Here is a 57671-nt window from a genome sequence, read left to right as displayed (position 1 = left end):
CCGAGCAATACCCGCTACTTCGTCAACCGCTGGAACGATGACCGCACCAGCGGCGACATCCGCCTCGACTTCAAGGTCAACGATGCGCTCACCGTCTATGCCAAGCATAGCCGCAGCAAGGGCGACGTGATCTCGTACAGCACCAACCTCGGCTACGGCGGCGTGGGCGTGAATCCGGCCACCGTGCGCGGACCGAACGGCTTCAGTGGCGCACCTTTCGTCGACACCATCTCGACCACCCAGCTGGCCAACGGCGCCTGGGGCACCCGTGCCCTGAACCCGGCCTCCGGCTACTACCTCTATCCGGGCGAGCTGACCTACCGCAGCACCGGCGCCCTGAACGGCGCGGTGTCCAACGTCAACCCGAACTCGGTGACCGTGGACGGCAACCACCACGTGACCGGCTTCGAGTTCTCGGACGGTGTCTACGGCGTCGACAACACCACGATCACCACCGGCACCAAGTCCAGCTACACCCAGGCCGGCGGTACCTACAAGAAGGGCATCGTACGCGCGGAGTTCCTGATCGGCGACTCCAAGTCCGATTTCTACCGCTACGAAAAGCGCATGGGCCAGAGCGCCTACCTCGGCACCACCAAGGCCACCGTGTTGCCGAACGGTATCTGGAACTACACGCCGGCCGGCTCGGTGAACCTGAGCGACCCGAACAGCTGGCTGACGCTCGCCAACCAGGCGGCGCAAGCCGCGGTCGCACCGAGCTTCACCACCCCGGGCGCACCTGCCTACACTGCGGCCCAGCTGCCGCGCGTGAACGGCGCCACCACCCTGGCGTTCCAGAACCCGCGCATCAACGAGTCGTTCGAAAAGACGGCCAAGCTGGACCTGGACATCTACACCGACGAGTACATCCCCTTCGTCCCCTCGATCAAGGTCGGCTACAGCCGGCGCAAGAGCGGCTACGACCACTGGGGCACTGGCGGCCCGACCGTGCAGGATGCCGTCGGCACCTTCGGCACGGCCGGCTACATCCCCGGCACCTACGTCTCCACCAACAACCTGCGCACCACCTTCCAGGTGTGCGAAAACACGCCGGGTTCGCTGGCGCCGGGCGGCCGTCCATGCCAGTACGGCTATAACCCGAGCACCGACCCGCGCAACGCGCGCCAGGGCACGATCGTCATCTCGCCGGAGCAGTACCGTTCGCTGTTCAACCAGGGCTACACCAAGCAGCCGACCGCGCAGTTCTATGCGGGCGATCCGGACCGTCCAGGCAACCTGACCAATGGCTGGACCGAGTTCGACATCGACAAGGTCTACGCACTGCTGGGCGTGCCGAACTATAACCTCGACTGCATCAAGGAATGCATCGGCAGCGACGGCCAGATGTACAAGCAGCCGGTGAACTCGATCGTGGAGACCGTCGATGCGGGCTACATGATGGCCAACTTCGAGGTGGATCGCCTGCCGTTCACCCAGCGCTCGCTGCCCTTCGGCATCGTTTTCGACGGCAACGTCGGCGTGCGCGCGGTGCGCACCAAGGTGATCGGCAGCGGCCAGCTGACCTTCCGCTCGATCGTGCCGACCGCCGCCTACAATCCGCTCGACCCGAACAACGCGAACGGCATCAGCACCCGCGTCTATCGCCGCGATACCGCGATCAATGCGAGCACCACCGACTACCTGCCGTCGGCCAACCTGAACACCTGGCTTATTCCGGACAAGCTGGTCCTGCGCTACAACTGGGGCAAGACCATCGCCCGTCCGGCCGCGGGCCGCCTGATCCCGAACGGCACCTGCGAATACGACGGCCGCAACCTGGTCGAGCTCGACGGCGACGGCAACGAAGCGTCGATGCGCTGCACCGACGTCATGGGCAACCCGGAGATCAAGCCGCTGACCAACCATAACCAGAACCTGTCGCTGGAATGGTATGCCAACCGCGACATCATGCTGGCCGGCGCCGTCTACAAGCAGGAAGGCGTCACCGGTGCGCCGACCCTGATCGAAACCGTCGACAACGTCAAGCCGTTCGCGGGCTCCGACGCGGTCGACCCGCAGACCGGCAAGTCGCTGTCCGACCTGGTGTTCACCCAGCGCCGCTGGACCAACCAGATCCCGTTCACCCGCAAGGGCTTCGAGGTCTCGGCCAAGGTCGCCTTCTCGGTGCTGCCGTGGTACCTGCGCTATACCGGCGTGGACGCGAACTACACCCGCAACAAGGCGACCCTGAACGGCGGCGGCCTGCGCGACCTGATCACCGGCGAACTGCTGCCGGTGGCCGGCGAGCCGCGCCACTCCTGGAACGCCTCGGTGTGGTACGACGACGGCGCCCTGTCGATGCGCGTCGGCCTGCAGGTGAAGGCGGACACCTTCTCGTGCACCTCGGGCTGCAACACCAACTCGGTGAACAACTACCCGGTGGTCGGCATGACCAACGTGCGCTTCCCGACCTACAGCCCGGGTGCGCCGCTGTTCCGCCTCGGCACCCGCTACGTGGACGCCAAGATCGCCTACCGCTTCACCAAGAACATCGAGTTCTTCCTGGAAGGGCGCAACCTGGGCAAGACCCACACCGGTTCCAACACCGGCGGCTACTCGGTGTTCGCGGACGGCACCCCGAACGTGTACACCGACTCGTATGCGGGCAGCACCTACATGGCGGGCCTGAACTTCAAGTTCGGCGGCTAATCATCACGTAGGGTGGCAGGGCCGGATGGCCGCCGCACTCGCGGCGGCCATCTGCGTTTACGGGCGGTCGCATCCGAAACGATCACCGTATTGATCGGTTGCCGATGCAATTTTGCCATTTCGATCAGTTCGGTGATTCTTTCGACCCTAAATGGATTAACGCGACCGTGCGCACATAGAATGTTTTCAAGGCCAAGCCGTATTTCAAACTACAGAGCCCATGGAGACATCGATGAATCAAGCCATGACCAGCACCTCCGTGCTGCATCCGACCCGCTGCGCCCGCGCAGTCGCCGCAGTGATCACCCTCCTGGCGGCACAAGCCGCGCTGGCGCAGGAAACCGCACAAGCACAGGCAGCGCCCGCCGCATCCGCTTCCACCTCGACCGCCCAGGGCCAGTCCGGCGCCGGCGCGACCGCTTCCGGTACCGCCGGCGCCGCCGTCGCCGCACCTGCGCCCGCACCGCAGGTCGTCCACATCGCCGGCACCCGCCAGTCGGTGGCGTCCGCCATCACCCGCAAGAAGAACGCCGGCACCGTGTCGGATTCGATCGTGGCCGAAGACATCGGCCAGTTCCCCGACAAGAACGTGGGCGAAGCGCTGTCGCGCGTGACCGGCGTGCAGCTGTCGCGCGATTTCGGCGAAGGCACCCAGGTGGCGATCCGCGGCGTCGAGCCGGACCTGAACCGCGTCGAGGTCAACGGCATGTCGGTGCTCGGCACCAATGGCGGCGCCGGGCGCGGCGCCGAACTGCGCGAGCTGGCCTCGGAGCTGATCGGTTCGATCGACGTCTACAAGGGCCTGACCGCCGACATGACCGAAGGCGGCGTGGGTGGCACCGTGCAGATCACCACCCGCAAGCCGCTCGACTTCAAGAAGCCGACCATCGGCACCAGCATCGCGGCCGAGCACTCGACCTCGCGCGGCGGCGTCCAGCCGCGCGGCAACCTGTACATGGCCGACAAGTACTTCGACGGCAAGCTGGGCCTGATGGCCAACTTCGTCTACGACAAGGTGCTGACCCAGAACGACTATGCGCGCAACACCTCGTGGCGCTTCCTGCAGGACTGGGACAACTCGCCGGAAAAGACCGTCAACAGCATCGACCCGAAAGTTGCCGCCGTGGGCAGCGCCGCCGCCTGCGCCACCTCGGGTCTCACCGCCGCGCAGCAGACCGCCTGCCGCAGCCAGTGGTTCGACTACTCGCCGGGCATCGCCCGCTACGGCCTCTGGACCCGCGACCACAAGCGCTCCTCGGGTGAAGTCACCGCCCAGTACGCGTTCAGCAAGGAATTCAATGCCTATGCGACCTACCAGGCCAATACCCAGCGCCAGCGCCTGAACGACCGCAACTTCGGCACCGACTTCGCCAACGCGGGCCGCCTGGCCAACACCGGCCGCGCCCCGGTCTACGGCGCCAACGGCGTGCCGACCACCGCCGGCGCCTGCACCGCGCCGACCAGCGCGACCCCTGGCATGGTGGTGAGCAACCACCACGTGACCGAGTACGTGGTCGGCTCCTGCCTGTTCGGGGCGGGCGTGGGCGGGCAGGGCGCCTTCAGCACTTCGGCGCGCGACTTCCAGCTCGACATCGACTCGCGCTACCTGTCGTCGGGCTTCAGCTTCAAGCGCGACCGCCTCGAAGTGACCGGCCTGGTCGGCACCTCGAAGTCGCTGTACGACAGCAACAGCAACAGCATCGTGCTGACCCAGAACGCACCCGGCCTGAAGGTGGCCCTGGGTCCGGACAGTCTGCCGCGCTTCACCTTCCCGGCCGGCTACAGCCCGGATAGCCCGAGCTCCTACGTCCAGGCCCAGCTCCAGTACCGTCCGAGCGAGACCGAGAACAAGGAACACCAGGCGAAGATCGACCTCAAGTACCGCCTCGACACGCCGTTCTTCACCAAGGTCTGGTTCGGCGCCCAGGCGCGCAAGGCCTCGTCCGAGCAGTTCAACGGCGGCGGCTACCTGGCCAGCAACGGCGCCAACCTGAGCTCGACCGCGGACGACATCAACGTGCTGAGCGCCAACGTCAACCAGACCGCGGTCTTCGATCCGATCTACACCGGCTCGGCGCAGCGTCCGAACGATACCCAGACCTTCATCAACCGCAGCCACAGCACCCGCTACCTGAACGCCGCCCAGATGGCTGCGCTGGTCACCGCCGTGCAGGGTCGCACGCCAGGCACCTTCTTCGACGGCTACGACAAGGTCTCCGGCCTGCCGTCGGGCTGGATGTCGCCGGTGTACGCCAACGCGACCCAGTTCTTCGATACGACGAACTTCAACCATGGCAACCTGCGCAATGCGCCCGGCAGCGACGGCAACATGTACCCGCAGATCCCGGCCTTCATGATCGACGAGCGCATCGCCGCGACCTACCTGCGCCTGGATTACGCGACCCAGGTGCTGGGCAAGGAAGTCGAAGGCAACGTCGGCGTGCGCTACACCCGTACCCGCGACCGCTCGACCGGCCTGGCGCGTTACTCGATCCGCCAGGCGACCGCTCCGGGCGCGACCACCTTCAGCGACATCGTCGTCAGCAACTCGGTGGCGACCGTCGAGAACACCTACAACGACGTGCTGCCGAGCTTCAACGGCGCGGCCTGGCTGATCGACAACAAGCTGGTTACCCGCGTCGGCTGGTCCAAGGCCATGGCGCGTCCGAAGATGGACCTGCTGGCGCCGAACGCGACCTGTATCCGCGGCAGCGGCAATCCGGCCTTCGGCGGCGACGGCACCGACGACTGCACCGCCGGCAATCCGGACCTGAAGCCCTACCGCTCGACCAACACCGACCTGAGCTTCGAGTACTACCCGGGCGCCGACAGCCAGCTGTCCGTGGCCTTCTTCAAGAAGGACATCACCAGCTACGTGATGGAGCGCGTGCTGACCCGCGGCGTGGACCTGTTCAAGAACGGCGAGCTGTTCGACGTCACCCAGGCCGTGAACGGCGAGGGCGCCACCACCAAGGGTGTCGAGATCGCCGGCCGTACCGCGCTGACCTTCCTGCCGGGCTGGCTGAGCGGCTTCGGCGTCGACGCCAACTACACCCGCATGAACTACAAGTATGCGGCCGGCACCGAGCGCCTGAACGTCCTCGACAACACCGTGCTGCCTTACCCGGGCATGTCGAAGAACGCGTACAACCTGTCGCTGTGGTACGACAAGGGCCCGATCAATGCGCGCGTGGCCTACAGCTTCCGCGATCGCTTCTTCACCGGCGGTAACGACGTCTCGGGCAATCCGGTGTTCGAAGCCAAGACCGGCTACCTGGATGCGAAGGTGCAGTATCGCTACAACGACAACATTACCTTCGCGCTGGAAGGCAAGAACCTGACCGACGAAGTGCGGCGCCTCGACGCCGGCGACAGCTTCCGCCTGAACGAACTGGCCTGGGCGGGCCGCCGCTACTACTTCACGGTGTCGATGAAACTGTGATCGCCTTGTAACGACTCCTGTTCCGATTTGCCAGTCATCTCACGATGACTGGCTTTTTTACTTGTCGAGGTCCCAATGAACCGTCCTGCCGTTTTCGCCGCCGCCGCCATGCTGGCGCTGCTCGCCATCCAGCCGATCGCCGCCGCAGAAATCAGCTTCGCCAACCCGCTGGTGCGCCAGCGCGCCGATCCCCACGTCACCCTGCAGCCGGACGGCTGGTACTACTACACCGCCACCGTGCCCGAGTACGACCGCATCGAGGTGCGCCGCGCGCGCAGCCTGAACGAACTGGGCGCCGCCGACGCCAAGGTGGTGTGGCGCAAGCACGCCAGCGGCGAGATGGGCGCGCACATCTGGGCGCCCGAGATGCACCGCATTGACGGCAAGTGGTACATCTACTTCACCGCTGGCCGCGCCGACAAGATCTGGGAAATCCGCCTGTACGTGCTGGAGAACGCGTCCGCCAATCCGCTCGAAGGGGAGTGGATCGAGCGCGGCCAGCTCAAGACCGGCTGGGAGAGCTTCTCGCTCGACGCGACCACCTTCGAGCACCGCGGCCAGCGCTACCTGAGCTGGACCCAGCGCGCGCCGGACGGCAGCAAGGGCACCAACATCTACCTGGCGAAGATGGACGGGCCGCTGGCGATCCGCCAGCCGGCGGTCATGCTCACGCGGCCGGAGTACGCCTGGGAGAAGATCGGCCACGAGGTCAACGAGGCGTCGTCCTTCCTGGTGAAGAACGGCCGGGTATGGATGACGTACTCGGCCAGTGCGACCGACGCCAACTATGCGCTCGGGCTGCTCAGCGCGCCGGCGGACGCCGATCTGCTGGATGTAGGTTCGTGGACCAAGTCGCCGGTGCCGGTGATGCGCAGCAGCGCGGCCAACGGACAGTACGGGCCGGGACACAACAGCTTCACGACGACGCCGGACGGCAAGACCGACATCCTGGTCTACCATGCACGTAATTACCGCGACATCGTGGGCGAGCCGCTGCGTGATCCGAACCGGCATACGCGGGCGCAGGTGATTCGTTGGCGTGCGGATGGGTCGCCGGAGTTTGGGGAGCCTGTGGCGGACTGACAGTGTGCCGTTTTCGCAGGGTGGGCGGCTACGCCGCCCACCCTGCGGTCAGCGGCAGAGCGTTTTGGGATCGAGACGCGGCGTGGCGGGTGCGCCCTCGCCGCCGGACAGCGAAATGCCGCGTTCCTTCACGACACGGGTAATCACGCTGCCGCCGCCAGGCTTTGCATAGACCGGGTCGGCATGCGCCTGGGCCAGCGTCACGTAGCGTGCGCCAGCCGCATCCAGCCGTTTCATCACCTCGGGCAGGGTGACGGCGCTCCAGCCGCCCAGGTGCATCAGGTACACCTGGGGGATCACGCGCCCGAACACGCGGCGCGAATCCTCTTTCATGCGCACGATGCCCTTGTCGACGTCATCGAGGAACTGGCGCTTCATGGCATCAATCGTAGCCCCGTCATTCTTGCCGACGCAGCGGGCATAGGCGTCCGTATAGTCCCAGTCGCTGAACGAGACGCTGACATCGGCCACCCGGTAGCCGCGCGGGCCCAGGAAGGCCAGGGCCTCCTCGAGGCGCGAACCGGCCGCCAGGTTGGGAAAGCGCAGCCAGCGCCACTCGAGGCCCGGCATGCGTTCGGCCACCGCGGGCTCGCCGGCGATCACGTCCTCGCGCCAGGCGGCGAAGGACTCGGCCCGCGCCAGGTTCATGTGAGTGGCGGTGTGGTTGCCCAGCGGGTAGCCTGCCGCGCGCCAGGCGTCGAGCACCGCCTCGCTGCCCGGTTCACGGGCGATCTTGGCCGAATTGACGAAGCCAAAGGCTTCCGGCACGCCATGCGCCTTGAGGGTATCGAGCGTGCTGTGGGCAATGCCGAGCCGGGTCATGCCCGGCGGGAGCTGCCCATGCATCGGCAGGTCGTCGACGGTAATGGCGATGTCGAAGCGCTCCGCCGCCCCTGCCGGAAGGGCGAGGGCGGCGAGCAGGACGCCCGCCAGCCGTTTCATTTTCACCACCAGGCCGCGTAGATGATCACCAGGATCGCGCACACCACCGCCGAGCCGAAGGCGAAGCCCGGCTCCACCTTGAACAGGCTGCGCTCGACCTTGACGATGGTCGATGCCGGCTGGCGGCCCAGCAGGCTGATGATGGCCATGCCAATCACGATCATCAGGAACACGATCAGGGTGCGGTCCAGGAACGGGATCTCGTAGACGCCGCTGCCGTTGTTGGCCGCGAAGCCGATCGGCGCCAGGAAGGACAGGTCGACGAAGTCCGGCAGGAATTTCAATACGATCGACAGGCCCACGCTGGCAATCGCCGCGAACATCGCAGCAGCCCCGGTCGTGCGGCGCCAGAAAAAGCCGAGCAGGAACATGGCCAGGATGCCGGGCGAAACGAAGCCGGTGTATTCCTGGATGTACTGGAAGCCGCCTTTCTTGTCGATGCCCATCAGCGGCGCGATCGCCACTGCGATCGCCATCGCGACGACCACCGTCATGCGGCCGATCCAGACCATGTGGCGCTCGCTGGCGTCGGGGCGGAACTTGGGACGGTAGATGTCGAGCGTGAAGATGGTGGCGATGCTGTTCGCCTTGCCGGCCAGCGAAGCCACCACGGCCGCGGTCAGGGCGGCGAAGGCGACGCCTTTCAGGCCTTCCGGTAGCAGGGTCAGCAGGGTAGGGTAGGCGCGGTCGGGATTGAGTTCGCCGTTCGGGCGCAGCGAGTCGCCCAGCATGCCGCCCTGGTCGAGCGCATACGCGGCGATGCCCGGCAGGACCACGATCACCGGCATCAGGAGCTTCAGGAAGGCGGCGAACAGCAGGCCCTTGCGCGCCACCGGCAGGCTGGCGCCCAGGGCGCGCTGGGTGATGTACTGGTTGCAGCCGAAGTAGCTCAGGTTGACGATCCACATGCCGCCGATCAGGGTCGACAGGCCCGGCAGGTCCATGTAGTTCGGGTTGTCGCGCGAGAGCACCATGTCGAAGTGGCCACCGGCGCGCGCGAACAGCTCGCGGATGCCGACCATGGCGCCTTCGTTGCCCGACAGGCGCGCCACCAGGTCGAGCGCGATCCAGGTGGTGACCAGGCCGCCGATCACCAGGCAGAACACCTGGATCACGTCGGTGTAGCCGATCACCTTCATGCCGCCCAGGGTGATGATGGTGGCGAACACCGCCAGGAACAGCATGCACGGCAGCACGCCGATGCCGACCATGCTGTTGATCGCCAGCGCGCCCAGGTACAGGATCGCGGTCAGGTTGACGACGATGTACAGGACCAGCCAGAACCAGGCCATCACGGTCGCCACCTTGGGACCGTAGCGCTGCTCGAGGAACTGCGGCATGGTGTAGATGCGGTTCTTCAGGTAGACCGGCATGAAGAACACCGCCACGATGATCAGGGTGGCGGCCGCCATCAGCTCGTAGACGGCGATGGCCATGCCGATCCGGAAGCCCGAGCCGCTCATGCCGATGAACTGCTCGGCCGAGATGTTCGAGGCGATCAGCGAGGCGCCGATCGCCCACCAGGTCAGCGAGCCCTCGGCCAGGAAGTAGTCGTGCGATTCCTTGCCGGAGCCGTTGCGCCGCCGGTAGATCCAGATGCCGTAGCCGGCCACGATCACGAAATAGATGAGGAAGACGAATGTGTCGAGTGAGGAGAACGAATTCATTGGGTAGCGGTGTCTCGTCTTGGCAGTGCGGCGCACTTCCTTGTTATCCGGCCGGCGTCGCGGCGGGCGGAGCGCCAGGGACGGGCTCCGCGGTCCCAATCTTTGCATAACGGGCAAGAACTGCGTGCCCCTGCATGAAATACTCATTCGCTTGAGCGAATGGCTCCATGTGTCCTTACGTACGATCAGCTGCCTGATTCTTTCTCCGTTGCGTTGATCGGTATACGGAAGAGCACCTAGAATGTCCTGCATATAATAAGGAGACAGCAATGAAGTTGTTTGATTCCAGCAGTGACAGACAGGCAGGACGCATGCGCGCCCTCGCATTGGCAGTGGCGGGGCTACTCGGCGGTTCGGCCGCGGCCCAGGAGCTCGGCATTCCGCAAGGGTCCGGCCAGCAGGCCGGTACGCCCAGCGCCCAGGCCGCGTCCAAGTCCGGCCAGGTGGTCTTGATGCCCGCGCTTACCGCCGGCGCCGCGAACACGCTCAGCCTGCTGTCGTCGAACGACGGCGCCAATTTCGTCTCGCTCGCCTCCGAGACCTGGACCCCGCCGTCCGGCAAACTGAGCGACCCCACCCTGGCGCGTCATGCCGATGGCCGCTATGTGCTGGCCTATGGCGGCGCAGCACCGGGTTCGCTCGGGCTGGCCAGCTCGACGGACCTGCGCCGCTGGGAAGCGGCGCGCGAAGTCGGGATTGCCTCGAGCCAGGTCCGCGCGCCGAACTGGGTGCGCGGCGCCGACGGCCAGCTCCACCTGGTCGCCACCATCGGGCGCGGCAGCCACGTCCTCACCCCCGACGCCCAGCTGGCCAATCTGTCGGCGCCCGCGCCGATGCGTGGCCTCGAGGACGGCTACACCGACACCGTCGTCGCCCCTGAGGGCGACGGCTTCGTGGCGGTGGCGCGCGAAGCGGCCAGCGGGCGCCTGGTGCTGGCGCGGGCGGCCGACCTGAAAGGGCCGTGGCGCGTCGAACCGCAATCGACCCTGAACGGCCTGGGCACGGGCATCAAGGCGGCAGGGCTGGTGCGCCTGGGCGCGACGCTGCGCCTGTACACCCGCGGCGACGACGGCCAGCGCGCCTGGTTCGCCGACAGCCAGGACGGCGGCCGGACCTGGAGCGCGCAAAGCCGCCTGCTTGGGACGGCCGCCATGGCATCCTCGTTCGGGGTCATGGGTGAAGACGCCAAGGCCTTCGACAGAATCGCCGCGCCCAAGGGACGTCCGAAGACGATCGCCTGGGACCAGTATTCGCTGAAGGTCGACGGCAAGCGCATCGTGGTCTGGTCGGGCGAGATCCACCCGTTCCGCCTGCCCAACCCTTCGCTGTGGCGCGACGTGATCCAGAAGATGAAGGCGCTCGGCTTCAACGGCGTGGCCTTCTACTTCGACTGGGGCTACCATTCGCCGGCGCCTGGCGTGTACGACTTCTCGGGCATCCGCAACGTCGAGCGCGCGCTGCAGATCGCGAAAGAGGAGGGCATGTACGTGATCGCGCGCACCGGCCCTTATGTGAATGCCGAGCTGACCGGCGGCGGCTATCCGGGCTGGATGTTCCGCAGCCGCGCCGAAGCGCGCACCGACGATCCGGTCTACCTGTCGGCCGTCGACGAGTGGATGACCCAGATTAATGCGATCATCGCGCGCCACCAGGCCAGCGACGGCGGCGGCAACGTGATCGCCTACCAGCTCGAGAACGAATTGGGCAAGGTCGAGCCGAAGCACGTGCGCCAGATGGAGCACCTGGCGCGCAAGGCGCGTGCCGACGGGATTACCGTACCCTTCTTCCACAACGCGGCCGGCCGCCTGCCGGACTGGGCGCCGAAGAACTCCAGCGCCCCCTGGGCCAACCAGGGCCCGACCGATATCTATGCTTTTGATGGCTACCCCGGCGGCAGCTGCGACGTGTTCGCCAACCCGGCGGGCGCCAACAAGGCGCCGGACTGGGGCATCTACGCGACGGGCAGCGGCAAGGTCGGCTCGCTCACCTCGCCGGGCACGCCCGGCTTCGCTGCGGAGCTGGGCGGCGGCTGGTTCGACTACTGGGGTTCGAACGGCACCTACAACTGCACCGCCGAGCGCCAGGGCACCGGCTACCAGCGCGTGTTCTACGGCACCAACCTGATCAACCGGATCACGATCCACAACGTCTACATGACTTTCGGCGGCACCTCCTGGGGCTGGCTGGCCGGCCCGGTGGTGTATACCTCCTACGACTACGGCGCCCCGATCTCGGAAGACCGCGGCCTGCGTCCGAAAGCCTATGCGCTCAAGCAGCAAGGCATGCTGGTGCAGGCGGCCGAGCAGGTGCTGGCCGAGATGGACAAGGGCCCGGCGCTGGCGCCCGCGGACGGCAAGGTCAAGGTCTACCACAACGTCAACCGCCGCCTGGGCACCCACGTGATCTTCGCCGCCCATAATCCCACGGATGGCAAGGGCGAGGAAGCCTTCAGCGTCAAGCTGGCCACCCGCGACGGCGAGTACAGCTTCGGCACCACGCTGCGCGGCCAGGATGCGCGCATGCTGCTGGCTTCCTACGACATGGAGCGCCAGCGCCTGGTGTACTCGACCTCCGAGCTGCAGACCCATTTCCGCAACGGCGAGCGCGATATCGCGCTGCTGCACGGACGTGATGGGCAGGCGGGCCAGACCGTGCTGCGCTATACCGGCGCGCCGACCGTCGAGGTGCTGGCAGGACAGGTAAAGTCGCGCTGGGACGCGGCCAAGGGCGACCTGGTGCTGGACTACGTGCACGACGGCCTGGCGCGGGTGCGCATCTCGGGCGGCGGCAGGGCGCCGATGCTGCTCCTGCTGGCGGACGAACAGACCAGCCTGCGTTTCTGGACCCAGGAGACCGGCGCCGGCCGCGCGCTGCAGCTCAGCCCTGCGCTGGTGCGCTCGGCCCAACTCGTCGGCGGCAAGCTCGCCATGCGCGGCGACGCGGGCGAGGACAGCACGTTCGAGATCTGGGGCCCCGCTTTCGAGGCCGCCAGCTTCAACGGCCAGGACCTGGCATTGACGCGCCAGCCGGACGGCAGCATGCGTGCCGGCACCGTCAAGGGACCGGAGGCGGTGAACCTGCCGGACCTGGGGCGCCTGGCCTGGACCCGCCGCATGGACAGCCTGGAAAGCGCGCCGCGCTTCGACGACAGCGCCTGGGTGCAGGCCGACCGCCGTCCATCGGCCGCCCAGACCTGGACCATGCCGGAACGCGGCCAGCCGACCCTGTCGATGAGCGACTACGGCTTCCACCACGGCGACGTCTGGTACCGCGGGCGCTTCACCGCCACCGATCCGAAAGCGAACCAGCTGGAACTGTTCTACGGCGCCGGCGGCGCGGGCCTGATCCAGGTCTGGATCGACGGCCGCTTCATCGGCCAGCACGAGCTCGACACCGGCCGCTCCTTCCCGGAGACCACCGACAGCGTCAAGCTCTCGCTCGGCGACCTGAAACCCGGCGAGCACGTCATCTCGGTCATGGTGCGCAACAACGGCCATAACTGGAACCTGATGGCCGACGACTACCACCGCGAGGCGCGCGGCCTGATCTCGGCCTCGCTGACCAAGCGCGGCGGCCAGCGCTTCGGCGTGCCGATCGCCTGGCGCATCCAGGGGCGCCAGGGCGGCGAGGAGATCGTCGACCGCCTGCGCGGCCCGATGAACAACGGCGGCCTGTTCGGCGAGCGCCAGGGCTGGCATCTGCCGGTGGCCTCGCCCAAGGGCTGGCAGGCGGCGCGCACCACCGATGCGCCGCCCGCAGCCGGCACCTACTGGCTGCGCACCAGCTTCAAGCTGGACCTGCCGAAAGGGCATGACGTGCAGCTGGGCCTGGCCATTGGCGATACAACCAAGCCGCGTTCGGAGCGCGAGAACCGGGCGCTGATCTTCGTGAACGGCTGGAACATGGGGCAGTTCATCGCCCACACCGGCCCGCAGCGCACTTTCGTGATCCCGCCGGGTATCCTGAACCCGAACGGCGAGAACACCATTGCACTGGCAGTGACGACCGACGGCCGCAAGGAAAACGCGCTGGAGCCGCTGAAACTGGTCAAGCTGCGCGCGGTGCGCGGCGGGGTGGACCTGGAAATCATGCAGTAAAACGGAGCCGATACCGATGCCCCCATCTCGCCTGATCCTGGCCGCGCTAGCGGCCGGCCTGAGCTTCTCCGCCGGGGCCCAGCCCGGCGGCGCCCTGACGCTGCACTATGACAAGCCGGCCGCCGTCTGGACCGAAGCCCTGCCGGTCGGGAACGGCCGGCTGGGGGCGATGGTGTTCGGCCGGCCGGGCGAGGAACTGCTCCAGCTGAATGAGGCCACGCTCTGGAGTGGCGGGCCGGTGGGCAAGAACATCAACCCCGGCGCGTATGCTGCCCTCGGCAAGGTGAGGGCGGCGCTGGCCAGGGAGGATTACGCGCAAGCCTATGCGCTGTCGCGCCAGATGCAGGGGCTTTATACGCAAAGCTTCCTGCCGCTCGGCGACCTGCAGCTGCGGCAGGATTTCAATGGCGGCGAGGTCACCGGCTACCGGCGCGCGCTGGATATCCGCGACGGCATCCAGACCACGAGCTTCACGGCGAACGGCGTGCGCTACCAGCGCGAGGTGTTCGCCTCCAACCCCGACCAGGTCATCGTCGTGCGCCTGCAGGCGGACCAGCCGCGCCGGATCAGCCTCGACCTGCAGGCCGCGAGCCCGCTGCGTTCCAGCAGCACCGTGGAGCAGGGCGTGCTGCGCCTTGGCGGCAAGGCGCCCGCGCAGGTGGACCCGAACTACGTGGGTGACAACCCTGAACCGATCGTGCAGGACGACCCCGCCGGCTGCCGCGGCATGCGCTTCGCCCTGCTGGTCAAGCCGGTTGTGCGCGACGGCACCGTGGCGCAGCAGGACGGGCGCATCCGCATCCGCGACGCGTCCGAAGTGACGCTGCTGGTGTCGGCGGCGACCAGCTTCAACGGCTTCGACAAGTGCCCGGACAGCGCCGGCAAGGACGAAGGAGCGCTGGCGCGCACCCACCTGGAACGGGCAGCCCGGCGTGATGCCGCCGCCCTGCGCGCGGCCCATGTGGCGGATTTCCGCCGCCTGTTCGACCGCATGTCCCTGGTCATCAATCCCGGCGCGGACGACCGCAGCGCGCTGCCCCTGGAGCGCCGCCTGCAGGACTACACGGACGGCGGGGCCGACCCGGCTCTTGAGGCGCTGTACGTGCAGTTCGGTCGCTACCTCCTGATTTCGTCCTCGCGCACGCGCGGTGCGCCGGCCAATTTACAGGGCATCTGGAACCATGAGCTCAGGCCGCCCTGGAGCAGCAACTACACCACCAACATCAACGTCCAGATGAACTACTGGCCGGTAGAGAGCGCGAACCTGGCCGAGCTGTTCACGCCGCTGGACGACCTGATCCGCAACCTGGCCGTCACCGGCAAGGAGACGGCGGCGTCCTACTACCGCGCGCCCGGCTGGGCGCTACACCACAATTCCGACATCTGGGCTGCCAGCAATCCGGTCGGGAACCTCGGCAAGGGCGATCCCAAGTGGGCCAACTGGGCCATGGGCAGCCCCTGGCTGGCGCGGCACCTATGGGAGCACTACCAGTTCACGGGCGACCGCCGCTACCTGGAAAGCGCCTATCCCATCATGAAGGACGCGGCGCGCTTCCTGCTCGCCTGGCTGCAGCCGAACGCCGACGGCCGCCTGGTCACCGCGCCCTCGACTTCGCCCGAGAACGATTTCTACTACGGCGAAGGACGCAAGGGTAATGTCACCGTCGCCTCCACCATGGACCTGGGGATTGCGCACGACCTGTTCGAGAACGTCGCCGCCGCCAGCGAGGTGCTCGGGGTCGATGCCGCATTCCGCCGCCAGCTGGAGGATGCACGCGCCAAGCTGTTGCCGTTCCAGGTCGGCGCCCGGGGCCAGCTGCAGGAGTGGCACAAGGATTTCGAGGAGGTCGAACCACATCACCGCCACGTGTCGCACCTGTATGCGCTGCACCCGGCGCGCGTGATCTCGCCCCTGTCGACGCCGGAACTGGCCGCCGCCGCACGCCGCACCCTCGAGCTGCGCGGCGACGACGGCACCGGCTGGAGCCTTGCCTGGAAGGTGAACTTCTGGGCGCGCCTGTACGACGGCAACCACGCCTACACGCTGTTTCGCAAGCTGCTGCGCCTGACCAAGCCGGGCGACAAGCACGGCGGCGCCTACGCCAACCTGTTCGACGCTCACCCGCCGTTCCAGATCGACGGCAACTTCGCGGGCACGGCGGGTGTGATCGAGATGCTGCTGCAGAGCCAGAACGGCGAGCTGCACCTGCTGCCGGCGCTGCCGGACAGCTGGCGCGACGGCCGGGTGAGCGGAATGGTCGGGCGCGGCAACCACGTGGTCGACATCGACTGGGAGGCGGGGCGCCTGAAGTCGGCACGCATTACCTCCCGCGTGGGCGGACGCGCGACGGTCCGCACGCCGGCGCCGGTGATCGTCGAAGGGCTGGGGCTGCGCAGCACGCCGGATAAAGTCGGGCACACGCTGTCGTTCACCGCCGTCAAGGGCCGGACCTACGTGTTGCGCCCGCGTTGAGCGCTCAGCGCTGCGCGAGCCGCGACTCGAGTACCACACGCAGCCCAAGGCGCAGGTCGGGCACATAGCTCATCCGCATGTCCGCGCCATCGGAACCACGGTTGAAGTCCATGGTGATGTTGCCGTCTCCCGAGGCGAAGCGGTAAGGCGCGATCGCGGCCAGGCGGATCGGCTTGTTATCGTCGATGATGGCATCAATGTAATGCGCAGACGTCAGCACGCGCAGATACCAGCCATTCGACATCTCGTAGGCGCCGGATATCTTTTCCGCCTCCGCGGCGCGGATCCGTGCCGCCTTGCTGGGAGCACTCACCTGGACCGAGGCGATCGGCGCCGTGTCCGCAGGCGGGTAGGGCATGGTTTGGGCATCCGCGCCGGTGGCCAACAGCAGCAGGGATGCGGCAATGAGGATGGGGGAGCGCATGATGATTCCTTCACGAAGCGGGCTGGGCCTTCGGAACGCGCGCCGCGCCTGCAGGCGCGGTGGTGGGGCCGTTGGGACGCCGGGATGCGTCCATGCGCATCCGGGATGATTCAGTCTAGGGCGCCTGCGGCGGCCTGCAAGGAAGAAGACGAGCACATCACGAAACAATCTGTATCGCCGCCAAGCGAGACCGGCGAGACATGATTCAAAAATGGCGGCAGGCAGCCATTTTTGAATCGTGATGAGCCGCGGTATGGCTCAACCGGCTGCGAGCGGCGCCTCGGCCTGTTGCAGTGCTGAACGCCACTTGGCGCGATAAGCTTCCAGCCCGGCCAGCGCACGCGGCGGCTTCGGCACGCTCAGGCCCGGTGGCGTCGCATCGCGGTAGCGCAGCAGCCAGCCGCCGCAGGTGGTGCCGCTGGCGTCGTCCGAATAGCTCAGCGCCTGCTGCGGCCGCAGGCCTGCCAAGAGGGGGCCGAACCAGGGATTTGCGGTGAAGCTGCCTTCGACCGTGATCGGACCGCGGGCGCCCAGCGCGTCGAGGCAGTAATCCGTCATCAGCACGCAGTACAGCGTGGCCAGGGCAAAGCGCTCGCCCGCATCGCGTGGCGCCAGGCCCTCGATGCGCCCGGCACGTCCGGCGAACGGGCCGCCGCTCTCGGCAAAGCAGGGAATCGCCATGCTGCCGCGCGCCACCATCTGCTCGAGCTGCAGATAGGAACAGGTGGCCGGCTGGTCGCCCGCCAAGGCGCCGAATTCGCGCCCGCCCATGAAGCGCATGCAGGCCACCGGCTGGCCCAGCGCATTGGTATTGGCCAGCATGTCGGCGTCTTCGCGCAGGCCGTCCAGGCTGGTGCCGAAGGCGGCCGCGATCACCCAGGTGCCGGTCGAGAGCACCGTACGCGGCGCAGTAGCTGCATCGATGCCGAGGTAGCGCACCAGCGAGGCATTGCTGTCGTGGATGCCGCACAGGACTTCGCATTCCGGCGCCAGGCCGGTCGCTTGCGCGACTTCCGGCAGCAGGGTGCCGAGCGAGGCCGACGGGGCGGCGATCGGCGGCAGCTTGTCCAGCCAGCCCATGCGCGCGGGCAGCGACGAATACACCTGGCGCACCGGATCCCACAGGTCCGTATGGCAGCCGAGCGAGGTGGCCTCGCCCGCGGCGACGCCGCACAGGCGCCAGGCCCAGTATTGCGGGTACATCAGGATGTGGCGGCTGCGTGCGAACTGCTCGGGATGGCGCTGCTGGAGCCAGGCCAGCTGGCGGCCCAGGTTCAGGCCGGCCGGCAGCAGGGGCGAATAGGTCTCGGCGTAGGCCGGGCGCAGCGACGCGTAGTCCAGGCCGGGCAGGGCGGTCTCGTAGTCGAGCACCGGCAGCACCAGGCCGGCATCGTCGACCAGGGCGGCGGTGGCGCCGTGGGTCACCGGGACGATCGCGGACACCTGCGCCTGTTTCGCGAAGCCGCGGCAAGTCGCCAGCATCCACTGCCAGATGCCCTCGACGTCGTGGTGCGGGTAGGGTCCATCGTTCAGGATGGCGTTCGGGCGGCGCGCTTCCGCGATGGGGCGGCCGGCGGCGTCGACCAGGGCCAGCTTGACGTTGGTCTTGCCGATGTCGAGAACGATGAGGGCGTCGCCCGTCCTTGCTTGCATTGCGTGCTTCCCTAGGTCAGTGACGGGTCGGCTTGCCGCGCACCAGGCGCGACACGGCGATGGTGGCCAGCAGCAGCACGCCCACCACGATGGTCATGTAGATGCCGGGGACGTTGGCCAGGGCCAGGCCGTAGGTCACGGCGCCCATGGTCAGCACGGCCAGCATCACGCCGCCGATGGTGCCGGCGCCGCCGGCGATGCTGACGCCGCCCAGGATCACCATGGTGATGATTTCCAGTTCCCAGCCGGTGGCGATGTTCGGGCGGGTGCTGTCGATGCGGCCGGTGAGCAGGAAGGCTGCCAGGCCCGCCATGGCGCCGGTGAGCATGAACAGGCCGAGGCGGTAGCGGTCGACGGCGATGCCGGAGAAACGCGCGGCGTCCGGGTTGTTGCCGATGGCATAGATGCGACGGCCGGTCGAGGTCCAGTGCAGCACCAGCGCGAACAGCAGGGCGAAGGCGAGCAGGATCACGAAGGAGCGCGGCACCATGCCGAAGAACACGCCCTGGCCCCAGCTGGTCATCGCTTCCGGGTAGCTGGTGAAGGCCTTGTCGCCCAGCACCACGCTGCCCAGGCCGCGGTACAGCGAGAAGGTGCCGATGGTGACGACGATCGAGGGCAGCATGAATTTCGTTACCAGGAAGCCGTTCAGCCAGCCGCACACCAGGCCGGTGCCCAGCGCCACGAACAGCAGGCTGCCCGCCGGGGCGCCGGCCTGGTGGGCCAGGCCCATCGCCACCGAGGACAGCGCCAGCGTGCCGGCCACCGAGATGTCGATCTCGCGGCAGATGATCAGGAGGGCCATCGGCAGTGCGATCAGGGCCTTCTCGCTGAAGTTGGCAGTGCCGTCCAGCAGGTTGTAGGGATCGAGGAAGTGCGGCAGGGTCACGCCGCCCGTCACGAACACCGCCAGCAGCAGCACGGCCAGCAGGGTTTCCCAACGTGCGAGCAGGTGGCGCAGCGCCGGCTTTTCGCGGTCCAGGATGGTGTAGCGCGAGGTGCTGGCGGCGGCTTCGCTGGCCGCCTCGGTTTGTGCAATGGTGGTCGCGTTCACGCGGCGCTCCTCAGGTTGTCAAGCTTGTGCAGCGGCAGGATCTGGCGGCTGCGGTTGCGGTTGCCGCGGGCATTCATCAGGACGGCGACCAGGATCACGGCGCCGGTCAGGGCGCTTTGCCAGAAGGGCGAGACCTGCAGCACCGGCAGCGCATTGCCGATCACCGACAGGAACAGCGCGCCCAGCATGGCGCCCAGCACCGAGCCGACGCCGCCGGCGATGCTCACGCCCCCGATCACGCAGGCGGCGATCACGGTGAGTTCGAAGCCGTAGGCGATCTCGGTATAGGCGACCGCGTAGCGCGCCACCCACAGGTAGCCGCACAGGCCGGCGACCATGCCCGACAGGCCATAGGTCCAGAACAGCCGTTTCGCAGTCGGAATGCCGATATAGGCGGCGCAGTGCGGCGCATTGCCGATGGCGTACAGGTCGCGTCCGAAGCGCGTGTAGCGGGCGACGAAGACCATCAGCAGGACGGTGGCCAGGGCAATCCACACCAGATGCGGCAGGCCGAGCAGGCGCTGCAGCGGGAAGGCGACGAAGCCGGCCGGCATCTGGTGGGCCGAGACCCAGGTCCCGCCCGAGATCACGAACACCAGGCCGCGGTACACGCTCATGCTGCCCAGCGTGACGACGATCGGCGGCAGCTGCAGGTAGCCGATCAGCCAGCCGTTCAGCAGGCCGGCCACCAGGCCGGTGGCGGTGGCGGCCAGCATCACGACCACCAGCGGCAGGCCGGGGTTGGCGCTGGCCAGCATGGCCGCGACCATGCCCGCCAGGGCCAGGGTCGACGCGACCGACAGGTCGATGCCGCGCGTGACGATCACCAGCATCTGGGTCAGCGCCAGCATCACCAGCAAGGTGCTGTCGGTGAGCAGGTTGGCGAGCGAGCCTGCGCTCACGAAGACCGGCGCGCGCAAGCCGACCAGCAGCACCAGCGCGACCACCATCAGGGCGAGCAGGGGCTCGCGGTGTTTAAAAGGGTTTTTACTCATGCTATTCATGCTGCCACCTCGTTTGCGGCGTTGAGCTCGACGCCGGATGCGGCCGCGACCACGGTTTCGGGCGTGGCGTCCTGGCGCGCGAACTCGCGCACCACGCGGCCCTGGCGCATCACGACCACGCGATCGGCCAGGCCCAGCACTTCGGGCAGTTCTGAGGACACCAGGATCACGGACAGGCCGCGCTCCACCAGTTCGCTGATGAAGCGGTGCACCGCAGCCTTGGAGCCGATGTCGATGCCCTTGGTCGGCTCATCCAGGATGATGACTTTCGGATCGGTGGCCAGCCACTTGCCCAACACCACCTTCTGCTGGTTGCCGCCCGAGAGTTCGGCGACGTTCTGCTGCAGGTGGTGGGCCTTCAGTTCGAGCTGTTCGGCGAAGCGGCGCGCCACTTGGGTTTCAAGCTTGGCCCGGGTGAAGAAGCCGAAGCGCGACAGGATCGGCAGGGTGATGTTGTGGGCGATCGGCTGGCTCAGGTGCGCGCCGTGGTGCTGGCGGTCTTCCGGCACGTAGGCCAGGCCGGCGGCGATGGCGTCGCGCGGGGCGCCGAACACGGCGTCCTTGCCTTCCAGGCGCACGCTGCCGCGCACATTGCCGGTGAGGCCGAACAGGGCCTGCATCACTTCCGAGCGGCCGGCGCCCACCAGGCCATAGAAGCCGAGGATTTCACCTTTGCGCAGCGTGAAGCTGACGTTCTGGAATTCGGTCGGGTGGCACAGGTCGCGTACTTCCAGCAGCGGCGTGCCGATCTCGACCTGGGCTTTCGGGTAGGCCTGGTGCACGGCGCGGCCCACCATCAGGGCCACCAGTTCCGGCTCGCTGATGTCGGCCAGGCGCCCTTCGGCCACGAACTGGCCGTCGCGCAGCACCGTGTAGCAGTCGGCGACTTCGAAGATCTCGTCGAACTTGTGCGAGATGAAGATGACGGCGGTTCCGGCGGCCTTCAGCTGGTCGATGATGCGGTACAACTCGCGGATCTCGCGCTGCGACAGGGCGGCGGTCGGCTCGTCCATGATCACCACGCGCGCATCCTGCGACAGGGCGCGCGCGATCTCGACGAAGTGGCGCTGGGCCACCGACAGGTCGCGCACGCGCGCACGCACCGGCAGGGCCACTTCGAGGCGCGCGAACAGGCGCTCGGCCGCGTCTTCGATGTTCTTCCAGTCGATGCGCCTTGCAAGGCCGCGGGTCGGGTGGCGGCCCACGTAGATGTTCTCGGCAACGGTCAGGTCGTCGAACATGACCGTCTCCTGGTGCACCGCGGTGATCCCGGCCGCCATGGCCTCCTGCGGGCTGCCGAAGGCGACTTCCTTCCCGTCGAGCAGGATGCTGCCGGCGTCGGGGCGGTGGATGCCGGTCAGGGTCTTGACCAGGGTCGACTTGCCGGCGCCGTTCTCGCCGATCAGGGCCATGACTTCGCCCGGACGGATCGAGAGGCGCACGCCATTGAGCGCATGGACGCCGTTGAAGCGCTTGGTGATGCCGCTCAGCTGCAGGACCGGCGCGTCGGATGCTGCATTTGCGTCGGGTAGGGGAGGGCTTGCAAGTTGGGTCACTGGCATACGGGTGTCGCTAAAGGTAAAAGGCGCCGCGCGGAAAACACATCGCGCGCGGCGGCGAAGCCGGTCAGAACAGCTTGGCGAACTGCTCGACGTTCTCGGCGTTGTAGGTGAACGGCGGGCCGAGGGCCGCTTCGCCGTTGGCGTCCAGGGTCACGTTGCCGAGGCGGCCGACCGAGACGCTGGCGCCGTCTTCCGCTTTGGCCTTGCCGGTCACGAACTGGTGGGCGGCATAGGTGGCGGCGTAGCCGAGGTCGATCGGGTTCCAGATCGCGAATTCGCGCACCGCACCGCTCTTGACGTGGCCGGCCATCTCGGACGGCAGGCCCAGGCCGGTGACGAACACCTTGCCCACCAGGCCTTCGTCGGCGACCGCCTTGCTGGCGGCGACGATGCCGACCGTGGTCGGGGCGATGATCGCCTTCAGGTTCGGATGGCTGCGCAGCAGGCCGATGGCTTCGCGATAGCTCTTGTCGGACTGGTCGTCGCCGTAGACGGTGGCCACCAGCTTGAGGTCCTTGTATTCGGGCTTTTCCAGCGTCTTCTTCATGACGCCGATCCAGAGGTTCTGGTTGGTCGCCTGGGCCGAGGCCGACAGGATCGCCAGCTCGCCCTTGCCGTTCATCTCCTTGGCGGCCATCTGGATCTGCTTCTCGCCGATCATTTCCGGGTTCGACGGGTTCAGCTGCATCTGGCGCCCGCCGGGGGCCAGGCCGCTGTCGAAGGAGATCACCTTGATCCCGCGCTGCATCGCCTTCTTGGTGATCGGCACCAGGGCGTTCGGATCGTTGGCCGAGACCACGATGGCGTCGACCTTCTGGCTGATCAGGGAATTGATGATCTCGATCTGGCCTTCGGCGCTGGGCGTGGTCGGGCCGGTGTAGATCACCTCGACGCCGCCGATCTGGCTGGCGGCTTCCTTGGCGCCGGTGTGGGCGGCGTCGAAGAAGCCGTTGCCCAGGCTTTTCACGACCATCGCGATCCTGGTCTGTTGCGGCGCTGCCGGATCGGCCTTCTTTTCACCGCAGCCGGCCAGGCCGGCGAGGATGCCGACGGCGGCGGCCGCGAGCAGGAAGTGTTTGAACGGCTTGATCTTCAATGGGAAAGCTCCATCAGGGCAGCGGACTGCAAGTCATAGGGCGCGCTGTAGCGCGGGGCGTTTTGGGCGATTGGATCGCCGTCTGGTTCGACGGTGACCACCTTCACGCCGTACTGCTCGAGCAGCTGCACGGCCTTGTCGGAGGCATTGGTATCGGTGATGACGGTGGACACGCGGTCCAGGCCGCACAGGATCAGGCCGGCCTTGCGTGCGAACTTCGAGCTGTCGGCCAGCACGACCAGTTCCTCGGCCTGGCTGATCAGGCGCTTCTCGGCCTGGATCAGCAGCGGATCGGCTTCCATCAGGCCCAGCAGCGACAGGCCGTACACGCTCATGAACATCTTGGTGGCGTAGTGGTGCTGGGTGATGTCGTTATCGAAAGGCGAGAGGATGACGTTCTGCTCGCGGTACACGCGGCCGCCCGGCACGATGATCTCGTTCTCGCTCGAGACCAGCAGGCGTTCGGCCATCAGGAAGGAATTCGTGAGGATCTTCAGGTGCTTGTCGGTCAGGAACTCGGCCATCATGAAGGTGGTGGTGCCACCGTTGATGATGATCGTTTCGCCGTCGGTGCACATGCCGGCCGCATGGCGGGCAATGGCACGCTTGCGCGCAGCGAAGCATTGGATGTTGTTCTGGAAGGTCTCGCTGGTCAGCGAGAACTGGCGCGTCTTCGGCAGCAGGTTCTCGGCGCCGCCGCGGGTGCGGGTGAGCAGGTTGCGGCCAGCCAGCCAGCTGATGTCGCGACGAACCGTCGCGGGGGATGCGTTGAGCCATTCGACAAGCTGCTGGACCGTTGCCGTCTGATGCTCGGCAAGCAGCTTCAGCAAACGCTTGCGGCGTTTGTGATTCACCATGTTGTCTCCTCCGAAAGCCGTCTGTTTTTAATGCGGCATATATGTCGGGTGCCTGCGGCGCCCGGCCGTCGTTCCTGCTGGAATCGCGGTGTGTATCAAAAGTATTAATCAAGCACTGGCGTAACGTCAATCACCAAATGATCAACGGCCTGATTATTTGCCTTCGCTGCAACGCACAAACGCGCAATTCGCTCAAGTCGATGATTGATTGGGACTTGGTCAGCAAGTTGATTATTTCTGCGTTGACACCCCTTGCCCGGCTGCTTTCTACTGTCTGTCGATGCCGCAGAACGTGGCGGTTGCAGGACATTGGAAGAGAGACGCATCGTCCGCTCGGACGATGACAAAACAATCAACTTGGAGAATATCTTGATGGGCGCAATGAGCGAAACGAAACAACGCGAAGCAATCACTTCGCGCTGGGACGACGGTGTGGCCGCGAACATGAGCGAGCCGGAACTGTTGCTGTACCGTTCAAACCTGCTGGGTTCGGACCTGCGCATTACCAATTTCGGCGGCGGTAATACCTCGGCCAAGGTCACGATGACCGACCCGCTCTCGGGCCAGCAGGTCGAGGTGCTGTGGGTGAAGGGCTCGGGCGGCGACCTGGGTTCGATCAAGATGGACGGTTTCTCGACCCTGTACATGGACAAGCTGCAGGCCCTGAAAGGGCGCTACCGCGGCCTGGAGCACGAAGACGAGATGGTCGGCTACCTGCCGCACTGCACCTTCAACCTGAATCCGCGCGCGGCCAGCATCGACACCCCGCTGCACGCCTACATCGCCCACAAGCACGTCGACCACATGCACCCGGATTCGTGCATCGCGATCGCCGCCTGCAAGAACAGCCGCGAACTGACCGCCAAGATCTTCGAAGGTGAACTGGGCTGGCTGCCGTGGCAGCGTCCGGGCTACGACCTGGGCCTGAAGCTGGAACAGGTGTCGCAAGAGAACCCGGAACTGAAGGGCATCATCCTGGAAGGCCACGGCCTGTTCACCTGGGGCGACACCTCGAAGTCGTGCTACGAAACCACGCTGGCGATCATCAAGCGCGCCGAGGATTGGCTGGCTGCGAACATCCAGCAGCCGGTGTTCGGCGGCCAGGCCAAGCAGGCACTACCCTCGGCCGAGCGCGCCGCCCTGGCAGCCCGCCTGATGCCCCTCCTGCGCGGCAAGATCAGCCAGGACGAGTACAAGCTGGGCCACTTCGACGACAGCGACGCCGTGCTGGAATTCGTCAACTCGCAGGACCTGGCGCCGCTGGCGGCCCTCGGCACCTCCTGCCCTGACCACTTCCTGCGCACCAAGATCCGCCCGATGGTGCTGGACTTCGATCCGGCAGCGCCGGACTTCGAGCGTCTAGTCGCCGGCCTGGACCAGGCACTGAGCGACTACCGCGCCGACTACACCGCCTACTACGAGCGCTGCAAGCGTTCCAACAGCCCGAAGATCCGCGACGCCAACCCGATCATCTACCTGATCCCGGGCGTCGGCATGCTGTCCTTCGCCAAGGACAAGGCAACCGCCCGCATCGCCGGCGAGTTCTACGTCAACGCGATCAACGTGATGCGCGGCGCGAACGGCGTCGACAGCTACGTCGGCCTGCCGGAGCAGGAAGCCTTCGACATCGAATACTGGCTGCTCGAGGAAGCCAAGCTGCAGCGCATGCCCAAGCCGAAGAGCCTGGCCGGCCGCATCGCCCTGGTGACCGGCGGCGCCGGCGGCATCGGCCAGGCGGTCGCCCGCCAGCTGCTGCAGGAAGGCGCCTGCGTGATGGTGACCGACATCGACAGCGAAGCCCTGGCCGCTGCCCAGCAGGACCTGAGCAAGGTGGCGGGCAAGGACAACGTCGCTGTCGTGCGCGGCAACATCACCAGCGAGGAAGACGTCGCCCAGGTGCTGGCCGATACCGCCCTGCGTTTCGGTGGCGTCGACCTCCTGGTGTCGAACGCCGGCATTGCCTCGGCCGCGCCGCTGGACGAAACCACGCTCGACATCTGGAAGCGCAACCAGGACATCCTGGTCACCGGCTACTTCCTGGTCAGCCGCAGCGCCTTCCAGATCATGAAGCAGCAGAAGCTGGGCGGCAGCATGGTCTTCGTGGGCAGCAAGAACGGCCTGGTCGCATCGGCCGGCGCATCGGCCTACTGCACCGCCAAGGCGGCCGAACTGCACCTGGCACGCTGCATCGCGCTGGAAGGCGCCGAGCACGGCATCCGCGTCAACGTCGTCAACCCGGACGCGGTCATCAAGGGTTCGCGCATCTGGGACGGCAAGTGGAAGGAAGAGCGCGCCGCATCGAACAAGATCGGCACCGACGACATCGAAGAGTTCTACCGCAAGCGCTCGATGCTGAAACTGAGCGTTCTGCCGGAAGACATCGCCGAAGCCGTCTACTTCTTCGCCAGCGACAAGTCGGGCAAGAGCACCGGCAACATCCTGAACGTCGATGCCGGCAACGCCGGGGCATTCACCCGCTAAAATAGAAGGCTGCGCAGCGGGCATATCGTCCACTAGCGCAGCATGAAGGAGACACGCATGAAACACCTGATCGACGCCGGCCTGGTGCAAGACCAGAACGCCAAACTGGAAGCCAATCTGCAGGCTGACTACGACGCCCTGGGCGGCGTGCTGTCGCGCCGCGGCCTGGACATCGACAAACTGACCGCACTGGCGCAGACCTTCGAAGTGGCGGTCCCGAGCTGGGGCGCCGGCACCGGCGGCACGCGCTTCGCGCGCTTCCCGGGCCGCGGCGAGCCGCGCAACGTGGTCGAGAAGCTGGAAGACTGCGGCGTGATCAACCAGCTGACCCGCGCCACCCCGGCCGTGTCGCTGCACTTCCCGTGGGACAAACCGAGCGACACGTCCGAACTGCGCGGCGTCGCGGAAGAACTGGGCCTGGGTTTCGACGCCGTCAACTCGAACACCTTCCAGGACCAGGTCGGCCAGGAACACACGTATAAATACGGCAGCCTGACCGCCAACAACGCCCAGGCACGCGCCCAGGCAGTGGCCCACAATATCGAATGCATCGAACTGGGCCAGGCGCTCGGTTCCAAGGCACTGACCGTCTGGGTCGGCGACGGCGCCAACTTCCCGGGACAGAGCAACCTGCGCGGTGCGCTGGAACGCTACCTGGAAAGCATGCGCCAGATCTACGCCGCGCTGCCGGACGACTGGAACATCTTCATCGAGCACAAGCTGTTCGAGCCCGCGTTTTACGCCACCACCATCGCCGACTGGGGCACGAGCTTCGCCTGCGCCACCACCCTCGGCCCGAAGGCCAAGTGCCTGGTCGACCTGGGTCACCATGCACCGAATACCAACATCGAGATGATCGTGGCGCGCCTGGCGCAGTTCGGCAAGCTCGGCGGCTTCCACTTCAACGACAGCAAGTACGGCGACGACGACCTGGATTCGGGCTCGATCAACCCGTTCCAGCTGTTCCTGGTCTTTAACGAGCTGGCCGATGCGGCCCTGCGCGAAGGCCCGGGCTTCAAGCCGGCCTACATGCTGGACCAGTCGCACAACGTGACCGATCCGATCGAAAGCCTGATGAGCAGCGCGGTGGAAGTGCAGCGCTCGTTCGTGCAGTCGGCCCTGGTCGACCGCAGCGAGCTGGCCTCGCTGCAGGAGCAGAACGACGTGCTGCAGGCGGCCCAGTGCCTGAAGCGCGCCTTCCGCACCGACGTCGGCCCGATCCTGGCCATGGCCCGCGTACGCGCGGGTGGCGCTGCCGATCCGGTGGCCGCCTACCGCGCCAGCGGCTACCGCGACCGCGTCGCCAGCGCCCGTCCGGCCAAGGCCGGCGCAAGCAGCAGCGGCATCGTCTGATCCTGGTTGTGGCGTCCCTTCGGGGACGCCATTTTTTTAGAGAAGCAGGAGAAGAGATGAGCATCACGACTCGCGCATTCCGGATGAAACTCAAGCCGGGCAACGAGGAAGAATACCGCCGCCGCCACGACGAGATCTGGCCGGACCTGGCCGCGCTGTTGCAGGGGGCAGGGATCCACGATTATTCGATCTTCCTGGACGAAGAGACGCTGGACCTGTTCGCGGTCATGAAGCTGCGTCCGGGGCACGAGCTCGGGCCGCTGCCGGAGCATCCGGTGATGAAGCGCTGGTGGGACTACATGGCGGACTTGATGGAGGTCGAGCCGGGGAACCGGCCGAAGGAGTGGCCGCTGAAGCAGGTGTTCCACCTGGCTTGATCCGCCACCAATTCGATTATTTGAGTCAGCTTAAAGACCGTCATTCCCGCGAAGGCGGGAATCCAAGTTTGCGTGCGTTTCGACTGCGCAGAGAGAACCTGGATCCCCGCCTGCGCGGGGATGACGTGCTGAGGGCGCGGCCACGTTCAAGCGCTACCCTAACTCGCGTAGCCTCACTTCGCGCGATCAAGCAACCCACGCATCTTCAACCACTCCTCCGCGCGCCGCGGCCAGCCGGATGCCGTCCCCAGCCCATCCCGCATCCCCATCCCGTGCGACCCCTGTTCGAACAAATACATCTCCGCCGGCACCTTGTGGCGGGTGAGCGCCTGGTAGAACAGGATGCTGTTCTCGACCGGCACCGCCTGGTCGGCCTGGGTGTGGATCAGCAGCGTGGGCGGCGTTTGCGCCGTCACCTGGCGCTCAGGCGACATCAATGCCAGGTCTGCGGCGGACGGCGAGGCCCCCAGCAGCGCCTTGCGCGAACCCGCATGCACCGCCGGTCCCTCCATCGCGATCACCGGGTACATCAGCATCAGGAAGTCCGGTCGCGCGCTCAGCTTGTCCAGTTCCGCGCCGGTGCGTCCGAGCGGATGCTCGTACAGGGTGCCCGCCGTGGCGGCCAGGTGCCCGCCGGCCGAGCTGCCCATCACGCCGATGCGGTCCGGCTGGACCTTGAAGCGCGCCGCCTGCGAGCGCACCAGGCGCACCGCGCGCAGCACGTCGCGCAGCGGCGCGGGGTGGCCGAATTCCTGCTGGCGGTAGGTCAGGACAAAGCTGGTGATACCCAGGGTGCTGAGCCAATGCGCGTACTGCTCGCCCTCGCGCCGGGTCGACTGGCGAACGTAGCCGCCGCCCGGGCAGATGATGACCGCGGTGCCGTTCGGCCGGTCCACCGCCGCCGGGTAGACGGTCAAGCTCGGCTCGGTGATGTTGGTAGTGCGGCCATCCTCGTCCACCTTGTTGGGCCCGAGTCCGGGTTTGGCGTCGGGCACGCCTTCCGGCCACAGGGGCAGCACCAGCGGTCCTGCAGCGATGGCGGGCAAGGATCCAAACGTCGTGAGCGCGAGGCCGGCAGCCAGCTGCGTCATCGTGCGTCTCCTGTTTTCATTCATGGAATATCCTCTTATGGTAAAGCTAACTGAACTTTGCAGTATTTTCGCATCCCTCGCCCTGCTGGCCGGCTGCGCCACCCAGGGCGTGCGTCCGTTCGACGGCGCCGGTGAACTTGAACTGGTGAGCGCCCCGGGCGTCGACCCGTCGACCGTCTGGTCACGCGGCGCCGACGGCGTCGTCCAGGTGAGCGGCAAGCCGGCCGGCTACATCGCCACCCGCGCCAGCTATGTCAACTATCGCATGCACGTCGAATGGCGCTGGCCGGGTAAACCCGGCAACGCGGGCGTGCTGCTGCACGTAGCGTCCGGTCCGAAGGATGGCGCCTGGCCGCTCAGCCTGCAGGTGCAGACCAAGCACGGATTCGCCGGCGACATCCTGCCGATGGCAGGGGCGGGCTTCGCCGAGCCGCTCACGACGGCGCCGGGCGCCTACCCAGCCATCAAAGGCCATACGGGACAGGACAGCGAGCGCCCGGCAGGCGAATGGAACAGCGCCGACATCCTGGCGCGCGACGGCGTGATCGAGGTGAGCGTCAACGGCGTGCCGCAGAACCGCGTCAGCGCGGTGAAGCCGGCGGCCGGCCGGATCGGCTTCCAGCTCGAGGGCGTGCCCTACGAGCTGCGCAACATCACGATCACGCCGATCGACTGATCACTTTCGCTTCAGCCAGGCGTCGGGAACCGGCACCACGACGATGTTCATCGAGCGGCCGTCTTCCGACAGCATGGCAGACTGGATCTGGATCTTGCTGCCGTCCGCGCTGAAGGTCGGGTGCGGGTGGTCGGCGGCGGTGGTCTTGTGGCCGGTGGTGAGCATCATCATCTCGCGGGTCTTGCGGTCGATCAGGTAGACGCTGCGGCTGAAGTCGTCGCCGGCGGCGAAGCGGCCGTCGCTGGAACCATGCACGTGCCACAGGCCGCTGCCGGACGGGGTCTGTCCAACGATTTGCATCTGCCGGGTGCGCAGGTTGACGATCGCCAGGCCGGTCGGCTTTTCGCGGGTGCCGGTCTGGCCCCAGCCGTCGTCCTGGCCCGGGTTGGCGCCGCCGACGTCGGTGGCGGGGCCTTCCACTGCCTTGGCCGCGCCCGGGATCGGACGGTGGCCCATGATCGCCATTGCCACTTCATCCTTCGAGATCACCGCCTCGTGCGTCACCCATTCGTAGGGCGCTTCCGGGTACAGCGGGCGCAGGCCGCTGCCGTCCGCCATCACGGTCCAGGTGCGCTGCGGCGACTTGCCGCCGGTCTCCCAGCAGAACACGATCTCGCCCGGGTTGTACAGGTTGGCCTGGATGTGGCCGACCTGGAAGGGCACCGAGACCACGTGCTTGACTTCGCCGGTCTTGACGTTCAGGCGCGCGATGCCCTGCGGGCCGGCGCCCATCTTGCGCGGGCCGAAGGCAGGCTCGATCTTGGTGCCGGGCGCCAGGTGCTTGGCCGCCTGGCCCGGGCCGACCTTGAAGTAGACCCATTCCTCGTCCGCGTCCAGGGCCAGGTCGCCGCCGGCTTCCAGTTCCGGAGGCAGGTTGGCGGTCACGCGCTGGTAGCTGGCGGCCGGCTGCATGCGGCCCGCGGCGCTGTCGGCAAAGACGCGCGCCAGGTCGGTCTCGACGATCTGCAGGATCTTGTCGTTGTCCGGCGCCTTGCGCATGTAATACAGCTTCATGGACTTCTGCGCGAGATTCAGCATGCCGGTGTAGCCGCCCTCGGTCACCTGCACCAGGTCGCCGGTTGCTTCGTTTACGGCCACCGCTTCGCTGCCGGCCAGGCGCGAGCGGAACACCAGCCACTTGCCGTCCGAGGTCCATTGCGGGTGAGTCGGGTAGATCTTCGAGTCGCCGTGTGGCTTGCTGGTCAGGAAAGTGAGCATGGTGCCGGTCACCGGATCCTTGACGAGCTTGCGTTCGGACGGGAAGCGCTTGCCGATCTGGGCGGACGCATCGAGGCTCAGCGTGAGCGCGGCGGCAAGGCAGAGGACGGGGGCAAAGCGGACTTGCATGGGGCGTCTCCATATTGTGATGTTGTCCGCTCATTCTCCCAGCAGGAGTTGCTCAGATCTAATCATTCTGGTGATTCTTTCTGCGTCTTTACTGCCGGGTTGAGCGGTGGCGCATAGAATCAAGGGAAAGCTATAACACATGGAGACCCCGCGATGTCATACCTAGACGCCTTGATCCGCGCCGGCGCGATCCTATTGCTGGCCTGCGGCGTGGCGCAGGCGCAAGCCCCGGCGCCGGCCGTCAATACCGATCCGGCGCGCGCCCAGGTCAAGCTGCCCGAGCCGGCCAACCCTGCGCTGCCTTCGATCATCCTGATCGGCGACTCCACCGTGCGCAACGGCCATGACGACGGCCAGGGCAAGGGCGCGGAGGGGCAGTGGGGATGGGGCAATCCGCTCGCCGCCTGGTTCGATCCGGGCAAAGTCAATGTGGTGAACCGCGCGGTCGGCGGCCTGTCCAGCCGCACCTACGTCACCTCCGGCCACTGGGAGCGCACGCTGGCCTTCGTGAAGCCGGGCGACATCGTCCTCATGCAGTTCGGTCACAACGACGCCTCGGCGATCAACGACGACAAGCGCGCCCGCGGCAGCATCCGCGGCATCGGCAGCGAGTCCCAGGAGATCGACAACATCCTGACGGGCAAGCGCGAAACCGTGTACAGCTACGGCGGCTACCTGCGCAAGTACATCGCCGAGATCCGCGCCAGGGGCGCGACGCCGGTGGTGGTGTCGCTCATCCCGCGCAAGGCCTGGGTTGAAGAAGGGCCGGATGCCGGGAAGGTCCGTCGCAACAAGGGCGACTATGCCGGCTGGGCCGAGCAGGTCGCGCGCATGGAAAAGGTGGGCTTCATCGACCTGAACGAGCTGGCGGCGCGCCGCTACGACGAGATGGGCCGCGAGGGCGTGATGAAGATGTTCCCGGTCACCGTGCCGGACGAGCGCATCCACACCAACTGGGCCGGCGCGGCGCTCAATGCGCAGCTGGTCGTCGGCGGCCTGAAGGCCCTGGGCGATCCGCGCATGACGAGCTTCCTCAAGCCGGTCGAGGACGTGCGCCCGGTGGTCGACGCGCGTACCGTGCGTGAGGAAGCGCCGCTGGACGCCAGGCTGCCGACCCTGTTCCTGGTGGGCGATTCGACCGTGAAGAGCGGCGGCCAGAACGGCGCCATCGGCTGGGGCGAGCGCATCGCCCAATACTTCGACACCCGTCGTATCAATGTGGTCAACGCCGCCATCGGCGGGCGCAGCAGCCGCACCTTCTTCACCGAAGGGCGCTGGGAGCGCGTGCTCGGCCAGATGAAGCAGGGCGATATGGTGGTGATCCAGTTCGGCCACAACGACGGCGGCCGCATCGGCGACCCGGCCAACAAGAACCGCGCCTCGGCGCCCGGCATCGGCCCCGAGACGGTCGAGGACACCCGTCCCGACGGCAGCAAGGAGCAGGTGCACAGCTTCGGCTGGTACACCGCCCGCTACATTGCCGACGCCAGGGCCAAGGGCGTGACGGTGGTGATCGCCTCGCCGATCCCGCACCGCGACAAGTGGCAGCAGGAGCGCGACTTCGCCAACTTTGCCGACTGGGGCCGCCAGGTCGCCCAGGCGGGCGGCGCGCACTTCATGGACCTGACCATGCTGGTCACCGACGGCTACCACAAGATCGGCGCCGAGCGCGTCGACACCTTCTTTTCGGACGCGCGCACCCACACCAATGCCGCCGGCGCCGAATTCAATGCCCAGCGCGTCGTCGCCGGCCTGAAGGCGCTGCCGGGCAATCCGCTGCGTCCGTATTTCTCCGACAAGGCAACGGGTATCCAGTGATGAAGGCATTGTTCGCTACCTTGCTGCTCGCCGCGGGCAGCGCGCAGGCGGCCTGTGAGAGCTGGGGCGAGAAGGGCGCTTTGCTCCATCAGGACAATTTTGACGGTTCGATGGAGGGCTACGTCAGCGAATATGCGCGCAAGCCGGTCAACTTCATCGGCAACCGCGACGGCCGCCTGGTGATCGATGTCGACTCCGGCGCCACCGTCTGGCTCGACAAGCCGCTATCCGGCGACATCCTGATCGCCTACACCCGCCGCGTGGTGATGGCGGGCGGCCCGAACGACCGCCTGTCCGACCTGAACCACTTCTGGATGGCGCGCGATCCGGCCAACAGGAACCTGTTCACCCGCTCGGGCAAGTTCGAGGACTACGACGACGTCGACATGTATTATGCCGGCGTCGGCGGCAACCACAACGAGACCACCCGCCTGCGCCGCTACGCCGGCGGCCAGCGCGTGATGGTCGCGGAGCGCCTCGGCGCAGACTGGATGCTCCAGCCCAACCGCGACTATCGCGTGGAGATCGCGGTCTACCGCGGCTGCACCCGCATGCTGCTCGACGGCCGCGAAGTATTTTCCTATCGCGACCCTCACCCGTTCACCCAGGGCTACATGGGATTTCGCACCACCTGGTCGCGCCATACCATCGATAACCTGACGATTCACCAGCTGAAATAAAAAGGAGACACCCAAGATGACCACCCCCATGCCGCGCCGTGCACTGATCGGCCTGCTCGTTGCGAGCCTGTTCCCGGCCATGAGCGCGATCGCGCAGGACGCGCCTGCGGCCCAGGAAAAAGGCCCGGCCGCGGCCGATGCAATGCTGCACGCCCTGGACGTCAAGTACCCGACCCGCTACCAGCCGATGGAAGGAAACGAGGTCAAGGCCGTGCTCGACCGCGTGTTCGCCTACCTGGACCGCACTACGCCGGCTGAGCTGATCCACAAGGGCGACAATTCGCCGATCACCGACCTGAGCAAGGCCGAGCCGGACGCGGTCTTGAAACCCGGCGACTTCCGCCTGACCAGCTACGAATGGGGCGTCACCTACCTGGGCATGCTGGCGGCCGGCCAGGCCACCGGCGACCAGCGCTACACCGACTACACCCAGAAGCGCCACGCGCTGCTGTCGCAGCTGACCAGGACCTACCTGCCGGTGGTGCAGGCGGACCGCGCCAACTCGCACGCGCCGATCAAAAGCTTCCTGAATCCGCACGCGCTGGACGATGCCGGCGCCCTGTGCCACAGCTTCCTGAAGGCCCAGGTGGGCGGCTCGAAAGTCGACTACAGCCAGATGGTCGGCATCTGCGGCGACTTCGTCACCAAGCACGAATACCGCCTGAAGGACGGCATCCTGGCGCGCGGCGGACCGGACGGCAAGGGCGGTCGCAAGATGCGTCCGCTGCCGGACACCATCTGGCTGGACGACATGTTCATGGGCGTGCCGACCATGGCCTACCTGGGCAAGGTGACGGGCAACCGCAAGCACTACGACGACGCCGTCAACCAGGTGCTGCAGTTCTCGAAGCGCATGTTCAACCCGAAGCTGGGCATCTACATGCACGGCTACGTCGAAGGCATGCGTGACCATCCGGAGCTGCGCTGGGCGCGCGCCAACGGCTGGGCGGTGATGGCCATGGTCGAGGTGCTGGAAGTGCTGCCGAAGGACCACAAGGGCTACAACCAGGTGCTCGCGCAGCTGCGCGCCCACATCAAGGGCCTGGCCGGCTACCAGACCAAGGAAGGCTTCTGGCACCAGCTGATCGACCGCAACGACACCTACCAGGAGACCTCGGCGACCGCGATCTACACCTATGCGATCGCACGCGCGGTCAACCGCGGCTACGTCGACGCCCAGATGTACGGCCCGATGGCGAACCTGGCCTGGAATGCGGTGGCCAGCAAGGTGACGTCCGCTGGCCAGATCGAGGGCATCTGCGTGGGTACCGGCATGGCCTTCGACCCGGCCTTCTACGCCTATCGTCCGACCAGCGTGAAGGCGGCGCACGGCTACGGCCCGACGCTGCTGGCCGGCGCCGAGATCATCGAGATGAACAAGAAGTACAAGTTCGGCTTGAATGACAGCGGGCTGATGTTCCAAGGCGCGCGTCAATAAACCGGGGCCTTTGTAGGGTGGGCGGCTCTGCCGCCCACGCGGTGATTACTAACGGCTCCGTTATCGCGCCGGATAATCTTGCTGCTAACTATCACCGCGTGGGCAGGAGACCTGCCCACCCTACGATTCAAGGCTTTGCCAGCCTGATCTTTTCTACCAACGTCATCGGCACGGCAAAAGCCGTCCCATGCCGCACCCGCTGCTTGGTGCCGGCGCCCGGGAAGCGCAGCTTCGCGGTCACATCTTCCCAGTTCACCATGTCGCGCGTGCGCAGCGCGCCGTAGTGCCCTGCCGTATAGGCGTCGTAGTACACGATCACCTCGTCGCCCACCTGCAGCACGCTCGGCCCCTCGCTCCACAGGCCGGACGGCGTGATCGGCGCACCCAGCGCCCCGAACGGTCCCTCGAAGCTGGATGCCTGCGCCACCCGCAGGTGCTTCATCGGCGGATAACGGGTCTCGTCCTTCACCAGCAGCCAATCCTTGCCGAAGGCGTGCGCCAGGGTGGCGTCGATCACCGAGAAGCCCGGGTCGTAATACAGACGGGTCGGCGTGAAGCTGACGAAGTCCTTCGTCGTGGTGGCGTAGATGCGGTGGTTGTACTTTTCCTCGCTCTTGCCCTCGGTTTCCGGGAAGCGCCCCGGGACCGTGGACGACCACAGGATCAGGTAGTGGCCCTGTTTCGCGTCGTAGAAGAGCTCGGGCGCCCAGGCGTTCAGCGCGGTCGGCTCGTGGCCCATTACCGGGATCTCGCGCTGGGGTGACCAGTTCAGCAGGTCGGGCGAGGAGGCGTAGCCGATGCCGCGGTCGTTCCAGCCGCTGGTCCAGACCATGTGGTACAGGCCGTCGGGTCCGCGCACCAGGCTCGGGTCGCGCATCAGTTTGGCGCCGCCCACGGTGGGCGTGAGGAAGCTGGCGCCGCCTGCGAGCGCTTCCCACTCGTAACCATCGGTGCTGGCGGCCAGGTGCAGGCCGTCGGCGCCGTTGCCGATGAAGTAGGCGAACACGTAGGCCTGCTTTTCCCCGCTGCGCACCAGCGGCGCGCAGCCGGCCAGCAGGGCGGCGCCTGCGATCGCGCCGAGGGCGGCGCGGCGCTTCATTGGGCGCTCCCGGTGCTGGAGACGCGCACCTCGCGGTTGCTCTCGTCGCCGGCCGGGCGCTCGGCCTTGCGGCCCGGGCTGGGCGGCACGGCGAAGGTGGTGACCGGGTCGGGACGGGCCGGGTCGAAGGCAAAATCGTCGACCACGTGGCTTGCCACCGGCAGTTTCGCCTGGCGCATGCCGAGCACGATGGCCTTGGCCAGCACGTAGCTGCCGTAGTTGTTGTGGTGGGTATTGTCGAGGCGGTCCGGCGCGGGCAGGGCGAAAGCGGCCTTCGAACCCTCGACGCCGAGCGCCGCATACATGGTCTGGCTCATCGCATGCAGGTCGATGAAGGGCACGTTCAGCTCCCGGGCCGACTGGCGCGCCGCTTCGGCGTAGTCGGTCAGGGTGAGCTGGATTCTACCCGCCGGGTCGAAGCGGCGCCGTTCCATCGACGAGACGATGACCGGCAAGCCGCCCCGCGCGCGCACCATCTCGACGTGGGTCTTGATCTCGGCCTTGTAGGTGGTGAAGGGGCCGCCCTTGCCGGAAGCGATCTGCTTCTGGTCGTTGTGCCCGTACTGCATCAGGAGCGTGTCGCCCGGCTTCATCTGGCTCAGGATCTTGTCGATGCGGCGCTTGGAGAGCGAATCGCGGTAGGTCTCGCCCGACTGCGCATAGTTGGCCACCGCCACCGAGGGCTTCAGGAAGCGCGGCAGCATCTGGCCCCAGCTGTTGTAGGGTTCGCCCGGCTGGTCGCTGACGGTGGAGTCGCCGAGCAGGAACAGGGTCGGCACCTGTACCGGCGTGATCTCCACGGTCCGCACCGCCGGGCGGGCGCCGTTGAATTCCAGGGTCAGGCGCTTATCCCAGGCCCAGGCTTCGCTCACGGTTTCGCGCGGGACGTTGAGCTTGACTTCGCCCGGAGCGACGCCGTTCGCCGCCGGGATCTGCGGGGTGCGCACGTTGACGATGAAGCTGCGCTCGAGCTTCTGGCCGGGCGCGGTGTGCACGTTCTCGAGCGCCAGGCGGCGCAGTTCGGACTTGATGGTGGTGGTAGACGGCTGGGTGTCATCGCCCAGGGTGACCGTCACGCGGTAGTTCCCTTCCGGGAGGTCGACCGAAAAATAGCTGCCCTGGGCCGCGCCCGGCTCGAAACCGTAGCCGCGGCCGGCGTCGTAGGTGGTGGTGGCGGCAACCGGCGTGTAGCCGGCAGGGGCCGCGCTGCCGAAGGCGAAGCGCTTCGCCTGGTCCGCCTGGGGCTGGGAAGCGCAGCCCGCCAGCAGGAGGGCGCCGATGGCGGCGCCAAGCATGGTCAATCGCATGTTGTCCTTTCAAGACGCCGGCAGGGCGTCGCCGACCAGGGCCAGGTTCTGGATCGCGGCCAGGCCCCATTGGGCCGTTTCGTTGGTGGTCACCCATGGCACTTCGTTCACCGGATTGAGCACGGCCGGACCGGCCACGCGCCGCGGCGTGAAGGGCGGATACGGCCGGTTGGCGGCGGCGAATTCCTTCCAGGCGCGCCGCGCCAGCTCGGGATCCTTGCGCTTCCAGGCCGCGTAGGCCGTCATGCGCGAGTTGCCCTGGTAGATGGCATCGGTGCCGCCGTGGGTCTTGCCCAGCCTGCGGCGCTGTTCCTCGGCGGGCGCGTTGTACAGTTCGCAGTACTCGATCCAGGCCTTTTCAAAAGCCTTGTCGCCGGTCAGGTTGATCAGCTCATCAAAAATCTCGATGGCGCCGAACACCGCGTTCAGGTGCGAGGCCTTGACGTCGGTGCCGATCATGTTGTGCAGGCGCCCGGTCTCCAGCTCGTAGCCCATGCGCTCGGCGTTGAAGAAGCCGTGCGGCATGGCGGCGATGTCGCGCATGCCGGTCAGGATGCGGTCGCGGTACTTCGTGCTGCCGCTGCGTTCCCATTCGGTGAGCCAGTTGGCCACCAGCGAGGCCCAGTCGGTGCCGAAGCTCGCCCGCACCGGGAACTGTCCCTTGGGCGGCTGGTTGGGGAGCTTGCGCACCGGGTCGACCGCTTCCAGGCGCTGGTCGGCATCCAGGGTTTCGCGCATGACGTCGCCGATGCGTTCGTCGGCGGTCAGGAAGTAGTACATGCGGCGGTAGACGGCGGTGCTGATGCGTACCTGCTTGGCGCTGCAGCCCCAGTGCTGGACGTTGTGGCGCGTGCCGAGCCCGGCGAAGCGGCCCAGGTGGTAGGTGTCGACGTCGCTGGTGTGGCGTACCATGGCTTCGCCGACGCGGAAGATGTCGGCACGGCCCGTACGCAGGAAGGAATACCACAGCCACAGGTCGGGCGAGAGTTCCGAGTTGGCCCAGGCATAGCCGCCGACGTCGTAGCGCCACTCGTGGCGATCCAGGTCGTAGGTGTGGCGGAAGTCGCCGTGGTCCCAGAAACCGTACCAGCGGCGCTGCTCGACTTCGTTGCGGTAGAAATCGAAGTGGGCGTCCAGCCGGTCCTCGATATGCGCTTTTGCGGGCGTGGAGCGGTCGGGCAGGGACCACATGTTGCCAAACACGCGGGTGGCGAGGATGTGGGCGGGCGCCGCCACCAGCTGCGGCGGCGTCTGGACATGGGCAGCCATCTGCACCAGGCGCTCGCGCGCCGGCGTGGCGTCAAGGGCCCACAGGGTCAGCTCGCTTGAGCGCGCGACGCCGACCGGGGTGCCGAAGCCTTTCTCGTAGTCCTCGTAGGTGATGTCGAGGGCCTGCAATTCTTCGGCGTGGGTGTCCATGCCCATGCCGTCGTGGTAGAAGCGCAGGTCCATGGCCGGCGCGTCGGGCGACCACATCCAGAGCGTGACCTGGGCCGCGTCGGTATGGGCGTTGCGGATGTCGAGCTGGGTCGGGTGGCGTTGCCAGAAGTCGCGCATGCCGAAGGCGACGCCGCCGGAGGCGCCGCCGATGTAGCCCAGGCCCGGCGCACGCCGGCCCCAGGCCGCGTCGATCCAGCCGTGGCCGGCCTTGGTGCGCTTGCGGATGCGGAAGCTGTCGGCGGAGAGTTGCGACAGGCTGTAGTCACCCCAGGCCGGCACGTACTGCATGTTCTTGCGCACGCGCTCGGCGATCTCCGAGACTGCCACGCCCTGGCCCGCCAGCTGGGCCTTGCGCACCGCCTCGCCCGGGTCACGGCGCAAGCCGGTCAGGTTGCGCACGCCTTCGGCCCACAGGCCGCCGCTGTTATCCTGCAATTCGCCGCCGAAGCGCACGTGGCGGTTGTGTTCTTCGTCCGTCATCGGCACATCGAAGCGCAGGCCGATCCCGCGCACGAAGTCCTTCTGCTCGTCGCCGTCGAAGACGAAGGTGTGCATGATGCGCACCGACTCGGCGCCGGCGTAGAAGTACAGGCGCACAGTGAAGGGCAGCCAGGCGCGGCTGCCCTTGACGTCGCGGTGCATGCCCTCGAGTTTGACCACGCTGCGCACCGGACCGCGCTGTTCGAGCGTGACCTTGGCGAGCCGGCTTTCGTAGGCGCTCTGGCGCGTGCTGCCACCTGTGCCATCGGGCTGGTCGTCGCTCAGCGCCACCAGCTTGCCGGCGCGCGCAATGTCGGTCTTGCCACGCCGGATGCTGCGAATGATGTCGGCGCCCTGGCGCGGCACGACGCATTCGATGACGCCGGTGTCGATCACGATGGCGTCCGGGTTTTCCTTGATGGCCAGCGCCTGGGCCGGCAGGCGCGCCTTGCCGGGCTTGAGCTGCAGTCGTCCCGGCATGGCGCCCTGTGCGGGCAGGGCGTGGGCGGTCCACTTCAGCGAACCATCCGGCCAGTAGGCGAGCGGCCAGCTCTGGCAGGCCAGTTCGCCGCCAGGGCTTGATAGGGCAAAGGCCTGGTCCTTGCGCAGCGCGCCGCGCGGCCAGGGCACGCCGAAGGTGGTGCCGGTCATGAGCGAGGGCGCACCCTCCAGCCAGGACAGGTCGGCGATGGTCGGGGAAGCGGGTGCGGCGGGCGCCGCGACGGCGCCGGCGGCGCGCATGCCGAAGGGCAGCGCGGCGGCCAGCGCACCGGTCTTGAAGAAGCTCCGGCGGGACAGCGGGGCCATGCTCAATTCCCTTTGGCGAAGCTGATTGCAACCGGCGCACGCAGGCGCGCCGCTTCCTCGGCCACGTGGCGCTGCCAGTCCTGCTGGGTGGCGAAGGGGCTGCCGCGGGTCCAGGCGGCGCCCACGTGGTAGCTCAGCGGCTGGCCGGAAGTGACCGGTGCGATCACCAGGCCGTTGCGTTCGTCGGCGGCGAAGCTCGTTGCGCTCGGGACGATCACGGCCACCCCGAAGTCGCCGAAGCTGCGCTGGGTGACCCATTGAACCAGGCTGCCGTCCTTCTTGTTCTCGCTGAAATCGACTTTCACTTCCTGGCCCTTGTCGCTGGGGCGCTTGTTCAGGCCGACGGCGGCGTTCAGGCTGGCCGGGCCGGCGAAGGTGAAGGTGCTGTCGATGCGGTCGAAGTAGCGGCCGGCGTCGACGGTGAAGCGCTTGACCTCCGAGACCTTGGTGCCCTGGGCATCCCAGCCGTCGTAGTGCAGCTCGAAGACGGTGCGTACCGGGCCGTTGGCCAGGATCTTCCAGGTCTTGTAGTTGGTGCCGACAAAGAGCGTCTTGCCATCCCAGATGCCGGTGCCGCCCGCGCCGCGGGTCGGGCCGACGTTGTACATGTCGATGCCTTCGCCTTCGTCGACGTGGTAGTGGTCGTGGCCGATGTTGTACCAGCGATCGACGATCGGGTAGGGCACGCGCTTGAACCAGATGTCCATGCCGCTGGTGACCAGCACTTCCTTGTCGCTGCCGGCGGGTGCCGGAGCGGCCAGGGCCGGGCCATAGGTGCGGTGCGCCAGCTTGTCGTTCTCCCAGGCGAAGTCGTCGAGGCGTTCCTGCACGAAGCGCGCGTAGGTCTTGGCCGGGAAGGGCGGATTGGTGGCCTTGCCCTTCTCGATGGTGACCGTGGTGCGCTTCTCGCCCGCCTTGAAGGCGACCTGGAACAGCAGCTCGCCATAGGCGGCGCCGATCATCTTCGGGTCCTTGCCGGTGGGAGCGATATTGGTCACCTGGTAGGGCAGGACGCGCCCTGAAGCGTCCTTCACCACCAGCTGCTGGTTCAGGGCCTGGGGCAGGGCCTCGTTGACTTTCGCCCAAGGGATGGCGATGGTCTCGGCCGGCCGGGCGATGTCCAGCGTGTGGCTGACGGTGACGGTGAGGCGTTCGGCGGCGTTGGCGCCAGTGGCGAACAGGGCTGCAAGGGCGATGGCGGACAGGGTGAAGCGAGTAGTCATGTCGAAGTGCGCTTATCGAGATTGGTGAGTTGCCTGCGGCGGGGTCATGCCTTCGCCGAGGAAGAAGCTGGGGTGGGGCGGCTGGTTGTAGCCGGCGTTCTGGGCCGCCACCTGCACCCGGTACTGGGCGTCGTGCATCAGGGTCGGCAGGCGGTGCGTGGTCGGCACGGTGGTGCTGAATACCAGCAGGGCATCGTCCGTATTGCTGCGCCAGACGACTTCCTCGCGCCAGTCGCCGAGCAGGTCGGCCGACAGTACGGGGTTGGCCTTGGTGCTGTTGTTGGAGGCGGCGCGCAGCGGCGCGGCATCCAGCAACAGGTCGAGGCGCTGGGCCTGCGGGTTCCACTTCTCGATCTTCGTGCCGTCGAGCGATTCGCGCAGCAGGTCGCCGTCCCACCAGAGGCCGAAGTTGTAGGCGCGCGGGCGCACCGCCGAGATCTGCTGGCCCTTGGCGTTGTACAGGCCGCCGGTCGGATTGGTGATGCCGCCGATCGCGGCCCAGCATTCGTTGCCCGGATGGGCGGCGTCGATGTCCATGCAGATGCCGCGTCCGACGTCGATGGTGCTCGGGATGCCCCACAGGACCTTGCCGGTGGCGGCGTCGCGCATCGCGGCGCCGTTGCCCCGGTAGCACTTGGGCGACTCGTGCACCATGAAGACCTGCAGGCCCGGCAGGCTCGGGTCGTGCTTGGTGACGTGGAGGGCGTCGCCGTGGCACAGGTTCGACGAGTACATCAGCTTGCCGCTGCTGGCGATGGTGGCGGCGCCGTAGACGATGTCGTCGCGGCCGTCGCCGTCGGCGTCGGCCACCGCCATCCAGTGCGCACCCTGGCCGGCGGCCTCGCCGTTGCCGGACGTGTCGCTGTCGAACACCCAGCGCTGCGTCAGCTTGCCGTCGCGCCAGTCCCAGGCCGCCAGCACGGCGCGCGTGTAGTAGCCGCGCGCGAACACCGCGCTCGGTTGCTTGCCGTCGAGGTAGGCCACGCCGCCGAGGAAGCGGTCGACCCGGTTGCCGCGGTTGTCGCCCCAGGCGGCGCCGTCGCCGCCGCGCGCCGGGAGATAGTTGGTGGTGGCCAGTGCGGCGCCGCTGCGGCCGTCGAACACGGTCAGGAATTCCGGCCCCGCCAGGATGAAGCCCTTGTCGTTGCGGTAGTCGGCCTTGGCATCCCCGATGACTTTGCCGTGGCCGTCGACGCTGCCGTCGGCGGTTTTCATCATCACTTCGGCGCGGCCGTCGCCGTCGAAGTCGTAGGCGAGGAAGGTGGTGTAGTGGGCGCCGGCGCGAATGTTCTTGCCCAGGTCGATGCGCCACATGAAGCTGCCGTCGAGGCGGTAGGCGTCGATATAGGTCGAGCCGGTGTGGCCGCTGTGCGAATTGTCCTTCGCATTGGTCGGCTGCCACTTGACCAGCAGTTCGTAGCGGCCGTCGCCATCGAGGTCGGCCGCCGAGCCGTCGTTCACCTGGTAGCTGTAGGCCACGCCGTCTGGGGTGACGCCGTCGGCCGGTTTGCGCAGGGGGATCGTCAGGAAAGGCTGCTGCCAGGCGGCGACCGGTTTGGCGTCCTCGCCGGCTTCGGCATTGCCGCGCACGGCCCGCACGCTGTAGCTTGCGCCCGCTGCGGCGCCCTTGTCGACGAAGTTGGTGGCGGCCAGCGGCGCGTCGTTGAGGCGCTTGCCGTCGCGGTAGAGGTTGAAGCTGGTGGCCGCGTCTTCCTGGCCGAGCAGGCGCCAGCTGACGAAGTTGCCGTCCTGGGTGTGGATCGCGACCACACCGCGGTCGAGTCGTTCGAGCTGCTTGCCGGCGAGCTGGGTGACGGCGGGCGCCGTGCTCGTGGTCGCGCAAGCGGTACAGGCGAGGGCCAGCATGCCGAGGGCGATGCTGCGCTGCAGGGTGTCGTTACAGGTCTTGGGTGCCATGGTGTCCGGGGTTGGGCGTCGAGGGTAGCGCATCCGAGTATTCGACGCCATGCCGACAGTGTCAACAATCGGGGTGTGCGGCGGGACATTTAATCAGGCGCTTGAGCGGATCCTGCGCCGTGTGAATACAGCGCGAGCGCTCCCTTGCGCTCAAGGCGCTGATCGAAGCATCAGTTGAGCAGAGCGGGATATGGACGCTCATGCGCATGCCAGCGTAGACTGTGCGGATTCGTTCTCTACCCGCCAGACCATGATCATCTCGTCCGCCCTAGACTACCGCGAAGCCGCACGCCGCCGGTTGCCGCCTTTCCTGTTCCATTACCTCGATGGCGGCGCCGGCGCCGAGCAGACCCTGCGCAGCAACGTCGACGACCTGCAGGCGGTCAAGCTGCGCCAGCGCGTGCTGCGCGGCTCCGAGCAGCTGGACCTGGGCGTGCAGTATTTCGGCCAGGATTACGGCCTGCCGATCGCGCTGGCGCCGGTCGGCCTGACCGGCATGTATGCGTGCCGCGGCGAAGTGCAGGCGGTGCGCGCGGCCTGCAAGCGCAACATCCCCTTCATCCAGTCCACCGTGTCGGTGTGCCCGCTGGCCGAAGTGGCGGCCCAGGCCTCGAATCCGATCTGGTTCCAGCTGTACGTCCTGAAGGACCGCGGCTTCATGCGCGACGTGATGCGGCGCGCCTGGGAGCTGGGCGCCACCAACCTGGTGTTCACGGTCGACATGCCGGTGCCGGGCGCGCGCTACCGCGACGCCCACAGCGGCATGAGCGGCCCGAACGGCCCGCTGCGGCGCGTGCTGCAGGCGATGACGCATCCGCGCTGGGCGCTTGATGTCGGCGTGTTCGGGCGTCCGCACGACCTCGGGAATATCTCCGCCTATCGGGGCAGCGCCACCGGGCTGGCCGACTACATCGGCTGGCTGGGCGCGAACTTCGATCCGGGCATCGCGTGGAATGACTTGCAGTGGATCCGCGACGAGTGGAAGGGCAAGTTCATCGTCAAGGGCATCCTCGACCCGGAAGACGCGCGCGACGCGGTGGCCTTCGGGGCCGACGGCATCGTCGTGTCGAACCACGGCGGGCGCCAGCTGGACGGGGCGCCGTCCTCGGCCCAGGCGCTGCCGGCGATCGCGGCGGAAGTGAAGGGCAAGCTGACGATCTTCGCCGATGGCGGGGTGCGCACCGGGACCGATGTGTTCCGGATGCTGGCGCTGGGCGCGGATGGGGTGCTGATCGGGCGGGCGTTTGTGTATGCGCTGGCCACGCAGGGGCAGGCGGGTGTCGAACGGCTGCTGGCGATCATGGAGAAGGATTTGCGGACCAATATGGTGCTGACCGGAGTGCAGAAGGTAGCCGAGATTGGGCCGCACTTGTTGGTGAAGTGAAGCAGGACCGGTCGAAGCTTCGATCGTTGAGGCTTTATGTCTGCTATCGACCCCGAAGCGGACATCTACGCGATCCTGCGACGTTCTAGGCTGAGCTCACTATGCTTGGTCCTTGCATTGACACAGACTTTCGCCGATCTCGCGCATAAGAAAGCGCCGTTAGCTCCAGGATTTCGCCTGGAGTGACGGTGTGCAGTAATAACCTGCTCAACACGCCAAAGTACCAGGTCTTCATGAACTTCTCGCAGGACTTCTAAAAGCGCGGGCGTTGTGAATGAGACTGACGCCTCCAAATAAGCGTATATTCATCGATTGGATGAATAGGAACACGCAAAGGGGTTGGTAATGAATAAGCTCATCTACAAAGGCGCCCTGGCAGTGGCGGTGACGATCGTTTCATTGAATGCATCGGCCGACGCGATCGTGACGTTCGCCCATCCTGCAAACATGGCGGACGTGCCGCGCTCGGTTATCGACCGGGAAAACATGGAGTGGCACTTTAGCGAGCATTTCGCGCACCTGTCGAAACAGTTACCGGCGGGGCAAAACCTGAAGGTCGAGATGCTCGATATCGACTTGGCCGGGAACGAGTTCCCGCGCGTGGCGATTCGTGATGTGCGCGTGCTGAAGGGTCGCGCCGACTGGCCGCGTCTGCACTTGCGCTACACCATCGAGCAGGATGGGCAGACAGTGCGCACCGGGGAGGCCAAGCTGTCCAATCCAAATTACCTGATGGGAGTTAATCGTTATACCCACGAGATGTACTCGCATGAGAAGCAGATGATCGAGGACTGGTGGCGCAAGGAGGTGGTGGCGGCGCACTGAGCGCCCATCTATTATCCCGCATCTCACGCTTCCAGGCTCGCCGGGGGCGGATTACGCAGGCGCCGTGGCGCGCTCGAGCGCATTGAGCTAAAAATCGCATGTTCCCTGCTGTCACCGCACATTTATCCGACGCTTGCACTACATAACAGGCGGGCCGGTCGTCTCTGCAAAAACTCGGTATCAGCCAATATTTCCCGTGATTTGCCAGCGGCATCTTCTTCCAGTCTAGGTGCTGCCGATTGCTACACAATGTCCAGCCATTCTTCGGACCTGCGCGCCGATGTACGTAGAACAAGAACGGATTGGTCGCGCTCCTAATGCCCCCGTCGCCCAATCCGCTGATGCACCCGCCGCTGCGCCACCCACACCCCAACCGCCACCACCGGTACGAGAATCCCCAGCATCAGATCCGGATTGATCGGCAACCCGGCCGCCTTGGCCGCCTTGCCCGCATACCCGAGCAGCCCTACCAGATAGTAGGAAATCGCCGCCACCGACAGTCCTTCAACCGCCAGCTGCAGCCGCAACTGCTGCGCCGCGCGCGCGTTCATCGATTCCAGGATGCGCCGGTTCTGCAGCTCCTGCACGATGCCGACCCGGGTGCGCAGCAGGTCGTTGGTGTCGGCGATGCGGCGCGCCAGCGCGTCCTGGCGCGCGCTGATCGCGGCGCAGGTCTGCATGGCCGGCGCCAGGCGGCGTTCCATGAATTCTTCCACCGTAGGCGTGCCCTCGATGCGCACTTCGCGCAGCTCCTCGATGCGCGCCTTGACCAGGCCGAAATAGGCCTTCGAGGCCGAGAAGCGGTAGCCGTTGTCGAGCACCAGCTTTTCCAGGCGCGCCGCCAGCCGCGTGATCTGCGCCAGCAGGCGCTGCTCGTCCTGCGCGCCATGCTCGACGGGCGCCATGTCGGTCGCCACCATGGCGCTGGCCAGCGAGGACAGCTCCGCTTCGATCGCGTCCAGCTCGGTGCCGACGGTGCGCGCGGCGGGCAGGCCGAGCAGGGCCATCATGCGGTAGGTTTCGATTTCCAGCACCCGCTGCACCAGGCGTCCGCCCTGCAGGTGGCGCATGCCGAGGTCGCGGATCACGAAGCGGCTGAAGCCATCCGACTGGATCGCGAAATCGGTCCACAGCTCGGCGCCCTGCATGACCGAGGAGCCGGCCAGGCTGTTGCGCCCGAACACCGCGGGCAGGCGCGAGGCGTCGGCGGCGCCCTTGACCAGCGCGACGTGGGCCGCCGCCATCAGGCTGCCCTCCAGGCTGGCCAGCCAGCTGGCTGGCAGGAAGGACAGCGGCACGTGCGAGAAGGCCTCGAACGCCCCCATGTCGGGCGGAAGCGGCGTGGTCACCGTGTAGGTGGCGAACTCGGTATGGCATTCCCACTTCAGGCGGAAGCTGCCGAAGTCGTGGAAGAAGTGGTTGCTGCCCGGGCCGGGGGCGGCAACGCCAAAGTGGCCGCACAAGCTTCCCAGCAGCTGGTGCTGGGAATGGCGGCCCGGCGGACCGGCCTGGCCGCCGTGATAGACCGCCAGGTGGGTGATGGCCTCGGGCGCGTCGAGCCGCATGAACGGGCGCGAGTGGAGTTCGGCGGCGAGCGGCACCCGCAAGGGATGGTTCAGCGATACGTTGAAGTCTCTCACTCGACGCTCTCGTAGTAGTAGTAGTTAAGTATTACTTTTCGCTATTGTGTCATTACTTGCTGTTTTGTGCACTGCGTCATTTGATTAATGAAGAACACTCAGGAGCGTGAGCGGAAAGTGTTGGAAATGATCATCAGACATGGCTTTTGCGCACCGGATTTACTTTCGCGAGTTGGGTTCCCGCACAAGTATTGAGCGCGGTCAGGTGGTCCGCGTTTAGCGGCGCTTTCATTTCTAGGCGAACTCATCTGTCAGCATTTCGTCAGATGTCCGGCCGAGGATCGATCTGTCAAGCCCGCACCATTCTGGTGCGTTTTGGCAATCCATCCAGGAGGAAAACATGACTACCCGCAGCTTCCTGCGCCGCAGTTTTCACCATCCCTGCCGGCTCCGCCAACCCCGACTTTCCCTGCTCGCGTTCGCCGTCGGCGCGGCCCTGCTGTCGGCCTGCCAGTTCCCCGGCGGCCGGGTCGATGAGCTGAACAACCTGCGCGGCCCCACACAAACCCTCACGGTCGAACTGCGCGAAGGCACCAACATGGCGGCGGCGCCATCGCCGGACGGCCGCCTGATCGTGTTCTCGGCCCAGGGCGCGCTGTGGATCATTCCGCGCGAAGGCGGGCAGGCGCGCCGCATCACCGATTGGCGCGTCGAGCCGACCGCGCCGGTGTGGTCGCCCGATGGCAGGCGCATCGCCTTCCAGAACTACGCGCCGGAAGGGAACTTCCATATCTGGACGATCTCGCCGGACGGACGCAATCTGCGCGAGCACACCACCGGTCCGTTTGATGATCGCGAACCGGCCTGGCTGCCGGACGGCAGCGGCCTGGTGTTCTCGTCGGATCGCAGCGGCGACGGCCAGTACAAGATCTGGCGCGTGAACGTGAACGGCGGCGCGCCGGCCCAGGTGACCACCGGGCCCGGGGCCGAGAGCAATCCGGTGGTGTCGCCGGACGGCAGCCGCCTGGCCTATGTCGACGGCACCAACGTCGTCACCGCCCCGATCGGCGGCGGCGCGCCGACGGTCGTGGCGCCGGGCACGGCCCCGGCCTGGACCCCGGACGGCAGCGCGCTGGTCTACCATAACGCCGCGCGCCAGCTGGTGGTGGGCGGCGCGGCGGTGACGATCGACGAGGACATCTTCCCGTTCCCGGTGCGCTTCCTCCCGGACGGGCGCTTCCTGTACACGGCCGATGGGCACATCCGCATCCGCGACGCCAGCGGCGCCAATCCGAACGATGTGGCTTTTCGCGCCGAACTGAGGCTGCGCCGGCCCGACATCCGCGAAGGCAAGGACCGCAACTTCGACAACTTCAGGCCGCGCCAGGTGAAGGGCATCAGCGCCCCGGTCCTGTCGCCGGACGGACGCAGCATCGCCTTCGTGGCCCTGAACGACGTCTGGACCATGCGCATCGGCGAAGCGCCGGTGCGGCTGACGGACGATCCCGACCGCGACGTCAACCCGCAATGGACCGCGGACGGGCAGGCGGTCTACTTCTCGTCCGAGCGCAACAATGCCGGCCAGCTGGCGGTCGACCAGGTCGACGTGGCGACCCGTGCCCGCACGCGGCTGGCCGCTATCCCGGGACGCTCAATGGCGCTGCCGAAGCTGTCGCCGGACGGCGGGCGCATCGCCTACACCACCTTGTCGGGCCAGCTCGAGATCTGGAACCGCGCCACCTCGACCTTCGAGGTGATCCTGCCCTCGGTGAGCACCCAGGTTAGCACGCCGCAATGGACGCCCGACGGCCAGCGCATCATCGTGGTGGACAACGAGCGCATCAACAACCGCTTCCGCGAGGGCTACAACAAGCTGCGCGTGATCGACCTGGCCACGCGCACCGGCACCTTCTATGCGGTGGCGTCGGCGCCGCGCCAGATCGCCGAGCGCGACGAGGGCGCTGCCGTGCTCTCGCCCGACGGGACCCGCGTGGCCTTCATCATGGACTCGCGCCTGTACGCGATTCCCGTCGGTCCGAACGGCGCCCCGACCGGCGAGGCGCGCCGCGTCACCGAGGACATCGCCGACCTGCCGTCCTGGGGCGGCGACTCGCGGACCATCCTGTACAAGTCGGCCGAGCGGGTGCGCACCGTGCGCGTCGACGGCAGCGGCGCCCGCGAGATCCCGGTCAGGCTGAAGTATCGCCAGGCGGTGCCGGAAGGGCGCACCGTGATCCGTGCGGGGGCGCTGTGGGATGGCGTGGCTAGCTCCCTGCGCCAGAACGTCGACATCGTCATCCAGGGCAACCGCATCGTGTCGGTCGGACCGCAGACTGATCACCCGGCCGGGGTGCGCGTGGTCGACGCCAGCGGCCTGACCGTGATGCCGGGCCTGATCGAGACCCACCTGCACCCGCTGACCCTGTACCAGGGCGGGCAGTTCGGCCAGATCGCCCAGCTGATGCTGTCCTACGGGATCACGACGGCGCAGTCGGTGGGTGGCCCGCTGCACCAGAGCGTGGAGATGCGCGAGTCGCTCGAGGCCGGGAACCTGCTGGGGCCGCGCATGTTTGTCTCGCCGCCGCTGTGGGAGGGCAACCGCCAGTTCTACCACTTCGCGCGCACCCTGCGCACGCCGCTCATCGCCGAGCTCGAGATCGCCAAGGCCAAGCGCTTCGATGCGGACTTCCTGAAGAGCTACGTGCGCGCGCCGATCCCGATCATGGAACGGATCGCGCAAGGGGCGCTCGACCTGCGCGTGCCGAGTGGCACCCACATGGTGCAGCCGGGCGCGGCGACGGGCCTGGGCGGCACTACCCACCTGTCGGCGACGCAGCGCATGGGCTACGGCTGGTCGAAGTCCTTCGCGCGCGCGATCACCTACCAGGACGCGGCCGACATCTACGGCAAGGGCGACTTCCACCTGATCGACACCCTGTTCTCGGCCTCCGCGCTGGCGGGGCTGGATCCGGGCATCGTCACCGACCCGCGCTTCATCCTGGTGCCGCCGAACTTCGTGCCGGGCCTGCAGAACGCGCAGCCGCCCACCGCGACCCAGCTGGCCAGCATCATCAACGACGCCACCCAGCAGGCCAAGGTGCGCGCCGCCGGTGCGCTGGTTGCCAACGGCACTGACTCGCCACTGGTGGTGCCGGGCATCTCGCTGCACCTGAACATGCGCGGGGCGGCGATCGTGCAGGGCAACCTGACGGCGCTGTACTCGGTGACGCGCGACGCGGCGCGCATCGCGTTGGTGGGCGACGATCTCGGCACCGTGGAAAGCGGCAAGCTGGCCGACCTGATCGCGGTGGGAGGCAATCCGCTGGCGGACCTGCGCGCCGCCGCCGACGTGCGCTTCGTGGTCAGGAACGGCCGGGTGATCACGGTGCCGGAGATCCTGGCGCCGGCGCAGACGCCGGAGCAGCTGGAGGCGCGCCGGCAGGCGCTGGCCGCGCGGGAGACGCTGTGCCGGGAGGAGCCGCATCACTGCGAGGAGCCCGGCGGGGGCCACGCGCACTGAGCGCGTGATCCTGCTAGCCGGCCTCCTTGCGCGCCCGCGCATCGAGGCCGGCCAGCACGTCGATCGGCAAGGGGAACACGATCGTGGACGATTTGTCGCCCGCGATCGTGCTCAGCGTCTGCAGGTAGCGCAGCTGCATTGCGCCGGCCTGCTGCGCCAGCACGAAGGCGGCCTGCTGCAGTTTTTCCGAGGCCTGCAGCTCGCCCTCCGCATGGATCACCTTGGCGCGCCGCTCGCGCTCGGCCTCGGCCTGGCGCGCAATCGCCCGGATCATCGATTCGTCCAGGTCGACGTGCTTGATCTCGACGTTGGCCACCTTGATGCCCCAGGCGTCGGTCTGGGCATCCAGCACCTGCTGGATGTCGAGGTTGAGGCGTTCGCGCTCGGCCAGCATCTCGTCCAGCTCGTGCTTGCCGAGCACCGCGCGCAGGGTGGTCTGGGCCAGCTGGCTAGTCGCTTCCATGAAGTTGGCGACCTGGATGATGGCGCGCTCCGGGTCCACCACCCGGAAGTAGATCACGGCGTTGACCTTGACCGAGACGTTGTCGCGCGAGATCACGTCCTGGGTCGGCACGTCGAGCACGATGGTGCGCAGGTCGACCCGCACCATCTGCTGCAGCACCGGGATCAGGATGATCAGGCCCGGTCCCTTCACGCCCCAGAAGCGGCCCAGCTGGAACACCACGCCGCGTTCGTATTCGCGCAGGACCCGGATCGACGTGACCAGCAGCGCGAGCAGCAGGAAGAACAGGACGCCAACGCCAAGGCCGATACCGGTGATCATTGCATTCTCCTAGCTGTTCTCGACAGGGACCACTTCGAGCCGCAGGCCGCTGCGGCCGACGATGCGCACGGTCTGCGCCTGGCGCAGCGGGGTGCTGCTGATGGCGTGCCACAGTTCGCCCTCGACCTTGACCCAGGCCTCGTTGGCGCGCCGTTCACCGAGCTGTTCGACCGTGCACAGCGTCCCGATCAGGCTTGCGGCACCACTCCTTACCGGGCGCCGGCGCGTCCTGAGCGCCAGGCGCACGGTGCCGAACAGCAGCAGGGCGCTGGCGGTGGCCAGCGTGCCGACCAGGCCGGGCGGAATGCCGTAGCCGGGCAAGTCGGTATCGATCAGCATCAGTGCGCCGGCGACGAAGGCGGCGATCCCGCCCAGGCCGAGGATGCCGAAGCTGGGCAGGAAGGCTTCCGCGCCCATGAAGGCCAGGCCGAGCACGATCAGGGCCAGGCCGGCGTAGTTCACCGGCAGCAGCTGCAGGGCGTACAGGCCCAGCAGCAGGCAGATCGCCCCGATCACGCCCGGCGCCACCGCGCCCGGGTTCATGAACTCGAATACCAGGCCGTAGAGTCCGACCGTCATGAGGAGCAGGGCGACGCTGGGATTGGCGATCGCGGCGAGCGCGTTGGTGCGCCAGTCGGGCGCGAATTCGACCAGCAGCGCGCCTTTCGTCTGCAGGCGGCGCGGCTGGCCCAGCACATTGACGCTGTGGCCGTCCAGCTGCGCCAGCAGGGTCGGGACGTCCGGCGCCACGACGTCGATGACCTTCAGCCGCAGCGCTTCCTCGGCGGTGAGGCTGACGGATTCGCGCACCGCGCGCTCGGCCCAGTCGGCGTTGCGGCCGCGCAGCTGGGCCAGGCCGCGCAGGTAGGCGGCGGCATCGTTGAGCGCCTTGGCCTGCATGGGCGAAGCCGGCTCCTTCTGGGCGGACTTGGGGGCGTTCTTGCCGCTGCCCCCTGGGACGGGCTGGCCGGCGGGGGGCGATGGCCCAATGCCGATCTCGACCGTCGTCGTCGCGCCCACGTTGGTGCCGGGCGCCATCGCCGCGACATGGCTGGCGTACAGGAGGTAGGTGCCGGCGCTGGCGGCGCGTGCGCCGCTGGGGGCGACGTAGACGGCGACCGGCACCGGTGCGGCGAGGATCGCCTTGATCGCGGTGCGCATCGAGGTGTCGAGTCCGCCCGGCGTGTCCATCCGGATGACCAGCAGCACGTGCCCGAGCGAGGCGGAGCGCCCGATGCCGCGCACGACCTGGTCGGCGCTGGCCGGGCCGATGGCGCCGTCGATGGTCAGGAGGCCAACGGCGGCGGACCTGGATGCCGGGGCGGATGCAGCCGGGCTGGCGCCCGGGAGCGCAAGCAAGGCTGCGAGCGTGAGCGCGGCCAGGACCGGCAGCAGCGCGGCGAGCTTGTAGCGCAACACGGTCGCCTCCCAGGATCAAGCCTTGCCGGCCACGAACCGGACCGGTCAAGACTTGGACCGCGATCCGCATCCGGGTGTTCCCGGCTTGCGCCGATCGGTCACGGTTGAGTCGATAACGATAATGCATTATCATTAGTGCCTTGTCCGCGCCATGAGGTACCCGATCCATGAAACGTCCCATCCTGCCGATGCTGCTGGCCCCGGCCCTGTCCCTGTCCCTGTCCCTGTCGAGCCAGTATGCGCTTGCCGACGATCCCGTGATGGTGATCGGCGAAGTCAGGGTGAGCGCCCAGCGTCCGGGTGGCGCGCTGCTCTCGAACAGCGTCATGAGCTCGGTCGACGTGCTCGGCGCCGACAAGCTCGAAGACAAGAACGTCGCCAACAGCTGGGAACTGCTCGGGCAGCTCCCCGGCATCCAGCTGACCGAGACCCGCATGGGCGCGGAGTCCGGCAAGGCCAGTTTCCGCGCCTTCAATGGAGAAGGCTATATCAACGGCATCAAGGTGCTGATCGACGGCATTCCCAGCAATGTCAACAGCGGCAACCAGCGCTTCATCGACATGGTCTTCCCGCTCGAGGTGGATTACATCGAAGTGGTGCGCGGCACCAACGATCCGCGCTATGGCCTGCACAACATCGGCGGCAACATCAACTTCGGCACCCGCCAGGGCGGCAACTACCTGGACGGGCGCTTGAGCGTCGGCAGTTTCTCCAGCCGCGAAGCCCAGCTGGCGCTGGGACGCGAGAGCGGCGGCCTGGCCCAGAACTACTTCTTCGCCAGACAGCATTCGAACGGCTCCCGCGCGCACAGCGACTCCGAGAAGTACACGCTGGGCGCCAAGTGGTTCCTGAGTTCGGCCGACAAGGCGGTCAAGGCCGGCCTGGTGCTGCGCAGCTACCGCCACGAGGCCGAGGAGCCGGGCTTCCTCACGGCGCAGGAGCTGGCCGCCAACCGCCGCCAGTCGCCCGCCAAGAACGCCAATGACCTGAGCGAGCGCGACATGCGCCATGCGAGCGTTCACCTGGACTGGCAGCTCTCGCCGCAAGCCTTCTGGAGCAACAAGCTGTACTACAACCGCTACCTGGATGACCGCCGGGTCACCTTCACCAGCAACCCAGGCGGCACGGCGCCGCGCCAGCGCCGCCTCTGGGACGAGGCGCAGACCGGCTTGCTGAGTACGTTGACCTGGCGCGCCCATGCCGGGCTGGCGGTCGAGAGCGGCATCAGCGCCGAGCGCCAGGACAACGCCTACCGCCGCCTGCGCTACGGCTTCGCGCTGCCGACCGACTTCACCACCCCGGCAACGGTCCAGAACGACGACAGCTACACCCTCGACAATACCGGCGCCTATGTGCAGGCAGTCATCCGGCCGGTCGAATCGCTCAGGATCATCCCGGGCTTCCGGCTGGATCGATTCAGCGGCGACTTCCTGAACCATGCGAATGGACTGCGGGCCCGCCTGCAGGACTATGGCTGGATCAGGCAGCCCAAGCTGAGCATGGTCTACGGCCCGTCACAGAATGTGAGCCTGTACGCCAACTGGGGCCGCACGTTCCAGATCCTGACCGGTTCCGGCGCGCCGGCCTACCTGGTGCCGGGGCAGGCGCGCTTCGCCCCCTCGATCAATACCGGCAGGGAGGTCGGCATCAAGTTCAAGCCGGTTCCTGGCGCCGACCTGCGCCTCGCGGCCTGGCAGCAGGACGCCACCGGCGAGGTGGCCAACATGCCGGCCACCGGCACCACGGTCGGGCTGGGCGAGACGCGCCGCAAGGGGCTCGACCTGCAGGTGTCAACCCGCATTGGCGAGCACGTCGACCTGAGCTTCTCGCACTCGGTGCAGAAAGCCGAGGTGGTGAGCGCGTTCACCGCCGACGGGTTCTCGCTGGCCGGGAAAGAGGTGTTCCATACGCCGCGCCACATCACCAACGTCGGCGCCGATTATCACCACTCGGAGCGCTGGCGCTTCGGGCTGCAGGGGCGCGCGCAGGGCGGCTACTACATCGACAACGCGAATGCGCTCGGCAAGTTCGGCGGCTTCGTGCTGTTCGACGCCAGCGTGCGCCATCAGCTGTCCCGGACCGTGAGCCTGGACCTGCAGCTCAAGAACCTGGCCGACCGCCGCCACGCCTACGCCTGGTACGACAACTTCTTCTGGCCAGTCAGCCAGGCCCAGCCGATGTTCTCGGCTGGCGCCGGGCGCGCCGCGTACCTGGCGCTCAACGTGAAGCTGTGACAACATGACGAAACCACTGCATTCCCGCATCATGGGCATCGACGCGCTGCGCGGCCTGGTCATGGTGTTCATGCTCGCCGACCACGTGCGCGAGACCTTTCTGCTGCACCTGCAGGTATCCGACCCGATGGATGTCGCGACGACGTCCGGCCCGCTGTTCGTCTCGCGCCTGCTGGCGCACCTGTGCGCGCCGGTGTTCGTGTTCCTTACCGGCCTGTCCGCCTTCCTGTACGGCGCCCGCCAGCAGGACGGCGCAGGCGCCGCAGCAAGCTTCCTGTGGAAGCGCGGCCTGTTCCTGGTGGTGCTGGAACTAACGGTCATCAACTTCGCCTGGACCGCGAGCTTTCCGCCCAAGGTGATCTACCTGCAGGTGATCTGGGCCATCGGCCTGTCGATGCTGGCGCTGGCGGCGCTGGTCCGGCTGCCGCGTGCGTTCCTGATCGCGCTCGGACTGGCGATCGTCGCCGGCCACAACCTGCTGGACCCGCTGCACTTCGCGCCCGGCCGTCCGCTGCACGCCGTCTGGGCGGTGCTGCACGACCGCGGCTGGCTGGAGCTCGGCGACACCCTGCGCCTGCGTACCTCCTACCCGGTGCTGCCATGGATCGGCATCATCTGCCTGGGCTATGCCTGCGGGCCGTGGTTCGCAGCAGGGTTCACGCCGCAGCGCCGCGCGCGCCGGCTGCTGGGATGGGGCCTGGGAGCGCTGGCCGGCTTCCTGCTGCTGCGCGCGGCGAACGTCTACGGCGACCGGCCGTGGAGCGCCGGCGCCACGGCGCTCGAGACCATGATGGGCTTCTTCAACGTCACCAAGTACCCGCCTTCGCTGCTGTTCGCCGCGCTCACGCTCGGGGCGGGCCTGTTGCTGCTGCTCGCGCTGGAACGCCGCCAGGGCGCACTCGTGAAACGGCTGGCGGTGCTGGGCGCGGCGCCGATGTTCTTCTACGTCGCCCACCTGTATGCGCTCAAGCTGCTCTTGATTGCCGTTTCCGCGTTTGACAGGGACGCGGCCCGCTTCGATGGGGTGGCGCCGGTGTGGGCCGTGAGCGCGCTGCTGTGCGTCGCGCTGTATCCCGCGGTGGCTGCGTTCGCACGGCTCAAGGCGCGGCGGCGCGACATCGCCTGGCTGAAGTACCTGTAGGCCGGCCCGTGCTACCATCGGGGGCTATGAAGCACAGATTATTCCTTTTCGACCTGGACGACACGCTGCTCGACTTCAAGGCTTCCGAACGGCTCTCCTTCGTGCGCACGATGGGCGAACTCGGGCTGCATGGCGAGCTCGAACCCTTGTTCCAGCAGTACCAGGCGATCAACCTGGCACTCTGGCGCGCCTTCGAGGCCGGCACGGTATCGAAGGAGGTGCTGAAGGTCGAGCGCTTCCGCCAGACCTTCGTTGGCAATGGCCTCGAGCTGGACCCGGAGAAGGCGAGCAGCCTGTATCTGGAATCCCTGTCGGAGACGGTGGTGCTGGTCGACGGCGCGCAGCAGCTGTGCGAGAGCCTGGCCGCTTGTGGCGAGGTCGGCATCATCACCAACGGCGTGCACCACATCCAGCACCGCCGCATTGCCAGCTCTGGGCTGGGCGGGCACATCTCCTTTGTCGCGACGTCGGAGGCCTGCGGTCACGCCAAGCCGGACAGCCGCTTCTTCGAATTCAGCGCCCGGATGGCGCGCGCACGGCCCTTCGCCAGGCACGAGACCGTCATCGTCGGCGACCGCCTGGACGCCGACATCCTCGGCGCCAACCGCTTCGGGATCGACAGCTGCTGGTTCAATCCGGGCGGGCTGGCCAACGACAGCCTGGCGCTGCCCAGCTGCGAAGTCCGCGCCCTGGACCAGGTCGTCCCCGCGCTGAGGCAACTGGCGCTGGCTGCCTGATTGGCTTTTCGGCACTACAGTACGCCGGCATGCGTGCCGGCGTATTTTTTGGCGCTGTCATCTTTAACTATGGATGAGGGCGGAACTGCTGCGCTGCTCCATGGTCGAACGCCTGTCACCACAGACGGGAACGACTATGCGCGCACCGCATTTCAAGAAGTGGTTTGCCAGACTCCCCGCACTGAACCTGCCTCAGCGCCTGCAAACGCTGGCCGCCCTGCATCCCGCTGCCGGGCTGGACCAGGTGATCGCCGTCATCGGCCAGATCGGCCGCACGCAGCGCCGCTGCCCCGGTTGCACTTGCGAACGTTACTACCGGCATGGGCAAGCCAATGGCCTACCGCGCTACCGTTGCCGCGCCTGCGGCCGCACCTATAACGACCTGAGCGGTACGCCGCTGGCGCGGCTGCGGCTGCGTGAAAAATGGCTCGATTACCTGGGCTCCGTGCTCGACTCGACATCGGTGCGCGCCGCCGCCAGAGACGTCGGCGTGCATCGCAACACCGCCTT

Annotated in this window: 38 protein-coding genes (1 of these 38 running past the window's edge); 19 read left to right on the top strand and 19 right to left on the bottom strand. The window is 67.1% G+C overall.

Features of this window, described 5'->3' with window-relative positions:
* The 3 genes from YWC_RS30655 to YWC_RS0123910 all read left to right on the top strand — a co-directional run.
* Positions 1-2649, top strand: partial view of a TonB-dependent receptor gene (locus YWC_RS30655; RefSeq protein WP_051306716.1) — the 3' portion only. The gene continues 1089 nt to the left of window position 1, outside the view; only the last 2649 of its 3738 coding nucleotides appear in the window; the start codon falls outside the window, past its left edge; the stop codon is at positions 2647-2649.
* Between the two features lie 232 nt (positions 2650-2881).
* Entirely contained in the window at positions 2882-6091 is a 3210-nt protein-coding gene (locus YWC_RS0123915; RefSeq protein ID WP_027867643.1) for a TonB-dependent receptor, read from the top strand.
* Positions 6092-6166: 75 nt separating this feature from the next.
* Positions 6167-7174 carry a glycoside hydrolase family 43 protein gene (locus tag YWC_RS0123910; protein WP_027867642.1) on the top strand — a complete coding sequence of 336 codons (1008 nt, stop codon included), beginning with the start codon at positions 6167-6169 and terminating at the stop codon, positions 7172-7174.
* Positions 7175-7222: 48 nt separating this feature from the next.
* Here the strand turns inward: YWC_RS0123910 and YWC_RS0123905 are convergent, their stop codons facing one another.
* On the bottom strand, positions 7223-8116 hold the full coding sequence (locus YWC_RS0123905; RefSeq protein ID WP_036215770.1) for a polysaccharide deacetylase family protein: 894 nt from the start codon (positions 8114-8116) through the stop codon (positions 7223-7225).
* Positions 8117-8118: 2 nt separating this feature from the next.
* Positions 8119-9783, bottom strand: coding sequence for a sodium:solute symporter family transporter (locus tag YWC_RS0123900; protein ID WP_027867641.1), 1665 nt, complete (start codon positions 9781-9783; stop codon positions 8119-8121).
* A 311-nt stretch (positions 9784-10094) separates the two neighbouring features.
* On the opposite strand from YWC_RS0123900, the gene YWC_RS0123895 reads away from it, so the two are divergent.
* Together YWC_RS0123895 and YWC_RS0123890 are read left to right on the top strand one after the other, a co-directional pair.
* The gene (locus YWC_RS0123895; protein ID WP_156923865.1) at positions 10095-13880 is read left to right on the top strand and encodes a beta-galactosidase; all 3786 of its coding nucleotides are present in this window, start codon (positions 10095-10097) and stop codon (positions 13878-13880) included.
* Positions 13881-13896: 16 nt separating this feature from the next.
* Positions 13897-16353, top strand: coding sequence for a glycoside hydrolase family 95 protein (locus tag YWC_RS0123890; RefSeq protein ID WP_027867639.1), 2457 nt, complete (start codon positions 13897-13899; stop codon positions 16351-16353).
* A 4-nt stretch (positions 16354-16357) separates the two neighbouring features.
* On the opposite strand, the gene YWC_RS0123885 is transcribed toward YWC_RS0123890, so the two are convergent.
* The 7 genes from YWC_RS0123885 to YWC_RS30645 form a co-directional block, all read right to left on the bottom strand.
* The gene (locus YWC_RS0123885) at positions 16358-16777 is read right to left on the bottom strand and encodes a hypothetical protein (RefSeq protein ID WP_027867638.1); all 420 of its coding nucleotides are present in this window, start codon (positions 16775-16777) and stop codon (positions 16358-16360) included.
* 258 nt (positions 16778-17035) lie between these two features.
* Positions 17036-18430 (bottom strand): FGGY-family carbohydrate kinase, encoded by a 1395-nt coding sequence (locus YWC_RS0123880; protein WP_027867637.1) that lies wholly within the window; start codon positions 18428-18430, stop codon positions 17036-17038.
* Positions 18431-18446: 16 nt separating this feature from the next.
* Positions 18447-19484 (bottom strand): ABC transporter permease, encoded by a 1038-nt coding sequence (locus YWC_RS0123875; RefSeq protein WP_084416561.1) that lies wholly within the window; start codon positions 19482-19484, stop codon positions 18447-18449.
* Positions 19481-20479: an ABC transporter permease gene (locus tag YWC_RS30650; protein WP_036215768.1), complete on the bottom strand. Its 999-nt coding sequence runs from the start codon at positions 20477-20479 to the stop codon at positions 19481-19483. The genes YWC_RS0123875 and YWC_RS30650 overlap by 4 nt, the downstream gene beginning before the upstream one ends.
* Positions 20480-20484: 5 nt before the next feature.
* The gene (locus YWC_RS0123865) at positions 20485-22050 is read right to left on the bottom strand and encodes a sugar ABC transporter ATP-binding protein (protein WP_051306715.1); all 1566 of its coding nucleotides are present in this window, start codon (positions 22048-22050) and stop codon (positions 20485-20487) included.
* A 64-nt stretch (positions 22051-22114) separates the two neighbouring features.
* Positions 22115-23146, bottom strand: a complete 1032-nt coding sequence (rhaS, locus tag YWC_RS0123860) for a rhamnose ABC transporter substrate-binding protein (RefSeq protein ID WP_051306714.1) — start codon at positions 23144-23146, stop codon at positions 22115-22117.
* Positions 23143-24003, bottom strand: coding sequence for a DeoR/GlpR family DNA-binding transcription regulator (locus tag YWC_RS30645; RefSeq protein ID WP_036215764.1), 861 nt, complete (start codon positions 24001-24003; stop codon positions 23143-23145). Before YWC_RS30645 ends, rhaS begins: the two co-directional genes overlap by 4 nt.
* Before the next feature lie 372 nt (positions 24004-24375).
* On the opposite strand from YWC_RS30645, the gene YWC_RS0123850 reads away from it, so the two are divergent.
* The 3 genes from YWC_RS0123850 (at position 24376) to YWC_RS0123840 (ending at position 28214) form a co-directional block, all read left to right on the top strand.
* Positions 24376-26484 (top strand): bifunctional rhamnulose-1-phosphate aldolase/short-chain dehydrogenase, encoded by a 2109-nt coding sequence (locus YWC_RS0123850; RefSeq protein ID WP_156923863.1) that lies wholly within the window; start codon positions 24376-24378, stop codon positions 26482-26484.
* 57 nt (positions 26485-26541) lie between these two features.
* On the top strand, positions 26542-27837 hold the full coding sequence (rhaI, locus tag YWC_RS0123845) for an L-rhamnose catabolism isomerase (protein WP_027867632.1): 1296 nt from the start codon (positions 26542-26544) through the stop codon (positions 27835-27837).
* Positions 27838-27899: 62 nt separating this feature from the next.
* The gene (locus YWC_RS0123840; protein ID WP_036215796.1) at positions 27900-28214 is read left to right on the top strand and encodes an L-rhamnose mutarotase; all 315 of its coding nucleotides are present in this window, start codon (positions 27900-27902) and stop codon (positions 28212-28214) included.
* A gap of 173 nt (positions 28215-28387) precedes the next feature.
* On the opposite strand, the gene YWC_RS0123835 is transcribed toward YWC_RS0123840, so the two are convergent.
* On the bottom strand, positions 28388-29305 hold the full coding sequence (locus YWC_RS0123835; RefSeq protein ID WP_229413182.1) for an alpha/beta hydrolase: 918 nt from the start codon (positions 29303-29305) through the stop codon (positions 28388-28390).
* A 37-nt stretch (positions 29306-29342) separates the two neighbouring features.
* On the opposite strand from YWC_RS0123835, the gene YWC_RS30640 reads away from it, so the two are divergent.
* The gene (locus YWC_RS30640) at positions 29343-29981 is read left to right on the top strand and encodes a 3-keto-disaccharide hydrolase (protein ID WP_051306713.1); all 639 of its coding nucleotides are present in this window, start codon (positions 29343-29345) and stop codon (positions 29979-29981) included.
* Here YWC_RS30640 and YWC_RS0123825 read toward each other — a convergent pair whose 3' ends face one another.
* Positions 29982-31328: a TolB-like translocation protein gene (locus YWC_RS0123825; RefSeq protein ID WP_027867629.1), complete on the bottom strand. Its 1347-nt coding sequence runs from the start codon at positions 31326-31328 to the stop codon at positions 29982-29984.
* A 153-nt stretch (positions 31329-31481) separates the two neighbouring features.
* Between YWC_RS0123825 and YWC_RS30635 the strand changes: the two genes are divergently transcribed.
* From YWC_RS30635 to YWC_RS0123810, 3 genes are read left to right on the top strand one after another with little or no spacing between them, the layout of a single operon-like run.
* On the top strand, positions 31482-33146 hold the full coding sequence (locus tag YWC_RS30635) for a rhamnogalacturonan acetylesterase (RefSeq protein WP_036215760.1): 1665 nt from the start codon (positions 31482-31484) through the stop codon (positions 33144-33146).
* The gene (locus YWC_RS30630; RefSeq protein WP_051306712.1) at positions 33146-33826 is read left to right on the top strand and encodes a DUF6250 domain-containing protein; all 681 of its coding nucleotides are present in this window, start codon (positions 33146-33148) and stop codon (positions 33824-33826) included. The genes YWC_RS30635 and YWC_RS30630 overlap by 1 nt, the downstream gene beginning before the upstream one ends.
* A 16-nt stretch (positions 33827-33842) precedes the next feature.
* Positions 33843-35264, top strand: coding sequence for a glycoside hydrolase family 88/105 protein (locus YWC_RS0123810; RefSeq protein WP_027867628.1), 1422 nt, complete (start codon positions 33843-33845; stop codon positions 35262-35264).
* A 127-nt stretch (positions 35265-35391) separates the two neighbouring features.
* Here the strand turns inward: YWC_RS0123810 and YWC_RS0123805 are convergent, their stop codons facing one another.
* Genes YWC_RS0123805 through YWC_RS0123785 form a run of 5 tightly spaced genes read right to left on the bottom strand, consistent with a single transcriptional unit; the run spans position 35392 to position 43537 of the window.
* Complete coding sequence (locus tag YWC_RS0123805; RefSeq protein ID WP_027867627.1) at positions 35392-36363, bottom strand: glycoside hydrolase family 43 protein; 972 nt, start codon at positions 36361-36363, stop codon at positions 35392-35394.
* Positions 36360-37670: a rhamnogalacturonan acetylesterase gene (locus tag YWC_RS30625; protein WP_229413181.1), complete on the bottom strand. Its 1311-nt coding sequence runs from the start codon at positions 37668-37670 to the stop codon at positions 36360-36362. Before YWC_RS30625 ends, YWC_RS0123805 begins: the two co-directional genes overlap by 4 nt.
* Positions 37671-37679: 9 nt before the next feature.
* Entirely contained in the window at positions 37680-40397 is a 2718-nt protein-coding gene (locus tag YWC_RS0123795; protein WP_027867626.1) for an exo-rhamnogalacturonan lyase family protein, read from the bottom strand.
* A 2-nt stretch (positions 40398-40399) separates the two neighbouring features.
* Positions 40400-41620 carry a BT3233 family polysaccharide utilization protein gene (locus YWC_RS0123790; RefSeq protein ID WP_027867625.1) on the bottom strand — a complete coding sequence of 407 codons (1221 nt, stop codon included), beginning with the start codon at positions 41618-41620 and terminating at the stop codon, positions 40400-40402.
* A 12-nt stretch (positions 41621-41632) separates the two neighbouring features.
* Positions 41633-43537 carry a rhamnogalacturonan lyase gene (locus YWC_RS0123785; protein ID WP_027867624.1) on the bottom strand — a complete coding sequence of 635 codons (1905 nt, stop codon included), beginning with the start codon at positions 43535-43537 and terminating at the stop codon, positions 41633-41635.
* A 250-nt stretch (positions 43538-43787) separates the two neighbouring features.
* On the opposite strand from YWC_RS0123785, the gene lldD reads away from it, so the two are divergent.
* Both lldD and YWC_RS0123775 read left to right on the top strand, forming a co-directional pair.
* Complete coding sequence (gene lldD, locus YWC_RS0123780; protein WP_027867623.1) at positions 43788-44921, top strand: FMN-dependent L-lactate dehydrogenase LldD; 1134 nt, start codon at positions 43788-43790, stop codon at positions 44919-44921.
* Between the two features lie 345 nt (positions 44922-45266).
* Positions 45267-45746 carry a DUF3016 domain-containing protein gene (locus tag YWC_RS0123775; protein ID WP_027867622.1) on the top strand — a complete coding sequence of 160 codons (480 nt, stop codon included), beginning with the start codon at positions 45267-45269 and terminating at the stop codon, positions 45744-45746.
* Positions 45747-46060: 314 nt separating this feature from the next.
* Here the strand turns inward: YWC_RS0123775 and YWC_RS0123770 are convergent, their stop codons facing one another.
* On the bottom strand, positions 46061-47386 hold the full coding sequence (locus tag YWC_RS0123770) for a DUF3422 family protein (RefSeq protein ID WP_036215753.1): 1326 nt from the start codon (positions 47384-47386) through the stop codon (positions 46061-46063).
* Between the two features lie 340 nt (positions 47387-47726).
* Here YWC_RS0123770 and YWC_RS30620 point away from each other — a divergent pair, with 340 nt between their 5' ends.
* Positions 47727-50846, top strand: a complete 3120-nt coding sequence (locus tag YWC_RS30620) for an amidohydrolase family protein (protein WP_051306711.1) — start codon at positions 47727-47729, stop codon at positions 50844-50846.
* Positions 50847-50859: 13 nt separating this feature from the next.
* On the opposite strand, the gene YWC_RS0123760 is transcribed toward YWC_RS30620, so the two are convergent.
* Positions 50860-51630 carry a slipin family protein gene (locus tag YWC_RS0123760; RefSeq protein ID WP_027867620.1) on the bottom strand — a complete coding sequence of 257 codons (771 nt, stop codon included), beginning with the start codon at positions 51628-51630 and terminating at the stop codon, positions 50860-50862.
* A gap of 9 nt (positions 51631-51639) precedes the next feature.
* Entirely contained in the window at positions 51640-53049 is a 1410-nt protein-coding gene (locus YWC_RS30615; RefSeq protein ID WP_229413180.1) for an NfeD family protein, read from the bottom strand.
* 167 nt (positions 53050-53216) lie between these two features.
* On the opposite strand from YWC_RS30615, the gene YWC_RS0123750 reads away from it, so the two are divergent.
* From YWC_RS0123750 to YWC_RS0123735, 4 genes are all read left to right on the top strand, one after another.
* Entirely contained in the window at positions 53217-55283 is a 2067-nt protein-coding gene (locus YWC_RS0123750) for a TonB-dependent receptor (protein ID WP_027867619.1), read from the top strand.
* A 4-nt stretch (positions 55284-55287) separates the two neighbouring features.
* Positions 55288-56424, top strand: a complete 1137-nt coding sequence (locus YWC_RS0123745) for an acetyltransferase domain-containing protein (protein ID WP_027867618.1) — start codon at positions 55288-55290, stop codon at positions 56422-56424.
* A gap of 26 nt (positions 56425-56450) precedes the next feature.
* Positions 56451-57161, top strand: coding sequence for a YjjG family noncanonical pyrimidine nucleotidase (locus tag YWC_RS0123740; RefSeq protein ID WP_027867617.1), 711 nt, complete (start codon positions 56451-56453; stop codon positions 57159-57161).
* A 136-nt stretch (positions 57162-57297) separates the two neighbouring features.
* Positions 57298-57671 (top strand): IS1/IS1595 family N-terminal zinc-binding domain-containing protein (locus tag YWC_RS0123735; RefSeq protein WP_027867616.1); only part of this gene is annotated, 374 nt, incomplete at its 3' end.

The organism is Massilia alkalitolerans DSM 17462 (assembly GCF_000427785.1).
Taxonomy (GTDB): Bacteria; Pseudomonadota; Gammaproteobacteria; order Burkholderiales; family Burkholderiaceae_D; genus Telluria; species Telluria alkalitolerans.
The sequence above is the reverse complement of the archived record's forward strand: the minus strand, read 5'-3'. Positions and strand labels throughout refer to the sequence as shown.

Coding starts and splice junctions, on each gene's coding strand:
- YWC_RS0123915 (WP_027867643.1), top strand. CDS start 2,882: ATGAATCAAGCCATGACCAGCACCTCCGTGCTGCATCCGACCCGCTGC.
- YWC_RS0123910 (WP_027867642.1), top strand. CDS start 6,167: ATGAACCGTCCTGCCGTTTTCGCCGCCGCCGCCATGCTGGCGCTGCTC.
- YWC_RS0123905 (WP_036215770.1), bottom strand. CDS start 8,116: ATGAAACGGCTGGCGGGCGTCCTGCTCGCCGCCCTCGCCCTTCCGGCA.
- YWC_RS0123900 (WP_027867641.1), bottom strand. CDS start 9,783: ATGAATTCGTTCTCCTCACTCGACACATTCGTCTTCCTCATCTATTTC.
- YWC_RS0123895 (WP_156923865.1), top strand. CDS start 10,095: ATGCGCGCCCTCGCATTGGCAGTGGCGGGGCTACTCGGCGGTTCGGCC.
- YWC_RS0123890 (WP_027867639.1), top strand. CDS start 13,897: ATGCCCCCATCTCGCCTGATCCTGGCCGCGCTAGCGGCCGGCCTGAGC.
- YWC_RS0123885 (WP_027867638.1), bottom strand. CDS start 16,777: ATGCGCTCCCCCATCCTCATTGCCGCATCCCTGCTGCTGTTGGCCACC.
- YWC_RS0123880 (WP_027867637.1), bottom strand. CDS start 18,430: ATGCAAGCAAGGACGGGCGACGCCCTCATCGTTCTCGACATCGGCAAG.
- YWC_RS30650 (WP_036215768.1), bottom strand. CDS start 20,479: ATGAGTAAAAACCCTTTTAAACACCGCGAGCCCCTGCTCGCCCTGATG.
- YWC_RS0123865 (WP_051306715.1), bottom strand. CDS start 22,050: ATGCCAGTGACCCAACTTGCAAGCCCTCCCCTACCCGACGCAAATGCA.
- YWC_RS30645 (WP_036215764.1), bottom strand. CDS start 24,003: ATGGTGAATCACAAACGCCGCAAGCGTTTGCTGAAGCTGCTTGCCGAG.
- YWC_RS0123850 (WP_156923863.1), top strand. CDS start 24,376: ATGGGCGCAATGAGCGAAACGAAACAACGCGAAGCAATCACTTCGCGC.
- rhaI (WP_027867632.1), top strand. CDS start 26,542: ATGAAACACCTGATCGACGCCGGCCTGGTGCAAGACCAGAACGCCAAA.
- YWC_RS0123835 (WP_229413182.1), bottom strand. CDS start 29,305: ATGACGCAGCTGGCTGCCGGCCTCGCGCTCACGACGTTTGGATCCTTG.
- YWC_RS30640 (WP_051306713.1), top strand. CDS start 29,343: ATGGTAAAGCTAACTGAACTTTGCAGTATTTTCGCATCCCTCGCCCTG.
- YWC_RS0123825 (WP_027867629.1), bottom strand. CDS start 31,328: ATGCAAGTCCGCTTTGCCCCCGTCCTCTGCCTTGCCGCCGCGCTCACG.
- YWC_RS30635 (WP_036215760.1), top strand. CDS start 31,482: ATGTCATACCTAGACGCCTTGATCCGCGCCGGCGCGATCCTATTGCTG.
- YWC_RS30630 (WP_051306712.1), top strand. CDS start 33,146: ATGAAGGCATTGTTCGCTACCTTGCTGCTCGCCGCGGGCAGCGCGCAG.
- YWC_RS0123810 (WP_027867628.1), top strand. CDS start 33,843: ATGACCACCCCCATGCCGCGCCGTGCACTGATCGGCCTGCTCGTTGCG.
- YWC_RS0123805 (WP_027867627.1), bottom strand. CDS start 36,363: ATGAAGCGCCGCGCCGCCCTCGGCGCGATCGCAGGCGCCGCCCTGCTG.
- YWC_RS30625 (WP_229413181.1), bottom strand. CDS start 37,670: ATGCGATTGACCATGCTTGGCGCCGCCATCGGCGCCCTCCTGCTGGCG.
- YWC_RS0123795 (WP_027867626.1), bottom strand. CDS start 40,397: ATGGCCCCGCTGTCCCGCCGGAGCTTCTTCAAGACCGGTGCGCTGGCC.
- YWC_RS0123790 (WP_027867625.1), bottom strand. CDS start 41,620: ATGACTACTCGCTTCACCCTGTCCGCCATCGCCCTTGCAGCCCTGTTC.
- YWC_RS0123785 (WP_027867624.1), bottom strand. CDS start 43,537: ATGGCACCCAAGACCTGTAACGACACCCTGCAGCGCAGCATCGCCCTC.
- lldD (WP_027867623.1), top strand. CDS start 43,788: ATGATCATCTCGTCCGCCCTAGACTACCGCGAAGCCGCACGCCGCCGG.
- YWC_RS0123775 (WP_027867622.1), top strand. CDS start 45,267: ATGAATAAGCTCATCTACAAAGGCGCCCTGGCAGTGGCGGTGACGATC.
- YWC_RS30620 (WP_051306711.1), top strand. CDS start 47,727: ATGACTACCCGCAGCTTCCTGCGCCGCAGTTTTCACCATCCCTGCCGG.
- YWC_RS0123760 (WP_027867620.1), bottom strand. CDS start 51,630: ATGATCACCGGTATCGGCCTTGGCGTTGGCGTCCTGTTCTTCCTGCTG.
- YWC_RS0123750 (WP_027867619.1), top strand. CDS start 53,217: ATGAAACGTCCCATCCTGCCGATGCTGCTGGCCCCGGCCCTGTCCCTG.
- YWC_RS0123745 (WP_027867618.1), top strand. CDS start 55,288: ATGACGAAACCACTGCATTCCCGCATCATGGGCATCGACGCGCTGCGC.
- YWC_RS0123740 (WP_027867617.1), top strand. CDS start 56,451: ATGAAGCACAGATTATTCCTTTTCGACCTGGACGACACGCTGCTCGAC.